Below are 57,671 nucleotides of genomic sequence, written 5' to 3' on the forward strand. Positions count from 1 at the left end.
CAGGACAGTTATCACCAATAAAATAAACAGCGCAAGACCTAAAACTAACTGCCAAAACCAAATTTCAATAAAATCCGTGATGGTAAAATCAAACTGATCAAACGGCTCTAAACGCAACTCACGCATTAACAGATCAATTGTGCGATAATCGCCTGAAATCGTAAAGCCGGCAATTCCCATCGAGCGTGCTAACGCCCCCTCCCGAGGAATCCCTAACAAGGCTGATGCCACTTGTCTTGCAACATCTTTATCAACGTAGGGCGTCGCTGCAAAAGGCCATTCAGGATACAAACGCGTGCTGGTCACAAAAGGAAAGTCCGGCAAACGCTGCGCATTGAGTAATTTAATCTGAGAAATATCTACCAAGCCTTGCGAGACCAAGTCCTCTAAGACCCCTGTTCTTACAAAGCCAATATCAGCCTCACCGCGTAATACAGCCGATACCGCATTACGTTGAGGCTGGCCTGTCTCCAAAACCACTGCATCTTGGGGTAAGCGCACGCCTTGCTGTAGTAATTCAAACGCTTGCATTTGATAAGCACCCAAGGAGCTGATTGCAGCGGCTGCGATTCGCTTACCCTTGGCATCCTTAAGCGTCACAATATCGTTGCGATCATGGCGGGTAAAAATAACCCCACCAAAACTATCCGTAACAAACGGCCCTTCAAGATTTAACATTGAAGCCAAAGGCGAGGTTAAACCACTGCGATAGGTCATTAACACATAATGCGCTGGCTGTGTAAGTACAAAATCGACCTGATTCTCGTCAACAGCCTTTTCCAGTTCACTAAGATGTAAAATTACTGTCTCAAATTTAAAGTCACTAAACACTTCATTTAAATAATCAGTTAAAGGCTGCCAGCGAACCAAAGTAGATTCTTTATCTCGAAACGCTAAAACCCCCACTTTATAAATAGGAATTTCAGTCTTGCTCACTACTTCAGACGATTCTTGTTGAGCAAACGCCGGGTTAAAAGACAGCAAAACGACCAAAAAACCTAGTAAAATTTTGTTTTTAATTTTCACACTACACCCATAATTTAAATCCAAGATATTTTTCACACGACTAAAAATTTACCGACCTTAACCCGCATTTATGAAATATCCGGGTTAAACACTAATAATTTCCAGCCCAGCTAATTGCGACCATTTGGTTTTTTCCTCATCCCACTGCTTAGCCAACACAATATGCGTTATATCAGGCTGGCTTGATAACAAGGCCTCTGCCTTATCTAGGCTACCCGCGACCTTAACCCTGCCTTGTATTTGATACTGCTGCGCTAGAGTTTTGAGCGTTTGCGTATCCGGGTGAACAATTAAATACACTGGCTTTGGTGATGAAACGAGCTGTTTATCGCCAATCCACTGTTGAAAACTCTCAATCAATGCCAGCCTGTTTATCGGTTTCGACAAATGATCATTCATCCCTGCCGCTAGCGCTTTTTCCTTGTCTTCAATCATCGCCGCCGCCGTCAGTGCAATAATCGGAATACTAGGATTAAACTCACGAATACGTTTGGTCGCTTGATAGCCATCTAACACCGGCATTTGAATATCCATCAAAATCAAATCAAAGTCTTGGTCTTTCGCCTTACTGACCGCTACTTCACCATTGTTAGCCACTTCAAATCGAATGCCCAGTTGTTTTAGCTGATCACCGGCCACCTCTTGGTTGATTTCATTGTCCTCGACCAACAATATCCGCGCATTAAATTTTTGTATATGTTGCGCGTCATACAAACCTTTTTTGCTCTCTTGCGTTTTTAATTGCGCTAACTCTTCTGGCTTAAGCATCTCAAACGGCAAGCTAAACTTGAACACACTGCCCTGCCCCAATTCGGATTGCAGTTTGACACCTTCACCACCCATTAGTTGCACCAATTTTTCACTGATAGTCAGCCCCAACCCTGTGCCGCCATATTGACGCGTAATCGAATCATCAGCTTGACTAAAGGGCTTAAATAACCGCTGCTGTTGCTCAAGGGTAATACCTTTACCGGTATCCTGCACCTCAAAATGCAACCAGGCCTGGTGATTATCCTCGGTATTTTGCAAAGCAATGCGAACCGTAACCGCACCCTGTTCCGTAAACTTAATCGAGTTGCTAATCAAGTTGGTTAAAACCTGACGCAAGCGTAAGTCATCACCCATGTAGCCAGCGGCAAGGCGAGTGTCTATCTCTTGCTTGAGTTCAACACCCTTTTCTTGCGCCTTGGGTTGATAAACCTCAAACAAGTCCGCAACAAGCTCTTGTAGATTAAACGGCTGAGGATTTAGATTTAAACGTCCTGCCTCAATTTTAGATATATCCAATATATCATTGATAATGCCCAGCAAGAGTGAGCCAGAGTAATAAATTTTATGCAATCGTTGATGCAATTGTTCCACATCATATTCTGTTTGTCCGAGTTCACTCAACCCCAAAATACCATTCATCGGTGTGCGGATTTCATGGCTCATGTTTGCCAAAAAGTTAGATTTAGTCTGATTAGCCTGTTCAGCGATACGTGTTTGCTCCACCAAGCGCTGGTTAGCGATTTCAAGTTCGGTGATATCCACCATGGTGATTAAATAAAGCTTTAGTTCATCTGAGTAAACGGCGCTACATTTGAAATAGGTATGTTGACCGTGAAAGTTTACGATGGCCTTGTGCTGTTGATTAGGCTGGGCAATCATGACTTTTAGCCATTGCATTTCGGTATAGTTGAAAAGATAACCGGGTTGCTCAATAAACAAATCACAGATACATTTATAATCCTGTTTAAAGGCATCAAGAGTAGCATAGTGACCCTTAAAGAAGCGTAAAAACCCACCACTCACATCAATTAGTTCAACACCATCATTGACTAGCACTAATTCGTCTTGGCTAGACAACAGCGCTTGACTATATAGGCTCGCCTCTCTGGCTTTTCTCACGCTCACTAACAGACTAATTAGCGCAACAATCAAACCAAAACCAAACACAATCGCCCAACCTATCGCCACGCCATATTGATTAACCAAATCCTGCCAGGTTATCGCATCACGCTGGTCAAAGGGCGGAATACGCAGAGCGCGAGATAAACCCTCAACCCCTAGATAGTCAGCTGGAACGGTAAATCCATAAACCCGATTTTCAGGTGCCGCCAATTCTTCAAACTCCAGTCCTAACATCGCGGCTGTTATATGACGCTTGGCACTCTCCGTTACATGCGGCATGGCAAACACCGGCCACTCTGGATAAAGTCGTGTGGAGATAACATGCGGAAAATCAGGCCGATACTGCGCATTGATCACTTTAACCTGCGAAGTGTCAATCCAGCCTCGATCTGTCATTCCTTCAATAATGCCATCACGAATAAAACCCACTTCAGCGTCACCATTAATGATCGACAATACCGTATCGCTGTGCGAGCCTATAAATTGGACGGCTTTAGGATCAATCTTAATACCCGCCAAATATAACTCGTAGGCTTGGGCGCGATAGCCACCCATGAACTCTTCTCCTGGTGCGACAATCGTCTTGTTTTTGATATCACTTAAATTATTTATACCCTTATTGTCAGCACGCACGATAATCACCCCCGCCAATGATTTCATCGTTTGTCCTTGATGGTTTTTGACGAGGGTTGCCAATGCGCCGGTTACTTCGAACTTTTGTCGTGCAACTAAAAAGTGAGTCGGATTAGTTGTGACAAAATCCAGCGTTTTATTGCGCAAACCTTGATAAATCTGTTCTTGACTAAGAATCTGCAGTTCAAGATGTTCATGACTAAGTTTACGGTTAAGTGCATCAATCACCGGCGCAAATTCCTCATGGGTGCGCTCCACCCCCTTATGAGCAAACACCCCAAACTGATAAACCTGCTTCTCCCCCACCGAAGCCTGCGCCGATGAGAAAATTTGTAAAAACAACATCAAGGCAAGCGTGATAACAAGGTAAAACCCAGTTAAATACTGATCTCGAATTTTATTCACTTAAGTCTTCCTTAAATACGCAAAACTGGTTTTTGCCAGCTTGTTTGGCTTGGTACATGGCTTGGTCGGCTTGACGTAATAATTGGGTGCCATCGGTTGATTGAGCCTGTGGATAGGTTGTCACACCAATACTCGCGGTCACATGCAACGCATTGTCGTGATAACAAAATGGCTTGGCAACAACCTCTAGTAAGCGTTGCAATAGACTATGGCAAGCCTTAGGGTCGGGGATATCCAACAGCAGCGCAATAAACTCATCGCCGCCCAGTCTTGCAAGTGTATCACCCTCGCGCAGCTCGGCTTGCAAGCGTTGTGCCAGTGTTTTCAACAGATAATCGCCCGCCTCATGACCATAGGTGTCGTTCACCGGTTTAAAGCCATCGAGATCAATAAACACTAGCGCTAAGCCTTGTTGACGACGCGCCGCTTGCGCCATCGCTTGATGAAGGCGGTCGGCCAATAGACTACGATTGGGCAATCCGGTTAGCGCATCATAATAAGCCATTTGATCGAGTTGTTTTCGGGCTTGGTCGCGCGCGAGGATGTTACGAATACGTAATTGCAAAATCGGCAACGAAAAAGGCTTGGTAATAAAATCATCCGCACCCAACTCCAACCCTTTTACATGCGTTTCATGGCGATCATCGGCGGTCACTAAAATCACCGCCATCGTGCGCCCCCAGTTGGATTGGCGAATATGCGTCAATACTTCTAAACCGTCCATTTCAGGCATCATAATGTCAAGCAAAACTAAATCAGGGCGCAGTGATTCAGCTAGGCGAAGCGCTTCCTTGCCTGAGGTGACAACGGAAACTTGATATAGCTCACCCAAGACACCGAGCATGATTTGTAGGTTAGTTGGATGATCATCCACTACCAAAATTTTGGCTTTTTCACTCATTCATTACACTTTTTTTTCATAGTGATCTAATATCCATTTTACCCTGTCAGCTGCATTAATAAAATCATAAGCATCATTCATTTTCTTTATACCTTGTAAATTTGTATAAAATTTACTTGCCGGTGAGGAATCCATAATTCGATTAAAATCCGCTATTGACTCAAATCTTGCCTGCTCCAGCAGAGGTAAAATCGCTCGGAGCTGTGTCATTAGCTCATCCTCATTAAACACAGACTGTATTCCTATATCATCATCTATTTCGTTGGTAGGCTTAGTGGTTTTTGAAACAGACAAATACCGAGCTAATACCTCGACAAACTTGGCTTGGTTTAGCGGTTTAGTTAGATAATCATTCATCCCTAATGCCAAGCACTTTTGGCGATTTTCTTCAAACGCATCCGCTGTTAAGGCGATAATCGGAATGGGCTTGCGTTGTTGCTCGGCCTCCCATTCTCGAATTTGCTCGGTGGCCTGATAGCCGTCTAAAATCGGCATTTGAATATCCATCAAAATCAAGTCAAATTCATCATGCTCTGCCTGCACTATTTCTAGCGCTTGCTGACCATTTTCAGCTAACACGCAACGCAAACCAAATTCCTGTAACTGGTTTTCAACCACCAGCTGATTAATCTCGTTATCCTCTACAATCAACACGCGTCCGTTAAATCTAGGCAAAACGGGGGGTTCCACCTTGATTTGATTAGGCGCTGCTTGTTCAAAACAAGCGGGTTGCAATAATACTTTAAACCAAAACCGTGATCCTTGTCCTATTTCGCTTTCCACGCCGACTTCACCACCCATCAACTCCGCTAGCTTCTGCACAATCGACAAGCCCAACCCTGTGCCACCATATTGGCGAGTACTGGTGTTGTCTAATTGAGAAAAAGGTTTAAACAATTGAGCTTGCTGCTGTGGTGCTATACCTATACCCGTATCTGTTACTGAAAACTCAATAACCCCCTTATCGCTCAAAGGTTTTGCCTGAAGATGAATATCCCCTTGATAAGTAAACTTAATCGCATTATTTACCAGATTATTAAGCATTTGACGCAAGCGTTGCTCATCCGCTTGATAAAGCACACCTTCTTCACCCATCCATTGCGCATCAATTAACAAATCCTTTTCTTGTGCCGTGCCTTGAAACAAGGCCGTTGTTTCTTGCAAAACTTGCTCGATATCAACCAGGCCTGGTTGCAAAGTCAACTTACCCGCTTCGACTTTCGACAGGTCTAAAATATCATTTAATAAGCGCAACAAGGTTTCACCCGAATGCATAATCGTTTGGCAGTAGATGCGATAATTTTCATCGCTCGGCTTAGTGGAAAGTAACAATTGCGCCATCCCCAAAATACCATTCATCGGTGTACGGATTTCATGGCTCATCGTGGCTAAGAATCGGCTTTTGGCGATATTGGCCGCTTCGGCTTGCTGTTTATGTTGCTCTGTTTGATCAAGCAACTGCTCTAAGCGTAATTCGGATAGTTTTTGTTCAGTAATATCCATCACTATACCGACCACACGAACCACTTTGCCTGCTTCAACCAGCGGCGCGGTTTTGGTACGAATCCATTTATCCTTGCCTAAATGGGTTTTAAACGGAAAAATGAGATCATAGGGCTGGGCATCGGCGATACAGGCTTGAAAGGCATTCATAATGGTTTCGCGGTCTTCAGGTAAATAGCAATGCACACTTTCACCGATATGATCAAAGTCAGGGTCGGGTTCAAAATCATGTAATTCAAATAAACCTTGGGTCCAAAACATCTTGGCGCTATCCACCTGATATTCCCAGCCACCCACTTTAGCCAAGGCTTCACCGTCTTCTAATAAACGTTGACTGCGTTCAAGTTCATCTTTGAGATTTTGCAAATCAGATATATCTCGACTAATGCCGAACAAACCGACAACCTGATTATTTTCATCAAGCAACGGCCATTTATTGGTTTGAACATAACCGATGTTTCCATTAGCATCATAATAAGGGTTTATTTTGCCAAGTATCGGCTGCCCCAGTTCAAGAATAGGCTTCTCCTCTTGCTCATAAATCGCGGCAGTATCGGGTGGAAACAATTCTCGATCATGCTTTCCAATCATTTCTTTCCAATTTTTAAAGCCTGTAATGTTTGCCAGCGTCTGACTACAAAACAACATCTTGCTTTGCTTATCCTTAAAATAGACAAAATCAGATGTTTGATTTAAAAAAGCTTCAAATTCATTAGTAAAACGATAGAGCTCAATCTCAGCTTGTTGGCGCTGAAGATGAATACGCCACAAAGCCAAGGAAAGAAGCGCAAACACCACCAACCCCATCATCAGCAAAAGTTGAATTAGCCGATCTAATTTCTGTGCTTCATCCACTTTTAGTTGAATTTGCTCTTCTAATTGGCGATGGAATAATTCCATCGCCTCATCACTCATCATTGTATTGCGGTCATGAATCACTGATAGTAACAAGGTCTTTTGATCAAATTGATAAGGCTGAGAATACACTTCAACCGTTCTAAGCTCACCGTTCGCTAATTGATGACGAAATATAAAATAATTGCGTCCTTGCTCTTTCGCATTCTGGCGCTCATTGGCCACCTGTTGCGCGCTAAGGGTATTGATTTGCTGTATAGAGAGTGTTTGAAGTGTTTCGCGTGAATAACCATAAAAATCGACCGCTGCGGCGTTAGCATCGATAATTTGACCGGAGTCAGGGTCAATCAATAACATCACCAAACCCTGATTTTCAAACACCTGCTGAAAACTGGATGCCTGAACCGTGACATTAAATAAAAACAGCCCCAAAACGAGCACGAAACCACGTTTTAAAAATAAAAGACTCGACACAAGACGCACTCGCTAATTGACTAGAAAACTTTTATACACAATCCTCTATGATACCGACCCCTTGAGCATCTGGTCAATTAAAATGGTTAATTAAAAACAACTTCGCAAGTCTTATTTTCAGCAAACTGACTTAACCCGGATGTTTAGCTTCGCTTTCTTCGATTCATAAATTCGCGTGATGAGCGCGCAGGATATTTTTCTCTTTCCCACCCAGAGCATCACGGCCATTAAGTTAAGAAATGAGTGGCAACACGGAGCGAACCAACTTGTGTCATTGCGAGGCCGAAGGCCGTGGCAATCTCTGGCAGACTGCACACGCCCTCAAAAGATTGCCGCGTCGCTACACTCCTCGCAATGACAAAAACTTAAGGGAATTGCGCACCCCCCCTTCGTCATTGCGAACGAAGTGAAGCAATCTCCAAAACCAGCGCACGCCCTCAAAAGATTGCCGCGTCGCTTCGCTCCTCGCAATGACAAAAACTTAAGGGAATTGCGCCCCCCCCCCTTCGTCATTGCGAACGAAGTGAAGCAATCTCCAAAACCAGCGCACGCCCTCAAAAGATTGCCGCGTCGCTGATGCTCCTCGCTATGACGGGGCTTTTCTTAAATTAATGGCCGTGAGGCGCAACGCGAGAGCGGGTTGTAACTTATAGATAAGGAAAATTAAGCGCTTCTAAAGTTTCTTGGAAGTTTTCGATATTGTCGGCGGCAATATCGGTGCGATTGAAGCGGGCGATGTGAAACAAAGCTTCGCCTTCATTAACTAAGGGCAAATGGAGTTGCCCTATAATGATACCGCTAAAAGGTGCCCAGATTTCTACTTCAGATTCACCAAAAGGATCCGATACCACTGCCAATAGGGTTTGGTCTTTTTGCACCCGATCGCCCTGCTTGACTTTAGCGCGGAAAATGCCGTCTTGCGGCGCACGCACCCAAGCGGAGGAGCGCGCGACAATCGGATCAAACTGGTTTTTCTTACGCGAAGCAGGCAGCATTTCAAGCTGACGCATCACCCGCAAAATTCCGTTCACACCACCGCGAATCGACAACTCATCAAACCGCAAAGCCTCGCCCGCTTCATACAACAATACGGGAATACCTTTCTTGCTTGCCGCTTCTCGTAAAGATCCATCGCGCAAATTAGAATTTAACACAACCGGCGTACCAAATGCTTTAGCCAGTTTGAGGGTTTCCTCATTATCCAAATCAGCACGAATTTGTGGCAGGTTTGAGCGATGAATCGCCCCGGTATGTAAATCAATCCCATGGGTACAGCGCTCAACAATTTCATCCAAAAACAGACGCGCCACTCGCCCAGCTAAAGAGCCTTTTTCAGAGCCTGGAAAACTGCGATTTAAGTCGCGACGATCCGGTAAGTAACGACTTTGGTTGATAAAGCCGTGCAGATTCACAATCGGTACCGCAATTAAGGTGCCTTTTAGGCGTTTAAGCGCGGGCACCTTGAGTAAACGCCGAATAATCTCCACGCCATTCAATTCATCGCCATGAATCGCCGCGCTAATAAACATCACCGGCCCCGCTTGATGGCCACACAGCACTTGCACCGGCATGGTAATCGGGCTGTGGGTATAGAGCTTACCGACGACTAAATCAATCGTTTTGCGCTCGCCAGGCATCACCCGCTGCCCGGCCAAGGTAATCGGCTGGTTTTTGCGCCGTTTAGCCAACGCAGGCTCGCTCATTAGCCTTTGCCTTTGGTCGCGGTGTTATAGGGTTTGGCATTTTTTTCGATGAATTCGATAATTTGCCCTGCAATATCCTTGCCCGATGCGGCTTCTATGCCTTCCAAGCCCGGTGAGGAGTTAACTTCCATCACCACAGGCCCATGATTAGAGCGCAAAATATCAACACCACAGACGTTCAAGCCCATGATCTTAGCCGCCCGCAAAGCTGTCGCCCGTTCTTCAGGTGAAATCCTAACCAGCGCCGCGCTACCACCTCGGTGAAGGTTGGAACGGAACTCACCCTCTTTGCCTTGACGCTTCATCGATGCAATCACCTTACCGCCAACCACAAAACAACGAATATCGGAGCCGCCCGCTTCCTTGATAAACTCTTGCACGAGAATATGCTCTTTAAGCCCCATAAAGGCTTGAATCACACTTTCAGCCGCTTGCTTGGTTTCAGCCAGCACCACGCCTAAACCCTGCGTACCCTGTAACACCTTTATCACCGCCGGCGCGCCACCGACAATATTTAATAAATCATCAATATCGTCTGGCGAATGGGCAAAGCTGGTCACAGGCAAGCCAATGCCATGCTTAGCCAGTAACTGCAAACTGCGCAACTTGTCGCGCGAACGGGTAATCGCCACCGATTCATTGAGCGGATAAACACCCATCATTTCAAACTGGCGCAATACGGCTGTGCCATAAAATGTAACCGACGCGCCAATGCGCGGAATCACCGCATCAAAGCCATCCAACACCTCACCTTTATAATGAATTTCAGGGTGACGGGTGGTGATGTTCATATAGCAACGCAGCGAATCAATCACACGGACTTGGTGACCTCGCTGCTCGGCCGCTTCGACTAAACGGCGGGTTGAATAAAGTTTTGCATTACGGGATAAAATTCCGATTTTCATTTAGTTTCGCCATCCTTAGGCAGTTTTTGACAGTAAGATTGACTCACATCAACCATAAAACGCTGTTCCATCGCCACCCGTCCTAACAGCATACGAAAACGCATGGTGTCGCGACTAGTCAGCGAGAGATCAATTGTAAATCGCTGGTTGCCCAGCACAAGTTCTGTTTCAATAAAATAACGTTCGGTTTTATTGCCTCCCGAATCAGTGACGATACGCTGGTCTTTGATAGGCGCTTCACACCAAACCTGGGTTTGATCATCATTTTGATTGGGGTGAATGCCAAATCGCACCCAGGCCTGGTTGTCTTTTTCAAACGGCTCGACCGAAAAAGCATGCAATGCCGATGTGCGAGCGCCGGTATCTACTTTGCACTTCAAGGCCGCGATACCCAGTTGTGGAAGCGCCACCCATTCTCGCCAACCGAGTATTGCTTTATCCATGCCATTCGCCTTTTGGTTTTTTATCATAATGCTGCCAACGGTTAAAGCGTATCATCGCTTGCAACTCTCTTATATAATCTTCTCGCTTAGCCGAATAGTCTATTAAGCCATAAGCCAACAACTCACTGTTTAAAGCTTGCTTTGACTGCCGAAGTTGCGCGCGCAGATTTCGTAGGGTTTCATAATTGATCAATGCGTTCAAGTTTAACATATAAGCCGCCACCGAGTCCTCAACACTATTAAAAACGCGCACTTCATAAATTTGGCCCTCTGGGCGGCGCTCAGGTACTAAGCCACAACCCACTGAAAAACACCAGTGACCAAAAAAATTCATCCCCTCCACCGCAAACCGAGACGTACCCCAGGCCGACTCATTCGCCGCTTGTGCCAGTGCCAGTGCGGGCGGAATTATATCCACTTTTATTAATAAGTCAGCATGCCACTGCACCATTGTTTGATCTTTTTTTCTAGGCTGTTGATACTTCACCGCCAACGCCTCAAACCGTTGCTTTTGCTTAACACTCATTTGATTAGGTTTTAATTGCTTTAAAAAATCCCGCTCAACGGCAATGGCTTTATTTGACGCATAAATAGCGGGCAATATAAAATCAATAAAAGCCTGTTTTTTTTGATTCACATCCTGAATAGCCGCAAAGTCCGGCACCCGTGAGGGCGGTTTTTCCAGCGCCTTTACTTGAGTCGGCTTTTCAGATAACGCCAACACCCTATCCGAATCAACCAGATCAACCGAAGGTATTGAATTCGCTTCGCCTTGACCGCGCTCATAAAAAATCCAACTCGCGACCAAAACTAAAACAGGTAAGATAATTTTAAGATTTCGTTCCACTTTCTTTCCTTTACACTTTTTTTATATTAGGCATAATGATGAAATGATATTGGATAAAAAGCAAATTTTTAGGATAAAAACATGACCAGGACACAGAAAAATATTTTTTATAGCGGGTTGCTCGCCAGCTTTTTCATCGCGTTCAGCGCGATCACCACACAGAGCCATGCCAACAACCCTAATAGCGCCGCCGTTATATTAATGTACCACCATTTTGGTGATGACACCCCGCCAAGCACCAGCGTTACACTGGCGCAATTTGACGCTCATTTAGACTATCTTAGCAATCAGGGTTTTAACGTTTGGCCTTTATCAAAATTAATCACCCACTGGGAAACCAACCAACCCGTACCGGATCGAACCGTTGTGTTAACCGCTGACGATGCGTATAAAAGTGTCTATACCGAAGCCTATCCTCGCCTTAAAGCCCTTGGCTGGTCAATGACTACCTTTGTTAACTCTGAACCGGTTGATCGTGGATTTGGCAACTTTATGACCTGGCAACAAATGCGTGAAATGCAAGCGGATGGATTTGAATTTGCTAATCACAGTCATACTCACAGCAAAATGCGACCGATTGATGGCGAAACAGAAACACAGATGTTAGCAAGAGTGCGTCAAGAATTAGAAATGACCCAACAGCGACTCGAAGCCGAACTGGACGCTGAAAATGTGCCCATGCTGTTTGCCTATCCTTATGGCGAATACAGTGAGTCGGCTGCCAACTTGATCGCTGAGATGGGCTATGTAGGATTAGCACAGGTGTCTGGCGCAGTGGATGCTAACGCGGACCGTCGTGCGCTCAATCGTTTCCCGATGGCGGTGAATTTTGCCAAAATTGAAGACTTTCGTCTCAAGGTCAATACTCGCCCACTGCCGCTCACCTCGGTGACCCCCTGGAACCCAATAGTCACCGACAACCCACCCACTTTAACACTGAACTTGAGTGAACCTGTACGCCAGCTAAACTGCTTTAATAGCCGAGGCCAAGCGCTGAAAATGGATTGGCAAACCCCGACAAAATTGGTCATTCAGTCCGAGCAAGCCTTACGCTCACCGCGTGACCGCTATGCGTGCACCGCGCCGATAGGCCAAGGACGCTGGTACTGGTTTGGGCATTTATGGATTATTGATTAAACTTACCTGTTAAACAAAAGGAAACACAATGTCTGATTGGACGTCTGGTTATGTAGCGGATATTGGCTACACCTATGGTTATTACAAAGAACTTAACCCTTTAAGAATGCGCTTGGCGATGATTAATGCCGGGATTACCCCGCCTAACTTTGGTGAGGGGGCGATAGGCTGTGAGCTGGGGTTTGGCCAAGGATTGAGTGCCGCGATTCATGCGGCCGCCAGCCCGGTAAAGTGGTTTGGCAATGACTTTTTGCCTAGCCAAGCGGGCTTTGCACAATCACTGGTTCAAGCCAGCGGTGCGCAAGCGCAATTGAGCGATGAATCGTTTGCGCAATACTTGGCACGTGATGATTTGCCCAAGTTCGATTTTATTTGTTTGCATGGCGTGTGGACTTGGGTGTCCGAGGAAAATCGCCAGCTAATTATGGCCTTTATTCGCAAAAACCTCAAGGTTGGCGGTGTGGTCTATGTCAGTTACAACACCCAAATCGGCTGGGCGCAGATTATGCCGTTACGCCGTTTGCTGGTGCAACATGTTCAACGCATGGGTTCAGCCGGCTGGGGTAGCTCGTATAAAATCAACCAAGCCTTGCAGTTTGCCAAAAAGCTGATGAAAACCAACCCACTTCACGCCACCGCCAATTCGCAAGTGGGCCCGAAAGCCGCCGAGTTGATTGGTCAAGACCCACACTATCTGGCGCATGAATATTTTAATCGTGACTGGCAACCGATGGATTTTGCCGATATGGCCGAGTATATGGCGAACACCAAACTCGAATATGCCTGCACCGCCAATTATCTTGATCTGATTGAAGCGATTAACCTCACCCCAGAACAGATGAAGCTGCTAGCTGAAATTCCAGATAGTGCATTGCGTGAGAACACGCGCGATTTCTGTGTCGATAAAAAGTTCCGCAAGGATTATTGGGTCAATGGCGCCATCAATCTCACCCAACTTCAGGTTTTAGAAACGCTTCGCGCTGAACGTGTCGTTATGACCAAACCACGCGGCACGATTTCGCTGGTTTTAGAAGGCGCATTAGGTGTAGCCGATTTGGCGGCCGATATTTATGATCCCATCCTCGATTATCTCGCTGATTACCAACCCCGTACGCTGGGTGAAATCGAAGAAGCGATGGCTGCTCATGGCAATATTGGCTTGCAAGAAATCGTACAAGCCTTGTTTATCTTTACCCATCGCGGTGAAATCCAATCGGCACAAGCGGATTCGGTGATTGAGCAGGTTCACCCTCGCACCCAAGCATTAAATAACTTCTTTATCGACCGCGCACGCGGTAGCGCGGATATTGCGTTTTTAGCCAGCCCGGTCACCGGCGGCGGTATCGAAGCCACTCGCTTCCAACAATTGTTCATTAAAGGCTATCGAGAAGGTTGCGAATCGGCTTTAGCACTGGCGCATTATGTCTGGATGATTTTAGAGCCTATGGGCGAAGGCGTAATGAAAATGGGGCGAATTTTACAATCCGAAGACGAGAACATCGCCGAACTAACCCAACGCGCTGAAGACTTTCTACGCCGCGACTTAGCGATGTATCAAGGCTTAAGATTAGTCTAATGCTGCATGCTCAAGCACAGCGTGAGCCACACCCTGCTCTCACGCTCAGGCTAGACTATAGCGCTTTTTGGACGTTAGTCCGCGATAGACGCCCAGGAGCCAGCCCTACCGGTAAGCGGTATATGACCGATGCGAATCAATAAGGCTGACAAGCAACTAGTGGAGACCATGAGATGATCAATGTGTTTTACGATGGCCAATGTGGTTTATGCTCGAAAGAAATCAACCATTACAAGAAAATCGCGCCACCAGGCGTGTTTCACTGGCAAGACATCGCCACGCTGTCGCCCAATTGGCTTGAACAGGAGGGTATCACGCAGGTTGAGCTACTCAAACACCTGCATGCCAAAGACGACACAGGCAAGATGCATGTAGGTGTGGATGCATTTTTATTAATGTGGCGCCAATTAAAACGTTGGCGGATTTTGGCAGGGATTGTATCACTGCCTGGGATCTATACATTGACACGACAGATTTACCATGGGTTTGCCCAATGGCGATTTAAACGATTACCTCATTGCCAAATTGCATTAAAAAATCAATCACACTAATCACGACAAGGATATCGCAAAATGATGAAATACAGTTCGTTAGGCTACACGGATATTCAGGTGAGCAAAATTTGTTTAGGCACCATGACATGGGGGGAGCAAAATACAGCGGCTCAAGCATTTGAACAAATGGATTATGCGCTTGAACGGGGTGTTAATTTTTGGGATACGGCCGAACTCTACCCTGTTCCCCCGCAAGCCTCAAGCTTTACGCAAACCGAGTCGATTATCGGTGCTTGGTTTCAGAAAACTCAGCGGCGCAATGAGGTAGTGCTGGCAACTAAAATGGCCGGTCCGGCCGAATTTGTATCTCATATCCGTCAGGGCAAAACACGCTATACCGATCCCCTCATTGCTCGCTGCGTTGAGCGCTCATTAAAACGCCTGCAAACGGATGTGATTGATCTATATCAACTGCACTGGCCAGAACGCCCGACTAACTTTTTTGGCCAACTCGGTTACCAAGTTTCGGCTCACACACCCAACGCTCTCACGCCACTAGCCGATACCCTCGAAGCACTCAGTAAACAGGTGCGCGCAGGCAAGATTCGTACGATTGGCTTATCCAACGAAACCGCCTGGGGCACAATGAAGATGATTGAACTATCAAGGCAGTTAGGCTTGGAGAAAATCGTTTCAATTCAAAATCCTTATAATCTTTTGAATCGCAGCTTTGAAGTAGGCCTAGCCGAGGTGTGTCATCAAGAAAATATTGGGCTATTAGCCTACTCGCCGCTTGGGTTTGGTGTATTAACCGGCAAGTATCTCAACAATGCGCGCCCGCAAGATGCCCGCATTACACTATTTCCACGCTTTGATCGCTATCTCAACCCGCAAGCCAGCGCGGCCACTCAAGCCTATTTTGATCTAGCCCATCAACATGGCTTGTCCTTAACCCAAATGGCACTCGGCTATGTCAATACACGCCCTTTTGTGAGTGCGAATATTATCGGGGCTACCACCCTAGCGCAGCTAAAAGAAAACATTGATAGTATCGATGTTATATTAAGCGACACACTACTAGCGGAGATTGAGCAGATTCATCAACGCTATACCTACCCTAGCCCCTAAACGCCTCTTAACCCGGATATTTAGCTCAACAACAAGGATCACTGGCATGTTACATCTAGACCCACTCGCCATTCAAAACCTGCCCTTAAGCGACAGGATTCATTTAATCAATTCGATTACAGGCATCAAACCGGCTAACTTGATTGGCACCGCAGATCAAGCAGGCCAGACCAATTTGGCGGTGTTCAGCTCCGTGGTACATCTAGGATCGAGCCCGGCGCTCATTGGTTTTGTGATGCGGCCGGTGGGAGATGTACCGCGTCACACTTATGAAAACATTTTAGCCACCAGTCATTACACCCTTAACCACATCCACCCACAGATAGCGCATCAAGCGCATCAAACTTCAGCAAAATTTGCAAAGCACGAATCGGAGTTTGACATAATGAACCTGACGCCGTCTTTTATTGCCAATTTTCATGCACCTTTTGTCGAGGAATCAAACATTAAGTATGGCTTAAGATTTGTTGAGGCCATGCCAATCAAACACAATAACACGCAATTAATTATTGGCGAGATTCAACACATACTTCTCAACCACCACCCTAAAACACCGGATGGCGGACTGGATTTGGAAGCCACTGAAAGCGTTGGAATCAGTGGTCTGAATAGTTACTATAAGCTAAAAAGGTTTGCCACCTTTGAGCAGCCTTGACATCACCCGGTGTTACATTTTCTTCACAACACCCGATTACGATTTGGTCTCCTCTAAGCTTTCTGGGGCTTTCGGTTTGTCTTTTGCACCCTTGGCGAAGGCCATGTTGGTTAACCACAGGGATAAACCGACAAGCGCAATACCGACGGCATAATAAAGCAATTCAATCGGTATTGGTTTTGAGGTACTCATAAGGCAATTTAACCTGTTTCAGGTTTTAACGCTAATGCACCTGAACTAACGGATCTAAACCTTTTGTATCTAGAATAGACAGGAGTTTTTGGCAAGCGCCCGAAGGTTTTTTCACACCCTGCTCCCATTGGCGCACAGTGGATACACTAATATTAAGTAGGCTAGCCAATAAAACCTGACTCAAATTAAATCTTTGGCGAATGGATTTGATTTTATCGCTGTCATAGTTTCTAAGCGGCTCAAGACAAAGCAAATCGTAGCGCTCCATGCGCTCAGTGTCTATAGCTCCTTGACGATACATATCCTGTGCTGAGTCATGTATCGCTTCCATCAAACGACTTCTAGGCTGCATTTCCATCAACATATCTCCATTAAAAACCCAATTTTAATCGATTTATTTATATCATCAGCTGAAAACTGCATTAAATCTTGCGTAAAATCTAACAGTGCAACTTTTTCACGCTCGTCAATATTGGATTTTTCATTCTTATTAAACCCAAAAATAAAGAACCATCGATCATCCAAGTTTGAAGCCAATAGCGTGCGGGCTCCACCACGCTTACCACGCCCTGGGTGCCCAACTCGCTTTTTGTATAGACCGTGACCTAAGTCGGCATCAATTAACCCCTGAGACATTTCCTCTACCGCGTTACATAATAGAGTGTCTGTCAAACCTGACTTTTTTAACCACTTATTAAATGCCTTGGTTTTCAATACTCTCATACCTATCACCTTGGTAGATATAACTGTTCACAAGTTTATCATGACACGCATCACTACTTGGTTTCAGCTATGCTCTCTACCTCTTTGGGTTTGTCTTTTGCGCCCTTGGCGAAGGCCATATTGGTTAACCACAGGGATAAACCGACTAGCGCAATACCGACGGCATAATAAAGCAATTCAATCGGTTGTGATGGTTTTAGGTATATCGCGGCTTCAAAAAACATAACGATTAAGACCAGTACAATGACCTTGGCGAGCTTGTCTTTAAGATCATCTAAACTTTTAACGACTAAAATCTGGCTGGCACCATAGACTTCTTTGGCGATACTGAGTTTTGAGATAAACAATTCATACAGACCGAGCGAGAAAATCAGCATAATCGCGCCAATCAAAAAGCCATCAACCGCACCAATCACCGTACCAATCGCTTTCGATTTTAGCGCCGCGCGTTCGGCATATTCTAGGGAATGGTAGTCTGTCAGCGCACCTAATAAATAAATGATCTCAATCGCGGTGATATAAAACATGACGAATGCAATCACCAAACTCGCGACCACCGCGGTCAACACGACTAAACGGCTATGCCACAAGACAGCTTCAAACCCGCGAACGCCCGCGCTCTTATTGTCACATTTCAGGCTTTCATTAATCTTATCTGGCATGTTAGTCTCCTACTTCTCAAGCATTTCAATCGTAAAGTTATGATTGGTATAGATACATAAATCGGCCGCTATAGTGAGCGCATTTTTCACAATCTCATCCGCCGGTAATTCGCTGTGGCGCATTAAAGCCTGCGCGCCTGCATGGGCATAGCTGCCACCGGATCCGATGGCGATAAAATCGTCCTGCGGCTCAATCACATCGCCCGTTCCTGAAATCAGCAACATCGTGTCTTCATCCGCCACAATCATCATCGCTTCTAGCTTGCGTAACGCACGATCCGTGCGCCATTCTTTCGCCATTTCAACCGCCGCACGCATCAACTGACCATTATGGGTTTGTAGCCGCCCCTCAAAACGCTCAAATAGCGTAAAGGCGTCGGCTGTTGCACCTGCAAAACCGGCTAATACTTTGCCATCATATAAACGACGCACTTTGCGCGCATTGCCCTTCATTACAATGTGTCCCAAGGTCACTTGCCCATCACCGCCTATAACCATCTTGCCATGGCGTTTTACACATAAAATCGTTGTACCGTAGATGGTATCTGCACGATGTTCCATTGCTTTTCCTTTTTATTATTTAACTTTATTCGTTGTGGGTCTGATTTTTTCGCGCTCTTGGATGAGTTTGATCATAAACCTTTGCCAAATGCTGCATATCTAATTTGGTATATATTTGCGTGGTGGATAAATTGGCATGCCCCAATAATTCTTGCACCGCCCGCAAATCACCGCTGGATTCTAACACATGCGTGGCACAAGCATGGCGCAATCTGTGGGGCGACATTTTGGTATCCAACCCAGCTTGTAGCGTGCGCTTATCAAGCTGTACTCGAATGCTGCGAGCCGATAATCGCCCACCAAGCTGATTAATAAATACAGCTTGTTCAGATTGCTCAGGCTGTAGCTTTTGACCACGCACCGACAACCAGGCCTGGATCGCTTGGTTGGCCTTAGTTCCAACAAAAGCGACACGCATTTTACCCCCCTTACCCCTTACCTGCACTGTCCCAGCGGCTAATCCATCTAACCCAGGTGTTAAGTTAAGCGCCACCAACTCAGACACCCTCAAGCCTGCAGAGTAGAGCAATTCAAAAATTGCTTGATCACGTATCGCATGCCAGCCGTCAATAGGCTGCTCTAACAACTGTCTTGTTTGATCAACGTCTACACTTTTTGGCAAAGGCTTAGGTACCTTGGGCGCCTTAACCAACAAGGCTGGATTGGTTTGGACTAACCCTTGTGCCATTAAAAACCCAAATAAACTGCGCAAAGCCGACAGATGGCGCGACAGGGTGCGCGCGCCCAAACCCGATTTTACACAATCCATCACATAGTCTTTAATTAACCGCACACCGACCTGTGTCCAGTCCACCGATTGTGGCTCCGCCATTAAGGTTTGATACGACCAGGCCTGGTCGGAATTATCGCCGTTTTTACTGCTTTGTGTGTCGCCTTTTGCGTCGCTTTGGTTTTGAGTTAAATAAAAAGCCACAAAACTCAATAGGTCTCGCTGATAGTTATCAAGGGTGTGCGCCGACTTATTCTCCGCGCGCAATTGTAATAAAAATCGCTCTATTTGCTGCATACTACTTCACTCATCCTGTTTAGGTACCTCACTGCCATTAAGTTAAGGAAAAAACCAGTCATTGCGAGGAGCGCAGCGACGCGGCAATCTCCCAAGGTCGCGCACAGCCTGCCAGAGATTGCCACGGCCTTCGGCCTCGCAATGACGCGTAATTTTTTTGTCCTCGCGACTCAAGTTGTTTCGCTCCGTTGTGCCACAAATTCCTTAACTTAATGGCCGTGGTTTAGGTACCTGCGGACTAAAGCTAATCATCAGCCCATCAACCCTTGCCATATTTCAATCACCTCGTCACGTTCTTGCTTGAAGGTTTTTGCATCGACAATGGCTTTTTGATTTTGAATCGCCAGACGATGATAAAGCGCGCGGTAGCTTCGGTAGTGGTTTTGCAATTTCTCTGTTGCTTTTTCAGTTAACAAACCCGTGTGTTTAACTTCATCCAAAATGCGCATATTGTCTGTCCAGCCAACCAGGCCTGGTTGTAAATTACCATAAGCCAACACCAGATATTGCACCATAAATTCAATATCCACCACACCGCCTGCGCCGTGCTTAATGTCAAACTCATATTCATTCGACTTATCTAAAGCCGTGCGCATTTTTTGGCGCATCTCAACCACTTCGGCTTTGACTTTAGCCGGCTCACGCGGCTGCGACAGAAAGGCCAGACGGAACTGCTCAAAGTGTTCTCGCACCTGATCACTCCCCACCACCGCACGCGCACGAATCAAGGCTTGATGCTCCCAATTCCAGGCTTTTTCTTGCTGGTACTGTTCAAAATGTTTAAGGGTCGTCACCATTAAGCCGCTATCCCCATTCGGACGCAAACGGGTATCCACTTCATACAATTGACCCGCTGGCATCATGCTGGTCAGCACGGAAATAATTTTTTGCCCCATGCGCATAAAAAAACTGCCATGTTCTAATGGACGTTGACGCTCATGGGTAGGCTGGGTTTTATCACCCGAGGCCACCAAGTCATACAAAAACACCACGTCCAAATCTGAACCATAACCCAGCTCAATCCCACCTAGCTTGCCATAGCCTAAAACCAAGAAAGGCGATTCAGTTAGATCCTTGGGCAGTCCGTGTTTTTTCGTCATCTGCAGCCAAACATAATCATGTGCCACATTAAGCACCGCTTCGGCAATCCAGGTTAAATAGTCACTCACATGCATCACCGGGACCTGACCGGTAATGTCAGCGGCGGCTACCTTAAACACCTGCGCATGTCGCCAATGACGTAATTGCAACATAAACGGCTCTTCATCATCTTGATAGGTGTTTAACAGGGTTTGTGCCTCTTGCATTAACTCATCCAGCTTGAGCGGACGGTAAAGACTTCTTAAATCCAAGAGTTGATCCATCAGCGCGGGATATTTCACCAATAGATCGGTTAAACGGGCACTCGCCGCACAGAGTTTGATCAGATGTGTCAGTGCCACCGGATTTTCTTTTAGCAGGACTAAATACACACTGCGGCGCACCACATTTTCTATCACGGTTAATACGCGCTGCAACGCCATCTCTTGATCCTGCTCTAGGCTAGAGAGTTGCTTGAGCAATAGCGGCATCACTAGCTCTAAGCGCGTGGTGGCCTCGGCGCTCATCTGCCCGACCGCCCTCGATTTTTTAAACTGGCGTAACTGATTTAAAATATCGCCCGGTTTATGAAAACCAAACTGAGTCAATACAATCAACGCATCATCTTCCAAAGGGCCTTTCCAAGCTTGACTCAAGGCATCGGTTAAATCACAAACGTCGGTCTCCTCGGCAAACACATCATCAAAATGCGCTTGCACCGTTTCACGATAAGCTTCTAGCTTATCGATAAAAGACGCATAATCAGCAAAACCCATCGCTTCGGCAAGCGCTAGCTGTTGACGCGCATCATCCGGCAGGGAGTGGGCTTGTTGATCATTCCATTCTTGAATACGATTCTCCGCACGGCGCAAGAAGACATAAGCCTCTCTAAGACTCTGCGCATCCGCTTGCGAAATATAATCTTGCTCCGCTAAATAACCCAACATCGGCAACAAGGCCTGACCCTGCAGCGGCTTATCTCGCCCCCCATGCACCAGCTGAAAGGCCTGGACAATAAACTCAATCTCACGAATACCACCGCGCCCGAGCTTTAAATTATTTTCCATCCCCTTTTTGCGCACTTCAGCGGCAATCATCCGCTTTAGATCACGTAACGAATCCATCGCCGTATAGTCCACATAACGGCGGTAAACAAAAGGTCGTAAAATATCAAACAGCCGCTTCGCCTTTTCCTTGTCCCCAGCCATGGCGCGTGCCTTCACTAGCGCATAACGCTCCCAAGCACGACCATGTACTTCATAATAATGCTCAGCACCGGTAAAGCTGATGGCTAAAGGCCCTACCTCACCAAACGGACGTAGCCGCATATCTACCCGATACACCATGCCTTCGTTGGTTAATTCAGTCAACGACTTATTTAACGACAGACCCAGTTTTGAGAAAAATTCATCATTAGAAATAGACTTGGCTCCATTGGTGTAGCCTTTTTCTTCATATAAATAAATCAAATCAATGTCGCTGGAAAAGTTCAGCTCACGCCCGCCTAACTTACCCATACCCAGGATAACCATTTTTTGCGGCTCACCCGATTCTTCGCCGATGGGCTGCCCAAATCGCTGGGTAAAACGCGTCATCCACCAATCAAGTGCGCCGGACACCAAACCATCGGCTAAATCAGAGACATCGCGCATGGTTTCGTTTAAATCCGCCACGCCACCCAAGTCACGAACCGCAATGCGCACCATTTGCTCTCGGCGCAAGCGGCGTAGCTGGGTTTTAAGACAAGTATCATCCTCGCAGGCTAATAAAGTAGCACGACATAAATCAAGCAATTCACCATCATTAAACCGCGTGTCATAGTCCTGATCCAACAACACAGGAAACCGCTGACACTCGCGTTCAATATAAAGGCTCCATTTATAGTAATCCTCTGGTGATAATGCAGACATACACGCCCCTCTATACATAGATTTAAAGGGTTTATATTACTCTTTTTGCAGAGAATCATCTACCACCCATACAACATATCAGGGCAAACGCATCTAAATAATAAAAAAATCATAACAATAGTCATGATTAACCTCGTTCCCACGCTGTGCGTGGGAATGCAGACCGATTTAACCTATGAAACAGCGCTCAAACCCAAGTCCAAGGCGCTCCCACGTTCAACGTGGGAGCGAGACCTGATTGTAAGTTGTTGATTTATTATTTACTTTAGATGCGTTTGCCCTGTACATCATATTAATATTGGTGCACAATGCACCAATATTAAACAATAGACAATAATTTTCGGTGAATTACTCAATAAAAACTAGGAAATAAATAACTATACAGTTGTTTATAAACAGATTTTAAATATTAGGCATGATTCATACTATATGACCTATGAATTTTTTCTCAACCGCCCTTGGCAAAAGTTTGTTACCCATCTTTTCCAAGGGAATAACCTAAAGGTAATCAGCATGAAACTTATAGTTGCAGTAATCAAACCTTTTAAGCTTGATGATGTACGCGAAGCTCTGCACGATATTGATGTGCACGGCATGACCGTTACTGAAGCAAAAGGCTTCGGTCGCCAAAAAGGCCATACCGAAATTTATCGTGGCGCCGAATACGCCATAGAATTTTTACCAAAGGTTCGCCTTGAAATCGCCGTAGCGGATGACAAGGTTGATAGCGCCATTGAGGCAATAGGCAATGCGGCGCGTACTGGCAAAATTGGTGATGGCAAGGTATTCGTCATGCCACTTGAGCAAGCCGTACGTATTCGAACCGAAGAAACCGGCGATGTCGCCCTTTAAATAGAATAAAAAGGAAATAGTCATGGAACAAGTACTCGAACTCAGTTATGCGCTCGACACCTTTTACTTCCTAATGGCCGGTGCGCTGGTTATGTGGATGGCGGCTGGCTTTACGATGTTAGAAGCAGGCCTGGTGCGCAGCAAAAATACAACCGAAATTCTTGCTAAGAACGTCGGACTTTTCTCAATCGCCAGCTTAACCTATATGTTAGTCGGCTATAACATTATGTACGGCGAAGGCTTAAACAGCATCATCCCAGGCCTTAGCTTCTTAGTAGGCGCTGACAATACCACTGCTGAAGTTTTAGCAGGTGGCGATGATGCACCTTACTACTCAAATATGGCGGATTTCTTCTTCCAGTTAGTGTTTGTTGCAACGGCTATGTCGATTGTTTCAGGTGCGGTAGCTGAACGTATGAAATTGATGTCATTCTTTATCTTTGCGGTTGCATTAACAGCCTTCATCTATCCTGTTCAAGGTTATTGGACTTGGGGCGGTGGCTTCTTAGACGAAATTGGTTTCTCTGATTTCGCTGGCTCAGGTATCGTCCACATGGCCGGTGCAGCGGCAGCGCTAGCTGGGGTATTGGTTCTAGGTGCTCGTAAAGGCAAGTACGGTAAAGACGGCGAAGTGCGTGCGATTCCTGGCGCAAACATGCCACTAGCAGCACTAGGTACCTTTATCCTATGGTTAGGTTGGTTTGGCTTTAACGGTGGATCACAGTTACAAATCTCTACCGTTGAAGATGCAAATGCGGTTGCGATGATTTTCGCAAACACTAACCTTGCAGCAGCGGGTGGCGTAATCGGTGCAATGATTATCTCTCGCATCCTGTTTGGTAAAGTTGATTTAACGATGATCTTAAACGGTGCACTAGCAGGTCTTGTATCCATCACCGCTGACCCACTATCACCTTCACCTTTCTCTGCCGCAATTATCGGTATGATCGGTGGCATGATTGTTGTGTTCGCGATCTTGATGATGGACAAGAAGTTCAAAATCGACGATCCAGTAGGCGCTATCTCAGTTCACGGTGTAGTTGGTATCTGGGGCTTAATCGCGGTTACCTTTAACAATGCGGATGCTACTATCCTTGCACAGTTAATCGGTATTGCATCCATCTTTGCCTGGGTATTCACTGCAAGCTTAATCGTATGGTTAGCCATCAAAGCTATCATGGGCGTGCGTGTCAGCGAAGAAGACGAGTACAACGGTCTTGACCAGTCTGAATGCGGCATGGAAGCTTACCCTGAGTTTAGCAACAAAAAATAACACAGAGGTCTTTTCGTAAAAAACCAACCCCGCACTAGCGGGGTTTTTTATGCCTGCCAAAAATAGACCAACAAGACGGCTTGCCAAGGGTGTAATCAAAAATAGCGACTACCTCAAACGATCCCGGCCTTCGGCCACACAATAACGTGTAATTTTTTAGCCTCGCGACGCAAGTGGGTTCGCTCCGCTGTGCCAGAAATGCCTTAATTTATGGCAGTAACGCATTGCATGAAAACAAGTTGTAGACCTATGTAGATACGTTAGACAAGGTGAGAGCGAGAACCCGTTTACCCGAGCCCTTAATTTAATCGCCGTGATACACGAGAAAACACTCGCCTGCCGAACTAAAACCCATTGTTACCCAGAGAACTTGAAAGGCCCTAATGAGCTTTTATCATACCTGCCTAAGCTGTTGCGTTTAAAAGGGTTTTTAATGGTGGGCCCTCACGGACTTGAACCGTGGACCTAACGATTATGAGTCGTTTGCTCTAACCAACTGAGCTAAGGGCCCCTTTTGAAAGGGTTTGGATTTAACAACCAGGCCTGGCTGCTAAATCGCGGTTATTATAACGGATTTAATTTATATTTAAAGCCTATTTTTACCAAACACTAGGAGCCTGTCGGACTAAACCGGTCGAAGCGAAAAAAAGACTGGTTTGAGACAGTTTTTGTTCAATTCCGAGGAGAATAGCTAGCTATTTGACGAGGAGGTGGGCAAAAAATGGCTAAATCCAGCTTTTTTGTAGCCGATTGGCTTTAGTCCGACAGGCTCCTAGGGCAAACGCATTTAAATAATATAAAAAAATCACGCGTCATTGCGAGGCCAAAGGCCGTGGCAATCTCTTACAGACTGAGCACGCCCTTGAGAGATTGCCGCGTCGCTGCACTCCTCGCAATGACGGGGATTTTCTAAGCTTAATGATCCAAGAAGCTGCGCAACCGTTCAGCACGACTTGGATGACGAAGCTTACGCAAGGCTTTCGCTTCGATTTGACGAATGCGCTCACGCGTAACATCAAACTGCTTACCCACTTCTTCAAGAGTATGATCGGTGTTCATACCCAAACCAAAACGCATACGTAACACTTTAGCTTCTCTTGGGGTAAGCGTACCAAGCATTTCACGCACCGTTTCACTCATACCTTCTTGATCCGCTGAATCAGAGGGCGAAAGAATATTGGAGTCTTCGATAAAATCACCTAATGATGAATCTTCATCATCGCCAACCGGGGTTTCCATTGAAATCGGTTCTTTGGCGATTTTCATCACCTTGCGAATCTTATCTTCTGGCATTTCCATTTCTTCAGCAAGTTCTTCTGGCGTCGGCTCACGACCCATTTTTTGCAACAACTGGCGCTGGATACGGTTTAGCTTGTTTATGGTTTCAATCATATGCACTGGAATACGGATGGTACGTGCTTGATCCGCAATGGAGCGCGTAATTGCTTGACGAATCCACCAGGTCGCATAGGTTGAGAACTTATAGCCACGGCGATATTCAAACTTATCAACCGCTTTCATTAAGCCGATATTACCCTCTTGAATTAAATCCAGGAATTGCAAACCACGATTGGTGTATTTTTTTGCAATGGAGATAACCAAACGTAGGTTGGCCTCAATCATTTCTCGCTTCGCTGTACGCGTTAAGCTTTCTGACTTACTCAGGTCCTTGTAAACTTTTTTGTAATAGCTTATGGCCATTTTTTCTGATTTTTCAATCAAAGCAAGGCGTTTTTGTGCGCGCTTCACATCCAACCTGACGTCTTCAAGCGCCTGGGCTTTGGCCGGAAACTGTGCAATTAACCTATCAACCAACTGTTTATCCGATTCTGCCTCAACAAACAGCTTGATAAACTCGGTACGCGGCACACCCACTTTGCGCACGACAGCGTCAACAATGACACGCTCTTGGTCACGAATAGCTGAAATTTTAACTTTGATATCACGAATAATACTATTCGTAAACAAAGGCACTAAGCGCACAGTAGCGAGATGCTCTACGACCATCGCACGTTTTTTCTTCGCTTTGACATCGCCTGACCCAAACTCATCTTCAGCTTTCACTGCCGCACGATGCAGTTTTTCAAGCTGCGTCAGGAATTGCTCTAGCTCAACAGGATCAATGGTATCATCTTTTGGCTCGGTTTCAGTATCCGCATTCAGGTCTTCAACCGCTAAATCCACTAAGTCTTCTGGACGAATAAAACCTTGTATAACATCTGCGACTTTACCTTCACCGCCTTCCATTTTGGTAAAGGCCTTTAAAATGCGTTCGGCACACATTGGAAACTTAGACAAGGCATCAAGGGTATCACGAATATTGGCTTCAATGCGCTTGGCAATTTCGATCTCACCCTTACGCGTTAAAAGTTCGACCGAGCCCATTTCACGCATGTACATACGCACTGGATCGGTGGTTCGCCCAAACTCAGAATCCACCTCTGACAAGGCTAATAAAGCCGCTTCAGCCGCCGCTTCATCAAACGCCCCACCCTCTTTGGTAAGTAACTCATCCTCTTCAGGCGGCGAGTCAAACAACTGAATACCAAAATCAGTTAAAATCGTAATCACCTGCCCAAGCTGATCTTCTTCGATATCATCAGGCAATACATCATTCACATCGGCATAAGTTAGGTAACCTAAATCCTTTGCACGCTCAATTAAATCTATTAGCTGTTGCTTTCTTTCTACTTTTGTCATGTTTGCCTCAAAAATAACTCTAAATGATGTACTGCTCGGAAATGACCGAACACGCAATTATACCAAAAACCTAATTTCTTTTTTTCACAAATTCTTGCAACGCTACCAGGGCGTCATGTGTTAGCCCTTGTTTTATTAGGTGATTTTTTTCCATATCATCCAACAACCGACTCGCCGTTTCTTGAAAATAACGCTTCAGCCCCTCATCATCATCTGGTAGTGTTCGGCTTTGGATCAACGCATACTCGCCTTGATAACCCGATGCGAGCAACCAGTCGATAGCCTGGCCAACATCATAATGCGCGACCAATTGCGACATCAAACCAATCAACAACACATCGTCCCGCTGTGAAGAGGCTTCCATAGAGGGTAAAATAACACGCTGCATCACACCCGCCCACTCAGGACGCTTAAGCAAGACACACGCCAAATGTTTTGACAAGGTCATCACCGCGCTAGACTCACTCACTCTATCCACTGACAAGGGTGCAGCAGGTTTAAAAGTCGCAAACCCAGTGCGCACACCCATCTGCTTCTCTAATCGCCATGCTGGCAAATCGACTGCCTCAGCAATGGCTTCAACCAGTAAATACTGATACAACCCTTGAGCGGAATGCACATAAGGTTGAGCTAAAGCCACTAATTGCTGACGCCCTTCACGTGTAGTTATGGGGTTGCTTAGTCGATTTTGCAACCCCTGCAACCAAAAAACAGACAAGGTTAAGGCCTGTTCAGCACGCCGCAAAAAACCATCCGCACCTTCTTTTCGCACCGTTGAATCTGGATCTTCACCTTGAGCTAAAAATAAAAACTTTACCGAACGGGTATCAACCATCAATGGAATCGCCAATTCAAGCGCTTTCCACGCCGCCTTTAAGCCTGCCTGATCACCATCAAAGCAAAACACCACCTCATCAACCTGTCGAAATAATAAATGCAAGTGATCCGGTGTGGTTGCTGTGCCCAATGTAGCTACGGCATTATTAACCCCAAATTGGGCTAAAGCCACTACATCCATATAACCTTCAACGACAATAATATTTTGGTAGACTTGGCGAGACTGGCGTAGCTCAAACAAACCATACAGCGTGTGACTTTTATGAAAGATAGGCGTTTCAGGTGAGTTAAGGTATTTGGGCTGATCCTGGTCAGACAATACACGCCCACCAAACGCAATCACACGCCCGCGACCATCGCGGATTGGGAACAAAATTCGATTACGAAAACGATCGTAATATTTACCTGACTCCTTTTCCACCAATAACCCGAGCGCTACGAGCTGCTGGGTTAATGCCTCATCCGCTTTCAGACCCTGTTGCAAATTATCCCAACCGGGTGGCGCAAAACCAATAACAAATCGCTTGGCAACCTCAGGGCTTAAGCCGCGTTGGCGTAAATAGGCCTTAGCTTGCTCTGAGGCCGCATGATCGCGCAATTGATGTCGATAAAACTTGGCAGCCGCCTGCATAACCCCATACAGGTCAAGGACTTGTTTTTGCTTTTTTTGCTCAGCGGGTGATACTTTTTGACGCGGTACATCCACCCCTAACTGCGCAGCCAACGACTCAACGGCCTCTACAAACGATAAACCCTCATACTCCATAATAAAGGTAATCGCATCACCATGTGCACCACAACCAAAGCAATGATAAAACTGTTTAGCAGGACTCACATTAAAAGAGGGGGTTTTTTCTTGATGAAAAGGGCAGCACGCCTTGAATGTAGCGCCCGCTTTCTTCAAAGGAACACGCTGATTAATAACCTCAACAATGTCAGCACGCGCCAAAAGTGAGTCAATAAAGTCGCGCGGAATCGCCCCTTTTAACTCCATGCCTTCCTCATTTCTCAAGTAGCAGAATAAAAACGAAAAAACCCATTAGCCTTACACTAATGGGTTTCAAATGAATACAAGCCAAAACTAGACGACTAAGATTATCAACTCGTTAACCTAAGGCGGCCTTAATTTTTTGACTTACCTGCGCCATATCAGCACGACCTTGCATTTGTGGCTTAAGCAGCGCCATCACTTTGCCCATATCTTGCATGGTTTTGGCTTCAACCTGTGCAACAGCATCTGCGACCATTTGGGCGATCTCTGTTTCGGTCAAAGGCTGAGGCATGAAATCTTGAATAATCGCCATTTCAGCCATTTCATTATCCGCGAGATCTTGGCGACCTGCCTCGGTAAACTGCGCAATCGAGTCTCTACGTTGTTTAACAGCTTTGTCCAACACGGCTAGAATTTGTGTATCGTCCAACGTTATTTGCTGATCAATTTCTTGTTGCTTAATCGCTGCAAGCAACGTCCGCACAACTAGCAGGCGTGACTTCTCTCCTGCCTTCATGCAGCGCTTCATTTCAGCGGTCAATTTTGACTTATATTCACTCATATTAATCCCAGAGCGAATTAACGAGAAACTAAACGACGACGCTCACGCGACAAACGCTTGGCTAGACGCTTAACCGCCGCGGCTTTCATGCGTTTTTTAGCCCAGGTTGGTTTTTCATAGTATTCACGTTTACGTGATTCAGTTAAAACACCTGCTTTCTCACAAGCGCGCTTGAAACGACGTAATGCAACATCAAATGGTTCAGTATCTCTTACTTTTACAATTGGCATATAGCTCTTCTTCTTTGATTTAATTAAAAAATTCTGTCTAAACTGAAACTAAGCGAAACTTAAGCTCAGCAATAAAGGACAAGATTATAATTTTGCTTGCCCCTTTTTGCAAATAATTTTGATAAATTTTGTTAAAATCTTGGTTTATTTTAACTGTTTGGTAGAACCATGATAACAAATCCAATGCAACCTATGTGCGTTCTCGCTATCGAAAGCTCCTGCGATGAGAGTGCTGTCGCTATTTATGATAGTCGCAAAGGCCTCCTTGCGCACAACTTATTTAGCCAAGTTGCGCTTCATGCCGAATACGGTGGCGTTGTGCCTGAGCTAGCCTCCCGCGATCATATTCGAAAAATCACTCCGCTGATCACGCAAACCCTTGAGCAAGCGGGAAAACCGAAGATTGACGGCATCGCCTATACCGCGGGGCCTGGCTTAATCGGTGCCCTTTTATCAGGCGGCGCGATTGCACGCAGCTTGGCGTTTGCTTGGCATATACCCGCGATTGGTGTTCACCACATGGAGGGCCACTTGCTTGCGCCGATGTTAGAAGACAACCCGCCCGCCTTTCCTTTTATCGCCCTTTTAGTATCAGGTGGGCACAGCATGATCATTCGCGTTGATGGCATTGGGCGCTATAAGCTACTGGGCGATACACTGGACGATGCCGCCGGCGAAGCCTTTGATAAAACCGCTAAAATGATGGGACTGGGCTACCCGGGTGGTCCAATGGTATCGAAACTCGCCCTCAGCGGCGACCAAACCCGCTATCGCTTCCCACGCCCAATGGTTGACCGCCCTGGCCTCGACATGAGTTTTAGCGGTTTAAAAACCTTTAGCTTAAATACTTGGCAAAAGGCACAGGCCGAAGGGGATGACAATGACCAGACCCGCGCCGATATTTGTCGCGCTTTTGAGTTGGCCGTCGCCGACACCTTAATGATTAAATGCAAACGCGCACTTGACCAAGAAGGCTTAAACCGCATCGTGGTATCCGGTGGTGTCAGCGCCAACCGCGAAATTCGCGCTAAACTGGATCAATTAATGGCAAAACGTAAGGGTCAGGCATTTTACCCAAGACTGGAGTTTTGCACCGACAATGCCGCGATGATTGCCTATGCGGGCGCACAACGTTTGATGGCTGGCGAACAGAATGACTTAAACTTTGCCGCCAAGGCACGCTGGTCGTTAGAAGACCTTAGTGCTATTGATCACCATTGATTAACAAGGGTTACGGCTTCTTAGCCTTAATTAAACTTTCTTCGCCGCGAATCAATCGTCCAATATTACTGCGATGACGCCAGAATAAAATGGCCGTCATCAACCCACTAACGATTACCCAACTAAGTTCGCCCGTTATAAAAAACAGAAAAACAGGCGCTAAAAAGGTGGCAATTAAGGCCGACAAAGACGATATTTTCAATACTTTAGCAACAAATAACCACGTAGCGACGGTCGCTAGGCCTGCCCAAAAATTAAGCGCTAGCAACACGCCCAGCATGGTCGCCACACCTTTGCCGCCTTTAAACTGAAAAAATACTGGATAAAGGTGACCCAAAAACGCGGCTAAGCCCACCAGCACAATCCACACAGCATCGAAACCAAGCGCATGGGCTAACAACACAGGCAGCACACCTTTTAGCATATCGCCCGCAAGCGTAATACCCGCGGCTAGCCTGCCTTTATCGCCGCCAATCCGCAATACATTGGTCGCCCCCGGATTTCCCGAACCCGCCTCACGCGGATCACCCAACCCCATTAGCTTGCAGACAATAATTGCTGATGACACTGAACCTAATAAATAGGCTAAACCAACCAGGCCTGGCTGTAATAACAATTCGCTCATTTGATCACTTTCCTTTAAAATGTTGCTAGATTTTAGCATTGAACAACCACTAGGAGCCTTAAAATTGATGACCCAAGACTGTATTTACATTGAAGGCTTACGCATTGACTGCAAGATTGGCGTACACCACTGGGAAAAAGTCCAGAACCAACCTATTATTTTGGACATAAAACTCTATCAATCCATTCACCAAGCTGCGCAATCGGATGCGCTAAACGATACATTAGATTATTTTACGCTCAGCCAGCAACTAGATGAACTTTGCCAACAAACCATCTACAATTTAATTGAAACGCTAGCCGAAAAAATCTGCCAACACATTTTAAACAGCTACCCAAGCGTGCAAGCGGTAAAACTAAAGCTAAACAAACCCCAAGCCCTCCCCAAAGCCCAAGCAACAGGCATTGAAATATATCGAGAACGCACAAACAGGATGTAACCCGGATATTTACCTTCCAGTCAAACAGCTAAAAACATATCTTTGGTATTTGGGTTACAATAGCCGCGTTTTTTAAATCGAAAGTATGCCGCATAATGAAACCCAATAAAACACTCAATAAAGCACTGCCCACCCCTTCTAGCGATGCCCAGGCTTTAAGCCAACAATTGACTGACAAGATTCGTCGCCATATTAACCGTTATGGCCAACTTAGCTTTGCTGACTATATGCGCCTCGCGCTCTACACGCCTAATCTGGGGTACTATGCTAATGGTCTCGCCAAAATTGGCGCTCAAGGCGACTTTATTACGGCACCTGAGATTTCACCGATCTTCTCCCGCTGCTTAGCACGCCAAGCTCAACAGGTGTTGTGTCAATTAAACCAACCCAACTTGGTTGAATTTGGTGCTGGGCGCGGCATTATGGCGCGCGATATATTATTAGAACTCAATGCACTCAACCAAGAAATTGAGCACTATTATATTATTGAACTCAGTGCCGATTTGCGTCAGGTACAGCAGCAAACGCTTGCTGTGCTCCCTGACGAATTACGCAACAAAGTAATTTGGCTAGACCAGTTACCCAGCAGCCAGATTGAAGCGGTGGTATTGGCTAATGAGGTGTTAGACGCAATGCCGGTTGAGCGTATTCAACTCGAACCTGCGCGCCAATCCCATGCCTTTGTGGTTTGGGATGAGACCCTTCAACAGTTTGACTGGGACTATCAACCAATTATTGATCCTAAACTCCAAAAAATAGGCAATAAAATACTGCACCAAATCGGCGAACCCGCTGAACGAGGTTACCACACTGAAATTAATTTAAATATTAAACCCTGGCTTCAATCGGTTGCCGATTTTTTACAAGCAGGCCTGGTGCTGCTCATCGACTACGGTTATCCGCGACAAGAATACTATCAGCCAGCTCGCCACATGGGCACGCTACGCTGCCATTACCAACATCTAGCGCATGCCAACCCATTTTTTTACCCTGGCTTACAGGACATTACCGCGCATGTTGATTTTACCAGTGTGGCCGAAGCGGCTTATGCGGCTAATTTTAAGGTGGCCGGCTATACAACCCAAGCCAATTTTTTAATGGCCAGTGGTTTAATTGAGATGGCCGCCGACCCTGACGCACCAGTGACCGAACAGCTCAAGGTCGCGCAACAAATCAAAACCCTTACCCTACCCAATGAAATGGGTGAAAACTTTAAAGTAATGGCACTGACCAAACACCATGATCAAGCCTTAATAGGCTTTAAGTTACGCGATTTACGCCATCAACTTTGATCTAAAAACCATACATTTAACTAAATTTTACAACCAGGTCGGGTTGTAAAAAACCAACAGGAATTACAAATGGATATCTTTCAAGCGGTTATTCTCGGCATTATTGAAGGACTCACCGAGTTCTTACCCATCTCCTCAACGGGCCATCTGATTGTCGCCGCCGAGTTGATGGGCTTGCACCAGGATGACCACAATACGGCGTTTAAAATTATTATTCAATTAGCCGCTATTTTAGCAGTGTTTATGACCTATGCCGAACGCTTTCATCCTAGCCAGTATCGACTATGGATAAAGGTGTTTATTGCCTTTTTGCCGATTGCTAGTATAGGTTTTTTATTCGCCGACCAAATCGAAGCCTTATTTAATGTCGCCACTGTCGCTTGGATGTTTATTATTGGTGGCGTTGTTTTTTTGGTGGTGGAACATTTTTACAAAGAAAACCAACACACCGTACGCAATCTTGACCAGCTAAACTATAAACAAACTTTATGGGTTGGTTTTGCACAAATCTTTGCGCTGATACCTGGCACTAGCCGCGCAGGCGCCACCATTGTGGGTGGCATGCTAACCGGGCTAGACCGCAAAACCTCGGCAGAATTTTCCTTTCTGCTCGCGCTCCCCGTACTGACCGCAACCTCGAGTTATTCATTGCTTAAACACTATGATTCCTTTGCGCAAACCAGCTTTACGCCTTTGATTATTGGTTTTATTGTGTCGTTTTTAGTCGCTTGGTTATCGATTAAATTGTTTTTAAAATTCCTACAACACTTTACCTTTCGCGCCTTCGGCATTTACCGCATTCTGCTCGGCACAGCACTGCTCATCTGGTTTGTGTAAGATTTTCACAGGAATAAAAAACATTTATGACAGGCTTGACAGTGCAAAAAAAGCACTTTATAGTAACCGCAGTTTTTAACCAATGGAGACCCCTAGTGGACAGTAGTTTGAGTGACCGTTGTTGCTTACATCTTATTTCAATTTAATCCGTCTAGGTATCGCATTCCTTTTGTTTGCTTGTGACCTTCGCGGATAACAAGCAAATCAAGTCTTCGTCAATCGACATGTTGTTTTGCTCAAAATTAAAATAAAAGTGCCCTATCGGCAAGGCGTTGCTTTAGGCCAAATAAATGGCCCTAAACCAGCGCGCTGATCGGTATTCGTTTATCTAGCTTTTTATTATTGGCTAGTTAGCGGCTGCATAAGTGTAAGAAAAAAATCTCACTAAACCCTATTCACTGGACCTCCTCCAACCTTAGGAGACCTGTGTGATGAAAGCACGTTTTAATCTTAAAAAAATGAGCGCCGTTTGCTGTGCTGCACTCCCCATGATGGCTTTTGCGGGTTCACCCATGAATGTTGACGATGCGGCGCTTTTAGATGCCAAGCACTGTCACATAGAAGCCTGGTCTGACCAATACAACAAAGCCTCCAACCTTTGGATTGCACCCGCCTGTAACCTTAATGGCCGTTGGGAACTGGGCTTTGCGCTCGGTCGCGAGATGTATAGCGGTGATTCAGATACCAACCATTTTGGTTTCAATGCCAAAACCCTGCTACTTGAACAGGCTGATTGGGCGGTGGCGCTGGGTTTATCGGCAGCATTTACCGATCAAATTAAGCATGACCAGGCGGTTTATAGCCTAGTTGCACCGATTACGTTTAATTTATTAGACGGTGGATTGGATCTTCATCTGAACCTGGGTGTTGCCAGTGATCAAATCGCAGATAAAAACTTCGGCTTATGGGGTATCGGGTTTGAAAACCACTTCTCCGATCAGGCTCGCGGTTATATTGAACTATTTGGTAACACGGCGAGCAATGACCATGAGTCGCGTGGCTATCAGTTGGGTGGCGTATTTATGGTCACTGACAAACTACAACTTGATATTAGCTACGGCAACAGTTTAATTGACGCCGATAAATACACGGATTACGTCCGCTTCGGTCTAGTGTATGAAACCAGTAGCTGGCTGAAGTAATCTAGCTAATCACTTTTAACTCTAAAAGGAGAGACGTTTGTCTAGCCCCCCAGAAACCAAGCCGACCCACTAAACTTGCATTCCCTGCTGTTCAGTGAGTCGGCGAAAACCCACTTATTTATGACTGAACACGGGAGAACCCTATGATCCGCGAAGAACTTTTATATCAAATTAATGACCTATTCCAAGTTGATAACCACAAAGGGCTATTAAGACTGGTTAGAAACACCCCAAGCAATGACTTGGCTGATGCCTTAGCATCGGCTGACGATGATTTTCAAATTAAATTATTGCGCACACTTCCTGTCTCGCCCAGAGCGTTATTGTTTAGCCATCTGGGTGCTGATCTTCAAGACACCCTGCTCGAGGCTATGACACTGGAGGAAGTCACTGAACTTTTTACGCATATGCCCTCGGATGATAGGGTCGATATTTACAATCGCATGCCACAGGGGCGCCGGGTTAAAGTTATGCAAGGCATGGCGAAGCGTGAACGCGAAGATATTTTAAAAATGGCCTCCTATGCAGAAGGCACAACTGGCGCGATGACCACCAGTGATTACGTGTCCATTTCAATGGGCATCAGCGTGCGTGACGCATTACAAAAAGTTCGATTACAGGCACCCAACAAAGAAACCATCTATACCATTTATGTGGTGAACGAGCAGCGTCAGCTGGAAGGCACCTTATCGCTTCGCGACTTAATTATGGCGGATGAAGCCGATATTATCGACAATATTATGCGCACAGAAGTGGTTTACGCCAAAGCCGAATGGCCTCGTGAGCAAACGGCAAACTTAATCAGCCGCTATGACTTGCTCGCTATTCCGGTAACCAATGGCGGCAATCGATTAATCGGCATTGTCACTGTTGACGATGCAATGGACGTGAGTGAAGAAGAAGCGACTGAGGACTTCCACAAGGGGGGCGGCACGATGGCATTGAAAAATATTTCAATGAAAGAAGCGTCTGTGACCCTACTCTATAAAAAACGCGTTTTTTGGCTGGTGCTTTTAGTTTTTGGCAATATCTTTTCAGGGGCGGGTATTGCTCATTTTGAAGAAAACATACTGGCTTATGTCGCGCTGGTCTTCTTCTTACCCTTGCTAATTGATAGCGGCGGTAATGCAGGGGCACAATCATCCACCCTAATGGTGCGAGCTTTAGCTACGGGTGATGTAATACTGAAAGACTGGTTTTCAATGCTGGGACGTGAATTTGCGGTTGCCCTCCTTCTGGGGCTCACCATGGGCTTGGCGGTGGCTACGCTTGGCATTTTCCGAGGCGGTTACGAAATTGCCTTTGTGGTATCGTTATCGATGGTGGCGATTGTCATTGTAGGTAGTGTGATTGGTATGAGCTTGCCGTTTATTTTGTCACGCTTTAAGCTTGATCCAGCCGCTGCTTCGGCACCGTTAATTACCACGATTGCGGATGGCGTAGGTGTCATTATCTTTTTCTCTATCGCTGTAATGATGCTGGATATGCCAGCGGATATGTAATTATTTACAACAAACCTTGACCACCTGATTAGGTGGTCAGTGTTTCACTGCCATTAAGTTAAGAAAAAAACCGTCATTGCAAGGAGCGCAGCGACGCGGCAATCTCTCAAGGGCGCAGGCCGTCTGCGAGAGATTGCCACGGCCTTCGGCCTCGCAAGACGCAAGTTGGTTCGCTCCGTGTTGTCACTCATTCCTTAACTTAATGGCAGTGGGTCAGTGTTTGGCAAAGTGGTTTTGGATTTTATACCGAGACTACTTTTTCAAATGCCTGTCATATTTATCCCATAAAATAAAACAAATAAGGAGACCTGAATGATTAAAGCTTATGAATACCTTGATTTAATGCTGTTCGCCAGCACACTGATCAGCCTGACCACGGCATTTATTCTGGGGGGTATTATTGGCTATGAGCGTCAGGTTCGCCAGCGTACCGCAGGGTTACGTACTAATATTTTGGTCGCTGTCGGCGCGGCAATGTTTGTTGATATGGCCGCGCGTTTACACGGTATCTATGGCGGTAACCACGGCGCGGTACATGTGATTGCTTATGTGGTCTCGGGCATTGGCTTTCTCGGTGCTGGCGTTATTATGCGCGAGGAAGGCAACATCCGTGGTATTAACACGGCGGCCACTCTATGGGGTTCGGCCGCTGTCGGCGCAGCGGCAGGCGCTGGGTTAATTTTAGAGGCGTGTTTAGGCGCATTATTTGTACTCTCCGCCAATACAGTGATGCGTCCGATTGTGAACCATATTAACCGCCAGCCCTTGGACACGTTGGATACCGAGGTTACCAGTACACTGACCGTGATTGCACCTAAAGAGCACCAAAATGAAGCCTTTGAACTCATGGAGATTATCTTAGAAAAAGCAAAATACCCTTTTCAAGATGTTGAAATTAACGCTTTTGGTGAGGGCGAAGTGGAAATTGAAGCCAAGCTAGTTTCGCAGTCAATTGATGGTGATGATTTTGAAAAAGTGGTTGATCGTTTACGCCGCTCACCTTTTACAACTCAGGTATTCTGGTCGGCCAGTACCTCTGAATAACGCACTATTTTTTCGCCTTAACCCGATAACGCAAGTGGCATAAGATAATTAGCTAGACCTAAATTAGTTTGCTATACTCTTGTATTATTACAATTTAACTTTTTAAGGGCTTCTATGACATACCCTTGGGACTCAGACCCAGATTACAATAATCAAAAACTCTATATTGATCGGCTTGACGACCTAAATCAGCTGCTAGCTGAGCGTAAGTTCGATGCGGTGCGTCATTGTATTGCTGAAATCGAAGTACAGGATACGGCCGAACTTTTAGAGGGTATGCCTAAGCAGACCAAAGCCTTATTTTTTCGCACCTTGCCGCGCAAGACCGCGACCGAAGTATTTGCTTATCTTGAGCATGATTTAAAAGAAGACTTGCTCAACAACCTGAGCGATGAAGATGCCCTGCATCTGGTTAAAAACATGGAGCCGGATGATCGTGCCGCGTTTTTAGATGAATTACCCGCTGAAATCGTTCAGGAACTGACCGCACGTTTGCCCCGCGATAAATTACTCGAAGTCAAACTGTTACTGGGTTATCCCGCTGAAAGTGTTGGACGTATTATGCGTCCAGATTATGTTGCGATTAAACAAAACTGGAGCGTTCAGCAAGCGCTAACCTACTTGCGCACGATTCGTAAGGATACTGGGCGCTTAAGTACCTTGTTTGTGCTAGATGAACACAATAAACTGGCTGACTCCATTCACATTCGTGAGTTAGCACTGGCCGTCGATCCGAATACGCCGGTTTCTGAGCTGATGGATCATCGTGTTATCTATATACATGCGCGCGAAGACCAGGAAAAAGCGGTTGAAACCATGCAGCATTATGACCTCAACGCCTTACCCGTAGTGGATGGTGACCAGGTTTTGGTGGGGGTGGTGACGATTGATGATGTGCTGGATATTGCCGAAGCCGAAACCACTGAAGACTTTCATAAAATGGGTTCGGTTGGGGTCATTAACTTTAACCTTAATACCGCCAGCCCGGTTTTGCTTTACCGCAAACGTGTCGGTTGGCTACTGCTGCTGGTATTTGTCAATATTTTTGCCGGCTTAGCGATAGCCACTTTTGAATCAACCATTGAAGCGGTTGTCGCTTTGGTCTTTTTCTTACCCCTGATCATTGGCAGCTCAGGGAATGCTGGCTCTCAGGCCGCGACCTTGATGGTTCGCTCACTCGCAACGGGCGATGTTGAGCTCAAAGACTGGGGACGTCTAATGTTCCGTGAAATCAGTGTCGCCGCCGCACTTGGATTAACCATGGCGCTAGCGATTGCGATGATCGGTTTCTGGCGTGGTGGTACCGATTTGGCTTGGGTTGTCGGTCTATCAATGATTGCCGTGGTCATGGTGGGAAGCTTAATGGGGATGAGCCTACCGTTTTTACTCAGCAAACTCAATATAGACCCGGCAACCGCCAGTGCGCCGTTAATTACCTCGATGGCCGACATAGTCGGGATTATGATTTACTTCAGCATTGCCGTGGCGATACTGCAGGTTTAACTCAAATTAACCATCCATTAATTTAGGCGCTTAGGCGCCGCTTCTGGTTTCAGCTTAAATGTCGATACGCGTTCTTGTAAGTCTTGGGCCTGCTCTTGTAACTCATGACTACTGGATGCCAATTCCTCAACAATGGCGGCATTTTGCTGCGTGACACTGTCCATATCGCTTACAGCCTGACTGACAAGACCGATGCCTGCTGACTGCTGCTGGCTAGCCTTCGCAATATCCGCGACGCGCTGACTCATCAAGATCATACCTTGATCGATTTCATCTAAAGCCTGACTCGTCTGTCTAACCAAATTACCACTGGTTTGGCTAATTTTTACGGTATCTTCGATTAAGCCTTTAATCTCACCCGCCGCTTGCGCCGATTTTCCTGCCAAATTTCTCACTTCGCCAGCCACCACGGCAAACCCACGCCCATGATCACCCGCACGCGCCGCTTCAACAGCCGCATTTAATGCGAGTAAATTTGTCTGAAAAGCAATGCTATCGATAAGCACCGTAATCGCTTCTATTTTTTTACTCGCTTGCAACATCTGCTCCATCGAACCCATCGCTTGCTGCATTACCTTACGCCCTTGGCTGATTTTCTTCTGTGCTTCCTGTGCCATCTGATTAGCATGCTCTGCATTCTGCGCATTCTGCTTCACACTAACCGTCATCTGCGCCATTGAGCTGGCAGTTTTCTCCAGGGACAAGGCGAGTTGTTGCAATCTATCAGATAAATCTTGGCTTCCACTATTCATCACCGCCGCACCACTGCCAACATGGTGAGTAACCTGCACGACCTTAGCAAGCATTTGCGACATATTTTGAGTAGAACGATTAAGCGTAGTGGATAACCAAGCCATTTTTCCTGCATAGTTCTCTCCCAACCTAGCCGTTAGGTCACCTTGGCTAATCGTTGTCTGCACCTGTCCCATGTCTTCCACAAACTCAGCTAGTGCATTCAAGCTAGCATTAATCGATGCCTTAATCGAAATAAAATCGCCTTTGGCTTGGACTTCAACCCGTTTTAAAAAGTCACCCGCTTCCATTGCATTGAGCGTTACGTCTATGTCTGCCACCGTCGATTTGATAAAAATGGCAGACTGCTCTAAATCCTGCATCACCTCTTCAAATCCACCTTCCAGCACGACGCCTTGATCACGATAAACGCGTAACTCACCCTCTCGAAAATGCTGCGCTGTTTTTTGCAACATATGCATAATCGCCTGAACCTGCTGACTGGATTGATTAACACCCTGCTTCAATTCTAAAAAATGCCCTTGCGCCTCAGAGGTAACCCTTTGATCAAATTGTCCCTTGGCCAATGAATGCATCACTTGATTCACTTCAGTGATAGCCGCTTCAAAACGTGTTAGCAATTGATTAATGCTATGACCTATCAACCCAACCTCGCCCTTAGATGAGGCGTCAACTCGCTTTTTCAAATCGCCAGTTGATATCAATGTTTGCATAACCTGCATCATACTTTCTAAAGGCTTGGTGATGCCACGTGCCACGAGCAAACCGCCCACCAGCATAATCAAAGCGCTGCCGGCTAAACCTGACCACAGTAGAAGCTGAAAAAAGGCTTTATTGGCCTGCATTGCACCGACCGCCTCCACGTTTTGCTTTACCTCGTATTCCAAAAACTGCTCAACAATTTCTGCAAATTCACGGTATTTAGGATCAAAATCATTTATAAGAATCTCAGCAGCTTCATCTTTAAAGCCAACGTCTAGTGCAACCATAAACCCACCAAAAAGATTAAAGGCCTCAGCTGAATTCGTGCGTAGCTTAGCAAGTAACGCAGTCTCTTGATCATCAAGACTCATTGACTCTAACAATTCAAAAACACCACCAATCTCTTGCGAGGATTCTGTTAATAACTCAGCTTGCTTTACCACCGCCGCGTCATCTTCTAAAATCACCATATTTCGCTGCATAATCGCCCGTTCATCTGAGAGATTTTTTAATTTATTGACCGTAGCAAGCTTGGCACTATTGACGTTAATGATCTCATCTACCGCTTGCTGTGATTGATACATGATATATTGCGTAAACAGATTACCCGCCAACAACAAGACCAATACCGCTAAAATACTTAACAAAAGCGTCGTTTTAATTTTCATACCTTACCCAGTCAAAATCAATAAATGCGATTATTTTAAACAGAATAAAGTCAAAAAACGATTAAAATAAATAATGGCACGGCCAAGCACAGCCTATATAAGAAAAAGCTTATTTGTAAACATAGCCAAACTAGAAGCCTGCTGGACTAAACGGTCGAAGCGAAAAATGGCCAAGTCCAGCTTTTTTTGCAGCCCATTGACTTTAGCCCGACAAGCCTCCAGGGTTAAGCGCTACTCAAATGAGTGCTTTAGGACGTTGATACTCAACAAAATCAAATGCATATCGATGGCGCTCATCCGCCGCATGGTGTTGACGTGATATTTCCAACCAGGCCTGGTTGTCAATGGGCGGAAAAAACGCATCGCCTTCTGGCGCGGCATTAACTTCAGTAATCAATAGGCGATCAACTTGGTTAATCCATTGGGCATAAATCTGTGCGCCGCCCATAATCACGACTTCAGGATAATCACTGACGGAAGCTATCGCCTCTTCGACTGATTTAAAGACACCCACCCCTTCGTGCTTAAAATCTGGGTTGCGGCTAATTACAAGATTTGGGCGATTTGGTAAGGGGCGCGAACCAATCGACTCAAACGTCTTGCGCCCCATAATGACCGGTTTATTGAGTGTCTGGGCTTTAAAATACTTTAAATCATCAGGCAAATGCCAAGGCATTTGATTGTCTTTACCAATCATTCGGTTTTTCGCGATTGCGACAATCATCATCAGCGTTGGTTTATTGACACTCATACCGATACCTGCGCTTTAATATGGGGATGCGATTGATAGTTGAGTATTTCAAAATCTTCAAATTGATAGTCAAAAATGGAGTCAGGCTGGCGCTTAATCACCAACTGAGGTAAGGCGAAAGGTTCACGACTGAGTTGCAATTTGGCTTGTTCAATCGTGTTGTTATAAAGATGAACGTCGCCGCCCGTCCAAATAAACTCACCCACTTGATAACCCGTTTGCTGTGCAATCATGTGAACGAGCAACGCATAACTGGCGATGTTAAACGGCACACCCAAAAAGGTGTCGGCTGAACGCTGGTAAAGCTGGCAGGACAAGCGGTTATTGGCAACATAAAACTGAAAAAATGCGTGGCAGGTTGCCAGCGCCATTTTGCCATTTTCAACATTGGCTTGCGGGCTGATACGCTCGTCTGGTAAGTCCGCTGGATTCCAAGCGCTGACAATCATACGGCGGCTGTTCGGGTTGGTTTTAAGGCTATCAATCACCTGCTGAATCTGGTTAATGACTTCCCCATTTGGACTCTGCCAAGCGACCCACTGCTTACCATATAAAGGGCCTAAGTCACCGGATTTGGTTGCCCATTCATCCCAAATACGCACTTGATGGTCTTTAAGGTACTGGATATTGGTGTCACCGGATAAAAACCAAAGCAGCTCATGAATAATTGAGCGCAGATGGAGTTTTTTTGTCGTCACCAAGGGAAACCCCTGCTGCAAATCAAAGCGCATTTGATAACCAAAAACCGACAGCGTGCCCGTACCGGTTCGATCCCCCTTTTGCACCCCATTATCCAAAATATGCTGCAACAAGTCTAAATACTGTTTCATTATTTTGCCTCCTTACTAACCAGGCCTGGTTGCTTGTAAGCCCAAACCATCAACCCTAGCCCAATCAATATCATAGGTAAGGACAACACCATCCCCATGGTTAGCCAATCACCCGCCAGATAACCTAGATGCGCATCCGGGGCACGGAAAAACTCGGCCACTATACGGAACACACCATAAGCCGCTAAAAACAACCCCGCGACCGAACCACTTGGACGCGGTTTAGATGAATACCACCAGAGCAAAACAAACAAGACCAAGCCCTCTAACAGTGCTTGAAGCAACTGGGTAGGATATTTTTGTATCATCTCGCCGATAACAGGGTCATACACCCACATTCCCCATGACGAATCGGTTATTTTGCCCCACAGCTCGCCATTAATAAAGTTACCAATACGCCCCGCAAACAAACCAATTGTTACCAAAGGGGCGACAAAATCGGCAACACTAAACAAGCTCAAACCCACCTTGCGCGCAAACAAAAACATGCCTAAGGTTACACCTAACAACCCACCATGGAATGACATGCCACCCTGCCACACCATCACCAGTGATAAAGGATTAGCAACAAACCCAGAAAAATCATAGAACAACACATAGCCCATGCGACCGCCCAGCACTACGCCTAGCGCACAATAAAACAATAAGTCGCCAACCTTATCTTTATCCCAAACAGACGAAGACTGAGCGCGATATAAACCTAAAAGCCAGGCCGCACCGAAACCAATCACATACATCAGGCCATACCAATGAATAGCAAGAGCGCCTAATGAAAGTGCAACAGGGTTTATTTCAGGGTAACTCCACATCTAAAACCAAGCCTTTTTAATATCTAATTAAAATTTTAGAAATAAAAAAGCCTGAGTATTCTTCTAGCAATGCTATTGAATTCTCAGGCTTTAATATTGGTAGCGGGGGCAGGATTTGAACCTACGACCTTCGGGTTATGAGCCCGACGAGCTACCAGACTGCTCCACCCCGCGTTATCTGATGTGCGTATTATACTCAGGGAGAGTATTAACGCAAGCCTTTTTTCAATTTAATTTTGAGCCTTCATTTTTTCATGACGATCAAGGTACATTTTGAGGTTATAGCGATAGATAAAACCTGGAAATGCAAAAATCATAAACAAGAACAGGTTAACAACATAAAACTCCCATTCTTGCGGTGCTATATTGCCCATGGCGGTTTTTTCGAGCAGGAAGGCTAACCCCCCCATTACTAAAAAATAAAGAAACCATTCGATCACGCCCACCACAAACGTTTTTTGCTTGTGAAGCGGGACAAAAATAAACAAACGATTGCCAAATATCCATGGAATGTTAGCTAACACGATGGCTGTAAACAACAAAACCCAAACAGCTTGATCTAAAGTCATAAAATTCTCTACCTGATTAAAAAGGCGCCTTGAGAGCGCCTTTATTATTTATTAATACAAACCTGCGAATTACATTAGCAAGCTGTTATAGGCTACGGCCATGAGCCAAGCTGGCATAATACCCAATACCAACAAGGATAAAGAATATACCGACACCCCTACAGACAGCTCACGCGTTGAAGCTGGAAGCGGTGTATCTTGCTCTGGTGCATCAAAATACATTACTTTAATAACACGTAAATAATAGAAAGCACCTGCAATAGCCGTCACAACGCCTATGATCGCTAACCACGTAAAGCCAGCCGCAATCACTTCTTCCAGAACAACAAGTTTTGCGTAGAAGCCAATAAATGGCGGCACACCTGCCATCGAAAACATAATAATTAACATCATAGCGGCTAACCATGGATTGCGCTTGTTTAAACCGGCAAAATCCTTAATTTGGTCAAACTCCATCCCTTTACGGCCTAGCGCCAAGATCATACCAAAAGCCGCCACACTGGTGATTGCATAAACAAGCACATAGAACATCGCGGCAGAATAACCTTCAGGTGTAGCGGCGATAAAACCAAGTAGCAAGAAACCGATATGCGCGATACCTGAGTAGGCTAATAGGCGTTTAAAGTTGGTTTGCGCTAGGGCTATCACCGTACCGATAACCATAGATAAAATAGCCATGATAATCAGCAACTGCTGCCAGTCTACAACCAGGCCTGGCATACCATCTACTAGTAAACGGTACACAATCGCAAACGCCGCAATTTTAGGTGCCGCAGCAATAAACAGGGTAACCGCTGTCGGCGCACCATCATAGACATCAGGCACCCACATATGGAATGGAACCGCACCCAGTTTAAACCCTAGCCCTATCACAATAAACACCACACCAAAAGCGAGAACCGTAGAGTTGGCTTTACCTGCTTCAATCACCGCTTTCACTTCAGGGATCGTTAATGTGCCTGTCGCACCATAAATCATTGACAACCCATAGAGTAACAAGCCAGTTGCCAAGGCGCCTAACACAAAGTATTTCATGGCGGCTTCTGTGGCTTTAGCAGAATCACGCTGCATGGCAATCATGGCATACATGGCTAATGACATGATTTCTAAACCGACAAACAAGGTGATGAAATTATAGGCCGAAACCATCACGAACATACCCAGAATCGCAAACAGGCCTAGCGTAAAAAACTCACCTTTGTAAAAATCATGGTTTTGCAAATACTCTTTAGAGAACAAAAACACACCAATAGAAACCAAGATAATAAACAGTTTCAACACATCCGCAAAGGCATCACGCACAAAGCTTTCGTTAAAGGTGACAGCCGTTTCAGAGGTAAAACTAAACAGTATCAACAATCCCACTATAACCAAAGAAGCTTGGGTTGCATAATAAGTCGCGTACTTGTAACGCTCTGACCAAAAGGTATCTGCAATTAAGATAAATGAGGCCAAAGCTAACAGCACCATTTCTGGCACTGCGGGGGTAAAATCTGGAATAACAAAATTCATAGTTTTAACTCACCTTATCTTTAATACAGTTTTGATGTGGTTGCTTGAATTAACAAGTTATCGACAGAAGCATGCATCACTTCTAACAATGGATTTGGCCATACACCCAAAAGCACAATAGCGAAGGCTAAAATCGACATAATAATAAACTCTCGACGATTTAAATCCTGAAGCTTCGCTACATTTTCATTAGCAACCTCACCGAAAAATACGCGTTTAATCATCCATAAGGTATAAGCTGCACCCACGATCAGCGTTGTAGCGGCTAGCACCCCCCACCAAACATTGGCTTTAAAGGCACTCAAGATGACCATAAACTCACCGACAAATCCAGAAGTACCTGGTAAACCTGCATTGGCCATCGCAAAGAGTACCGCAAAGAAAGTAAACCACGGCATGGTATTCACCACACCACCGTAAGCACCTATTTCTCGCGTATGCATACGATCATATAAGACACCAATCGCGAGGAACATGGCGCCAGAGATGAAGCCGTGAGAAATCATCTGTACCATCGCACCTTCCATGCCGAGTGCGGCCCCTTCAACAGAACCTGTATTACGTACAATGGCATAAACCACGAACATACCGAGTGTAACAAAGCCCATATGTGCAATTGAAGAATACGCGACCAGCTTTTTCATATCAGACTGTATCAATGCGATAAACCCAATGTATACAATAGCAATCAATGAGAGTGCAATGACCAATAAGTCCAAGGTCATCGCCGCATCAGGCGTAATAGGCAGACTAAACCGTACAAAGCCATAGCCACCCATTTTAAGCATGATCGCTGCTAACACTACAGAACCAGCTGTCGGCGCTTCAACGTGCGCATCAGGTAACCAAGTGTGGACGGGGAACATAGGAATCTTTACCGCAAATGCAATCAAGAAAGCCAAGAATATCAATATCTGCGCTGTCATGCCAATCGGCATGGCATGAAAGTCCAGAATGGAAAAACTACCGCTCTGAAAATACATGTATAAGAACGCCACCAACATGAATACCGAGCCAAGGAAAGTGTAAAGAAAAAACTTCATGGTGGCATAAACGCGACGTGGCCCACCCCAGATACCGATAACGATAAACATTGGAATAAGCAACGCTTCCCAGAATACATAGAATAGAATCGAGTCTAGTGCCGCAAACACACCGATCATTAGGCCTTGCATAATCATGAAGGCCCCCATGTACTGCTCTACACGTACCTTAATAACCGACCAAGCAGACGCAATAACCAAAATTTGAGTAAAAGTGGTCAATAAAATCAGTGGCATTGATAAGCCATCAACCCCCAAAAAATATTCTATATTGTATTGCGGAATCCAGCTCAAACGCTCAACAAACTGCATCGCTGAGGTTGTCGTATCAAACGCAAAATAGAGTGGTAACGACAAGATGAAGGTCAATATTGCACCGCCAAGTGAAAACCACTTAGCAAACGCAGGGCTATTACGCCCGGCAAACAGCACAATAAAACCAACGATAATCGGTAACCAAATAAGTGTACTAAGTATTGGATAGCCTAAAGACATGTAATCGTTTTCCTTTTTCTTATTATGCTTTAATTACCAAAGTGCCCAGATTAATAGACCCAACAGCCCAAAAATCATCACAAAGGCATAGTGATACATATAGCCTGTTTGAGACTCACGCATCATCTTAGCCAGACCCGATACCTTGTTAACGGTTCCGTTAACTAAACCCGTGTCAATGATACGCATATCCACCGACTTCCAGAAGAAGTGGCCTAGGCGCTTAGACCCGTTTACAAAGACGATTTCATTTAAGCGATCAAAACCATAGGCATGTTGCAACACATAATTACCACGCGTACATTTACTATTAATCCATGCTGGAATATCAGGACGCTTCATGTAGAAGAACCATGCCAAGGCTACACCTGCAAAGGCTAACCAGACTGGAAGGGACATAAAACCATGCAAAATAAAACCAACCACGCCATCATAGTACTTATCATAAACACTCGCCAAGACATCTTGGGCAGGAAGTACATAAATCGCATCGGCAAAGTAGCTTCCTGAAAGAATCGGCTGAATCATAAACAAGCCTAACAGAACGGAGGGTATAGCAAGCAAAATCAACGGCACCGTGACTACTTTTGGTGACTCATGAATTTTATGCGACTTCACATAATCACTTTCATTACCATGGAACACCAAGAAGAACATGCGGAAGCTGTAGAAAGCCGTCACAAACACACCCATCAATAAGAGTGCATAAGCAAAACTGGAACCGGCTATTTCACTTTCCCCTACCGCTAGCAGTATAGAATCTTTTGAGAAGAATCCAGCGAAGCCTGGGAAGCCTATCAATGCCAGCGAACCCAACAACATCGCCCAATAGGTAATCGGCATATGCTTCTTCAAGCCACCCATTTGACGAATATCTTGAATATGGTGCATTGCAATAATCACTGAGCCAGCCGCCAAGAACAATAACGCTTTAAAGAAAGCATGCGTTAATACGTGGAACATACTGGCCGCATAGGCCGATGCACCTAGTGCAGCGGTCATGTAACCCAACTGAGAGAGTGTTGAATAGGCTACAACCCGTTTAATATCATTCTGAATAATACCCAGCAAGCCCATCATGAATGCGGTGAGCGCACCCACAACAAGGATGAATTGAAGTGCCGCCTCAGACATTTCATAGGCTGGCGACAAACGTGCAACCATGAAGATACCGGCGGTTACCATGGTTGCCGCGTGAATTAATGCTGAAATCGGTGTCGGGCCTTCCATAGACTCAGGAAGCCACACATGCAGTGGCATCTGTGCCGACTTACCCATCGCACCAATAAATAGCAAGATCACCATAACCGTAATCACAGACCATTCAACACCTGGAATGAAGGTCATCATGGTATGTTCATGCTCTGACAGTTTATCAAAGAATTCTTGATAATCCATGGTGCCAAAATAAACAAACACCATCGCAATACCCAAGATGAAACCAAAGTCACCGACACGGTTAACTAGGAACGCTTTGAGGTTAGCAACCACGGCTGATTCACGCTTCATATAGAAACCAATCAACAAATAAGATACTAAGCCTACCGCTTCCCAACCGAAGAATAACTGTAAGAAGTTATTTGCCATCACCAACGATAACATGGAGAAGGTAAACAGAGATAAATAACTAAAGAAACGCTGATAATAAGGATTGTCATGATCATAGTCTTCATCATGATCCATGTAACCAATGGTATAAATATGCACCATCAAGGATACAAAGGTGACAACTAGCATCATGGTAGCGGATAAACTATCTATCAGAAACCCTATTTCAAAACGAATTCCATCACTGACCATCCAAGTGTAGAGTGCCGCATTATAAGTCTCTGCGCCATTAAATATATAATGATAGAACACATAGATAGACAGAACTGTGGACACAGCCACACTACCAATAGTAACGCTGTGAGCGCCCTTACGACCAATTTGACGGCCAAATAGACCCGCGGCGATAGCGCCAAATAAAGGGGCTAACATAATAATGGTTAAAATTAAGTGCAAATTACTCATTCGTCTCTACCCCTTCAATGAACCAAGATCATCAACATTGATGCTCTTACGATTTCGGAATACAAGAACAATAATGGCTAAGCCAATTGCTGCTTCGGCCGCTGCAACAGTCAATATAAAGAAAACAAATATTTGACCCGAAATATCATTCAAAAAGTAAGAGAAAGCCACTAGATTGGTATTCACTGCTAACAACATCAACTCTATCGACATCAACAGAATAATCACATTTTTCCTGTTTAGAAAAATGCCCGCCATACTCAGAGTGAAGAGTATCGCACTAAAAATTAAATAATCTGACAGTGCTACCATTACTCATCCTCCTCTTTTTTATTTTCTACAGGCTTTTCTTTTACAGGCTGCATTTTGATCATTTCAAAACGATCACGCGCTTGTGTTTTAACCTGCTTATCAATATTTTGATACTTCACTTCATGAGGTGGGCGACGACGAATAGTCAATGCAATCGCTGCAACAATACCGACAAGTAAAAGCACCGCCGCAAGAATAAAGGCATAAACATGTACGGTATAAAGTGCTAAACCGATCATGGTAGTATTGCTATGGTTGGCATCAAATCTAACAGGCTCACCGGTTACATCCATCCCAAAGTTATTCGGGCCCAACACCATATACATCAAAGCAAAAATACCCAATGCAGCCAATACACCTATGGGCAAGTAACGTATAAACCCTTCCTTCAGTTTGACAAGATTAATATCTAGCATCATCACAACAAACAAAAAGAGCACCATTACCGCACCGGCATAAACAAGTATCAAAACGATACCTAAAAATTCGGCCTGCGCTGTAATCCAAACACCTGCTGTCGCAATAAAAGCCAAAACAAGCCAAAGTGCCGCTTTGACAGGGTTATTAACTGAAATCATCATCAACGACGATATAACTGCAATCGCGGCTAATATATAAAAAATAAGTTGTTCAAAAGTCATAAAACTCGATTCCTAGGTAAGATTAGCGATATTTAGCATCAGCCGCACGATCAGCCGCAATCTGCGCTTCATGCTTATCACCAAAGGCCAATAATTTATCCTTGGTCATAATGTTTTCACCGCGCTGATGAAACTCATATTCAAACACACGCGTTTCTACCACCGCATCAACTGGACAGGCTTCTTCACAAAAGCCACAATATATACATTTAAACATATCGATGTCGTAACGCGTTGTACGACGTGAGCCATCTTCGCGCTCCTCCGCCTCAATGGTAATGGCATTGGCTGGACACACGGCTTCGCACAACTTACATGCAATGCAGCGCTCCTCACCATTGGCATATCTACGTAATGCGTGATGACCACGAAACCGGGGGGACAAGGGCGTCTTTTCCTCAGGGTAACGCACAGTAATTTTCTTTTTAAAGAAATATTTACCGGTAACAGCTAAACCCTTGAAGAGTTCAATAAGACCAAAGGTCTTTACTTGATGTTTAATAAATCCAATCATGTCAACCTCTTATCAATTAAACCAAGGGCCAATGCTAAAGTAGTGCATCACACCGACAACAAACACCCAAACAATCGTTAAGGGGATAAGGACCTTCCAACCCAAGCGCATTAACTGATCGTAACGATAACGCGGGAAAGTTGCTCTAAACCAAAGGAACAAGAACAATAAGAAAGCGACCTTCAAAAATAACCAGATAAACCCAGGAATCCAAGCGGTTAAGGGGTCTAAGACAGGAATGTTCTCAAATGGTGAATACCACCCGCCTAGAAACATAATAGCCGTCATAAAGGAGATAAGAACCATCATCGCATACTCAGCCAGCATAAACACACCAAAGCCCATCGAAGAGTACTCTACATGGAAACCTGCGACAATCTCAGCTTCACCCTCAACAACGTCGAAGGGGGTTCTATTCGTTTCTGCTAGACCTGAAATAAAGTAAACAGCGAGCATCGGTAATAAAGGGATCCAATACCAATTCCAAAAGCCACCCTGCTGACCATGTACAATTTCAGTCAGATTCATACTGCCGGCCACCATTAAAACAGTCACCAATGCAAAGCCCATTGCTATTTCATACGACACTTTTTGCGCCGAAGCCCGTAACGCGCCGAGAAAAGCATATTTAGAGTTGGAGGCCCAACCAGCAATAATAACGCCGTAGACCACTATGGAAGAGACAGCAAGTACATACATAACACCGACATTAATGTCAGAAACCACCGCACCTTCACCAAAGGGAATAACAGCCCAGGCTGCAACAACAGGCGCAAGCGCCAAAACAGGCGCGATGATAAATAGGTATAAGTTAGATTGCTGCGGACGAACAAACTCTTTCATAATGAGCTTAAGCGCATCTGCAAAAGGTTGCAAAATACCATTAGGACCTACTCGATTGGGCCCCATTCGCACTTGCATAAAACCGATGACTTTACGTTCTGCAAGTGTCAGAAAGGCAACCGCAATCATAATCGGCAATACGACAATCACAACCTGCAACACTAACGTCATTAAAATAGCCAACCAATCCCATAAGAAAATGCTTAGCCAACCTTGTAAAGCATTAAACATACTGATTTCCTTTTAATTTAATGGATTGGTTAATTGTGCATCAGGTGTCGCTTGCAATGCAGGTGAACGCCTAACCATTCCATCTACACTGTAGCAAGGCACTAAACTTGATGGTGTTGGTGTGATGACAGATAAATCAAGATTACATTGATAGTCTGGCTGTTTAATACTCAAGTTTAATGCTTTTATTTCGGCTAGCACCTCTGCCGTATTGGTGTAATCAAAGCCTTCAAGATCAAACATATTACCCAATACACGTAACACTTTCCAAGCAGGTTTTGCCTCACCCTTCGCGCTTGCAAACAATTTAAAGCTCTGCCAATCTTGTTGTATATTCACCAATGTACCCGCATTCTCTGCAAAGATGGCGATCGGCAACATAATATCCGCATAGTTTTGCTGAGATACTGAATCAAATGCTGTTAAGTTGATCACTAACTCAGCTTGCTGCATCGCGCGCAACGCTTGATCAGCCAACAAGCAATCAAATTCTGGCTCGATACCGACATTAATAAATACCTTTTTCCCATTTGCTAACCAATTTGTCAGATCAGCAGAATTTGACGCTAAAATCAAGTTCGCGCCTACCGTATTAGAAAATGCAGGAAGATCGCTAAAGCTTGAACCCGTTGTTTGAGCAAGTTGCGAAGCTAACTGTAGAATTTTGCTATAATGCACATCTGCTTGCGCTATCAAACCTAACATTAACGCAGATTTCTTACCCTTTATTAAAGAATTGGCGATAGCCGTATGTGTGGCGTTGAAAGTTACCGCGGCCAACTCAACCTGGTTGTCTTGATCTACCAGTTCATTTGCGGCTTTTAATATTGAAGCCAACTCTGAAACCAAGGACAGGGTATCAACCTGATGTTCAATACCCAGGTTATAATCAAGACCGCTCGGATTAACTACATTAACTTCACAACCATTTAATTGTGCTTTGCGTAATCGATTGTTAAGCAGTGGCAGGTCTTTGCGCAAATGCCCGCCGATCACTAGGACTGAATCCAGCGCTTCCACATCCGCTAGACGCATAGCAAGGGTTTGATTTATGCCATATTGATCAGCCGAAAAATCCTGTTGACGCAAACGATGCTCGATGTTGTTTATGCCTAAGGCATTGGCAAGCTTTTTAACAAGATAGACTTCTTCAAGTGTTGAATTAGGCGACAATAAAATAGCAATTTGCTCAGGATTAGCCAAGTAAGGCTTGAGCTTTTCTACCGTAACTTGGAGTGCAAGCGACCAATCCATCGAACTCCAATGGCCTTCCGCTTTTACTTTAGGCTGCGTCAGACGGTCTGCTGAATGAAGTGCTTCACAGGAAAAGCGATCGCGGTCTGCAATCCATGTTTCATTAATAGCTTCATTTTCACGCGGCACAACCCGCATCACCTCACCATTGCGCGTATGTACAAAAATATTTGAACCAATACTGTCATGCGGTGCTACCGTTGGATGGGCTTTTAACTCCCAAGAACGGGCTTTGTAACGGAAAGGCTTATTCGTTAAAGCACCAACAGGACACAAATCTATCATGTTACCCGACAACTCAGAGTCAATCGACTTTTCGATATAGGTACCAATTTCCATCCATTCGCTTCGACCTGTCGCACCGAGCTCTTTCAAACCAGCAATTTCCTGACCAAAACGCACGCAACGCGTACAGTGAATACAACGGGTCATGTCAGTTTGAATCAAGGATCCGACGTTACGATCACCGACGATACGCTTCGCTTCAGAATACTGCGACACATCATCACCGTAATCCATTGCAACATCTTGCAACTCACACTCACCGCCTTGATCACATATAGGGCAGTCTAAGGGATGGTTGATTAGTAAAAACTCCATCACCGCTTTTTGCGCCGCAATCGCTTTGGGCGAACGGGTATTGACCTTCATCCCATCTGTAACCGGTGTCGCACAGGCAGGCACTGCCTTCCATGCACCTTCAACATCAACTAAACACATACGACAATTAGCCGCAATGGATAGTTTTTTGTGATAACAAAAGCGGGGAATAGATATAGAGGCGCTATCGGCAACATCAATTAACATATCACCTTCACGCGCTTCTACAACTTGACCATTAATCTCGACTTTAACCATAATTAATTAACCTAATATTCATCGCTTATTCATTTAAGCGCGGTCGAAAATACTGCATCCGTGATCAATATAATGACGGAATTCATGTTCAAAATGTTGCAAGAAGCTTGCTACCGGGATCGCCGCTGCATCTCCTAATCCACAAATAACGCGTCCTGTAATTTTGCCGGACACATCTTTAAGTGTTTCAATATCTTCTGGTCGTCCTTTACCTTGGCGGATGCGCTTAACAACACGATACATCCACCCTGTGCCTTCACGACAAGGGGTACATTGACCACAAGACTCATCATAATAAAACCAAGTTAAGCGCTCAAGCGACTTAACCATATCCGTTTGGTCGTCCATCACAATCACTGAACCGGCACCTAAAAAAGAACCCGCTTTCGCAATCGAATCGTAATCCATGTTCATCGCCAGTGCTTTATCAGCCGGCAAAACCGCCGTTGAAGATCCCCCAGGAATGACAGCTTTTAATTCACGCCCTTTCCATACACCACCGGCTAAAGATAGTAAATCCTTGAAGGGTGTACCCATCGGAATTTCATAGTTAGCGGGTTTTTCTAAATGACCTGACATAGAAAACAATTTAGTACCGCCAGCACCAGGCACGCCTAGCTTAGCAAACCAGTCGCCACCCTTAGCCAAAATCATCGGGATAGACGCCAAGGTTTCAGTATTGTTAATGGTGGTTGGCTTGCCATAAAGCCCGTAACTAGCAGGAAAAGGGGGCTTAAATCTTGGCTGGCCCTTTTTACCTTCTATTGACTCTAATAGCGCCGTTTCCTCACCACAAATGTAAGCACCTGCACCTTGATGCGTATTTAAATCAAAGTCCCAACCAGAACCCAAGATATTATTCCCTAACATGCCGGCTTCACGTGCCTGCATAATCGCGCGGGTGAAACGATCATAGGGTTCCCAGAATTCACCACGAATATAGTTATAACCGACACTTGCACCAATAACATAACCTGCAATCGCCATACCCTCAATCAACTGGTGTGGGTTGTAGCGCATAATGTCACGATCTTTACAGGTACCTGGCTCACTCTCGTCTGAATTACAAACAATGTATTTTTGACCGGGCGAATGACGGTTCATGAAACTCCACTTCAAACCCGTTGGGAATCCAGCACCACCTCGCCCCCTTAAGTTTGAAACTTTAACCTCATCAATGATTTCTTGTGGGGTTAACTCACCTGAAAGCACTTGCTTCCATACTTGGTACCCCCCTTGAGAGATATAAGTATCAATATCCCAAGACTTGTCTAAATGATTATTACGGTAACAACATAAGTTTAATTCAACCATCTGATCACTCCAAGCTGTCTAGGATTTCATCTAAGCGTTGCTCAGTGAGGTTTTCATAAAAAGTTTTATCAATTTGCATCATAGGGGCATTCACACAGGCACCTAAGCACTCTACCTTTTTAATTGAAAATTTACCGTCTTCTGTTACTTGACCCACATCCACATCGAGTTTCGTTTTGAGATAATCCAATAATTCATCACTGCCACGCAACATACAAGAGATATTCGTACACAAACAAATTTTGTGGCGTCCAACAGGCTGGTGTTCAAAATTGGAGTAAAAGGTAGCTACTTCATACACGGAAATAGGTGTCATTTCAAGATATTGAGCCACCTGATCCATGATCTCTTTTGTTAAATGTCCACCATTTACTTCTTGAACAATTCGTAGCGAAGGAATAACAGCGGACTGCTTCTGATCTACAGGATAACGTGCTAACCAGCGGTCTATTCGCTTTTTAACATCACCTTGTATAATATTTAACGTATCTACCGAACTCATCGATCTATCTCCCCAAACACGATATCTTGAGTACCAATAATGGTTACCACATCCGCAATCATGTGGCCCTTGGCCATTTCATCTAAAGCAGCTAGATGTGGAAAACCCGGTGCACGCACTTTTAAACGGTAAGGCTTGTTCGCACCGTCTGAAACCATATAAATACCAAACTCACCTTTTGGGTGCTCAACAGCACTATAAGCTTCGCCTGCTGGCAATATAAAGCCTTCGGTAAACAACTTAAAATGATGAATCAATGCTTCCATATTGGTTTTTGCATCTTCACGCGACGGCGGCGTCACCTTGTGATCTGCGGCGATAACAGGGCCTGGATTATTTTTTAGCCACTCCACACATTGTTTAATGATTTTATTAGATTCACGCATCTCTGCGACACGAACAAGGTAGCGATCATAACTATCCCCTGTTTTACCGACGGGAATATCAAAATCCAGCTTATCATAAACTTCATAAGGCTGTTTTTTTCGCAAATCCCAAGCAATACCCGAGCCACGTAACATAGGCCCAGTAAAGCCAAGTTGTAATGCGCGCTCAGGTGATACAATCGCAATATCAACCGTTCGCTGCTTCCATATACGATTATCTGTCAAGAGCGTTTCATATTCATCCACATAACCTGGAAAACGTTGGGTAAATGCTTCAATAAAATCAAGCAAAGAGCCTTCACGCGTTTCATTAAGTTTATCTAGGTCACGACCTTGGTGCCACTTTGATGATTGATATTTCGCCATCGTATCAGGTAAGTCACGATAAACTCCGCCTGGACGATAGTAAGTCGCATGCATACGCGCACCAGATACAGCTTCGTAGCAATCCATTAAATCTTCGCGTTCACGGAAGGCATAAAGAAATACTGTCATCGCCCCAATATCTAGTGCATGGGCACCTAACCACATTAAATGATTGAGTATCCGAGTAATTTCATCAAACATAACTCGAATATACTGCGCCCGCTCCGGCACTTCGAGACCTAGCATTTTCTCAATAGCCATGACATAGGCATGCTCATTGGACATCATAGACACATAATCAAGCCTATCCATATAGCCAATAGATTGATTATAGGGTTTATACTCCGCCAGTTTTTCAGTACCGCGATGCAACAAACCAATATGAGGATCTGAACGTACCACCGTTTCACCATCTAGCTCGAGCACCAGTCTTAATACACCATGGGCTGAGGGATGCTGAGGGCCAAAGTTTAGGGTATAGTTACGAATTTCCGGCATAGCTATTCTTTCCTTCTCAGCAAT

The 57,671-nt window shown here is 45.2% G+C and carries 51 protein-coding genes and 2 tRNA genes (1 of these 53 only partly in view); 15 read left to right on the forward strand and 38 right to left on the reverse strand.

The annotated features are described in order from the left end of the window. From NA59_RS02240 to NA59_RS02275, 8 genes are all read right to left on the reverse strand, one after another. A protein-coding gene (locus tag NA59_RS02240) for an EAL domain-containing protein (protein ID WP_044407306.1) crosses the window boundary here: on the reverse strand, positions 1-1,026 show its start. Its footprint begins 1,767 nt before the window's first position; 1,026 of the gene's 2,793 nt are visible here — the first part of the coding sequence; it begins with the start codon at positions 1,024-1,026; its stop codon lies beyond the left edge, outside the window. Positions 1,027-1,110: 84 nt separating this feature from the next. Then, entirely contained in the window at positions 1,111-3,957 is a 2,847-nt protein-coding gene (locus tag NA59_RS14170; protein ID WP_052501405.1) for a PhnD/SsuA/transferrin family substrate-binding protein, read from the reverse strand. Continuing rightward, positions 3,950-4,858 carry a diguanylate cyclase domain-containing protein gene (locus tag NA59_RS02250; protein WP_044407309.1) on the reverse strand — a complete coding sequence of 303 codons (909 nt, stop codon included), beginning with the start codon at positions 4,856-4,858 and terminating at the stop codon, positions 3,950-3,952. The genes NA59_RS14170 and NA59_RS02250 overlap by 8 nt, the downstream gene beginning before the upstream one ends. 3 nt (positions 4,859-4,861) lie before the next feature. Next, positions 4,862-7,690, reverse strand: a complete 2,829-nt coding sequence (locus NA59_RS14175) for an ATP-binding protein (protein WP_157792531.1) — start codon at positions 7,688-7,690, stop codon at positions 4,862-4,864. 647 nt (positions 7,691-8,337) lie between these two features. After that, on the reverse strand, positions 8,338-9,393 hold the full coding sequence (locus NA59_RS02260; protein ID WP_044407312.1) for a succinylglutamate desuccinylase/aspartoacylase family protein: 1,056 nt from the start codon (positions 9,391-9,393) through the stop codon (positions 8,338-8,340). Continuing rightward, entirely contained in the window at positions 9,393-10,298 is a 906-nt protein-coding gene (gene rimK / locus NA59_RS02265) for a 30S ribosomal protein S6--L-glutamate ligase (protein ID WP_044407315.1), read from the reverse strand. The genes NA59_RS02260 and rimK overlap by 1 nt, the downstream gene beginning before the upstream one ends. Beyond that, positions 10,295-10,741 (reverse strand): ATP-dependent zinc protease family protein, encoded by a 447-nt coding sequence (locus NA59_RS02270; RefSeq protein ID WP_198401032.1) that lies wholly within the window; start codon positions 10,739-10,741, stop codon positions 10,295-10,297. The genes rimK and NA59_RS02270 overlap by 4 nt, the downstream gene beginning before the upstream one ends. Further along, the gene (locus NA59_RS02275) at positions 10,734-11,588 is read right to left on the reverse strand and encodes a glucosaminidase domain-containing protein (RefSeq protein ID WP_052501407.1); all 855 of its coding nucleotides are present in this window, start codon (positions 11,586-11,588) and stop codon (positions 10,734-10,736) included. The genes NA59_RS02270 and NA59_RS02275 overlap by 8 nt, the downstream gene beginning before the upstream one ends. An 81-nt stretch (positions 11,589-11,669) precedes the next feature. Between NA59_RS02275 and NA59_RS02280 the strand changes: the two genes are divergently transcribed. The 5 genes from NA59_RS02280 to NA59_RS02300 all read left to right on the forward strand — a co-directional run bounded on the left by NA59_RS02280 (position 11,670) and on the right by NA59_RS02300 (position 16,578). After that, positions 11,670-12,725 (forward strand): polysaccharide deacetylase family protein, encoded by a 1,056-nt coding sequence (locus NA59_RS02280; RefSeq protein ID WP_044407321.1) that lies wholly within the window; start codon positions 11,670-11,672, stop codon positions 12,723-12,725. A 28-nt stretch (positions 12,726-12,753) separates the two neighbouring features. Continuing rightward, positions 12,754-14,301: a class I SAM-dependent methyltransferase gene (locus NA59_RS02285; protein ID WP_044407324.1), complete on the forward strand. Its 1,548-nt coding sequence runs from the start codon at positions 12,754-12,756 to the stop codon at positions 14,299-14,301. A 173-nt stretch (positions 14,302-14,474) separates the two neighbouring features. Next, on the forward strand, positions 14,475-14,852 hold the full coding sequence (locus tag NA59_RS02290) for a thiol-disulfide oxidoreductase DCC family protein (protein ID WP_044407327.1): 378 nt from the start codon (positions 14,475-14,477) through the stop codon (positions 14,850-14,852). 24 nt (positions 14,853-14,876) lie between these two features. Next, positions 14,877-15,923, forward strand: a complete 1,047-nt coding sequence (locus tag NA59_RS02295) for an NADP(H)-dependent aldo-keto reductase (protein ID WP_044407611.1) — start codon at positions 14,877-14,879, stop codon at positions 15,921-15,923. Between the two features lie 46 nt (positions 15,924-15,969). Further along, on the forward strand, positions 15,970-16,578 hold the full coding sequence (locus tag NA59_RS02300; protein WP_044407330.1) for a flavin reductase family protein: 609 nt from the start codon (positions 15,970-15,972) through the stop codon (positions 16,576-16,578). Positions 16,579-16,614: 36 nt separating this feature from the next. Here NA59_RS02300 and NA59_RS15010 read toward each other — a convergent pair whose 3' ends face one another. From NA59_RS15010 to glnE, 7 genes are all read right to left on the reverse strand, one after another. Continuing rightward, the gene (locus NA59_RS15010; protein WP_157792532.1) at positions 16,615-16,770 is read right to left on the reverse strand and encodes a hypothetical protein; all 156 of its coding nucleotides are present in this window, start codon (positions 16,768-16,770) and stop codon (positions 16,615-16,617) included. Positions 16,771-16,801: 31 nt separating this feature from the next. Then, positions 16,802-17,128 (reverse strand): helix-turn-helix domain-containing protein, encoded by a 327-nt coding sequence (locus NA59_RS02305; protein WP_198401033.1) that lies wholly within the window; start codon positions 17,126-17,128, stop codon positions 16,802-16,804. Then, on the reverse strand, positions 17,128-17,493 hold the full coding sequence (locus NA59_RS02310; RefSeq protein ID WP_044407336.1) for a type II toxin-antitoxin system RelE/ParE family toxin: 366 nt from the start codon (positions 17,491-17,493) through the stop codon (positions 17,128-17,130). Before NA59_RS02310 ends, NA59_RS02305 begins: the two co-directional genes overlap by 1 nt. A 53-nt stretch (positions 17,494-17,546) precedes the next feature. Continuing rightward, positions 17,547-18,155 (reverse strand): YqhA family protein, encoded by a 609-nt coding sequence (locus NA59_RS02315; RefSeq protein WP_044407339.1) that lies wholly within the window; start codon positions 18,153-18,155, stop codon positions 17,547-17,549. Between the two features lie 9 nt (positions 18,156-18,164). Next, positions 18,165-18,716, reverse strand: coding sequence for an ATP-dependent protease subunit HslV (hslV, locus tag NA59_RS02320; RefSeq protein ID WP_044407342.1), 552 nt, complete (start codon positions 18,714-18,716; stop codon positions 18,165-18,167). 25 nt (positions 18,717-18,741) lie between these two features. Further along, entirely contained in the window at positions 18,742-19,743 is a 1,002-nt protein-coding gene (locus NA59_RS02325) for a tyrosine recombinase XerC (RefSeq protein WP_044407345.1), read from the reverse strand. Positions 19,744-19,994: 251 nt separating this feature from the next. After that, positions 19,995-22,733 carry a bifunctional [glutamate--ammonia ligase]-adenylyl-L-tyrosine phosphorylase/[glutamate--ammonia-ligase] adenylyltransferase gene (glnE, locus tag NA59_RS02330; protein ID WP_044407348.1) on the reverse strand — a complete coding sequence of 913 codons (2,739 nt, stop codon included), beginning with the start codon at positions 22,731-22,733 and terminating at the stop codon, positions 19,995-19,997. A 513-nt stretch (positions 22,734-23,246) separates the two neighbouring features. Here glnE and NA59_RS02335 point away from each other — a divergent pair. After that, positions 23,247-23,585 (forward strand): P-II family nitrogen regulator, encoded by a 339-nt coding sequence (locus tag NA59_RS02335; protein ID WP_044407614.1) that lies wholly within the window; start codon positions 23,247-23,249, stop codon positions 23,583-23,585. A gap of 22 nt (positions 23,586-23,607) precedes the next feature. Then, entirely contained in the window at positions 23,608-24,858 is a 1,251-nt protein-coding gene (locus NA59_RS02340) for an ammonium transporter (RefSeq protein ID WP_044407351.1), read from the forward strand. A gap of 434 nt (positions 24,859-25,292) precedes the next feature. Here NA59_RS02340 and NA59_RS02345 read toward each other — a convergent pair. From NA59_RS02345 to rpsU, 5 genes are all read right to left on the reverse strand, one after another. Further along, positions 25,293-25,369 (reverse strand) — tRNA-Ile (locus NA59_RS02345). 404 nt (positions 25,370-25,773) lie between these two features. Next, a complete protein-coding gene (rpoD, locus tag NA59_RS02350; RefSeq protein ID WP_044407354.1) occupies positions 25,774-27,558 on the reverse strand; it encodes an RNA polymerase sigma factor RpoD in 1,785 nt (594 codons plus the stop codon). A 70-nt stretch (positions 27,559-27,628) separates the two neighbouring features. Further along, positions 27,629-29,389: a DNA primase gene (dnaG, locus tag NA59_RS02355; RefSeq protein WP_044407356.1), complete on the reverse strand. Its 1,761-nt coding sequence runs from the start codon at positions 29,387-29,389 to the stop codon at positions 27,629-27,631. A 112-nt stretch (positions 29,390-29,501) separates the two neighbouring features. Further along, positions 29,502-29,948 (reverse strand): GatB/YqeY domain-containing protein, encoded by a 447-nt coding sequence (locus NA59_RS02360; protein ID WP_044407359.1) that lies wholly within the window; start codon positions 29,946-29,948, stop codon positions 29,502-29,504. A gap of 17 nt (positions 29,949-29,965) precedes the next feature. Then, positions 29,966-30,178, reverse strand: coding sequence for a 30S ribosomal protein S21 (rpsU, locus tag NA59_RS02365; protein ID WP_044407362.1), 213 nt, complete (start codon positions 30,176-30,178; stop codon positions 29,966-29,968). A gap of 192 nt (positions 30,179-30,370) precedes the next feature. On the opposite strand from rpsU, the gene tsaD reads away from it, so the two are divergent. Continuing rightward, positions 30,371-31,399 carry a tRNA (adenosine(37)-N6)-threonylcarbamoyltransferase complex transferase subunit TsaD gene (tsaD, locus tag NA59_RS02370; RefSeq protein ID WP_044407617.1) on the forward strand — a complete coding sequence of 343 codons (1,029 nt, stop codon included), beginning with the start codon at positions 30,371-30,373 and terminating at the stop codon, positions 31,397-31,399. 10 nt (positions 31,400-31,409) lie between these two features. Here tsaD and plsY read toward each other — a convergent pair whose 3' ends face one another. After that, complete coding sequence (plsY, locus tag NA59_RS02375) at positions 31,410-32,024, reverse strand: glycerol-3-phosphate 1-O-acyltransferase PlsY (RefSeq protein ID WP_044407620.1); 615 nt, start codon at positions 32,022-32,024, stop codon at positions 31,410-31,412. A 67-nt stretch (positions 32,025-32,091) separates the two neighbouring features. On the opposite strand from plsY, the gene folB reads away from it, so the two are divergent. From folB to mgtE (NA59_RS02410), 7 genes are all read left to right on the forward strand, one after another. Beyond that, entirely contained in the window at positions 32,092-32,463 is a 372-nt protein-coding gene (gene folB, locus NA59_RS02380) for a dihydroneopterin aldolase (RefSeq protein ID WP_044407365.1), read from the forward strand. Positions 32,464-32,558: 95 nt separating this feature from the next. Further along, positions 32,559-33,755 (forward strand): class I SAM-dependent methyltransferase, encoded by a 1,197-nt coding sequence (locus NA59_RS02385; protein ID WP_044407368.1) that lies wholly within the window; start codon positions 32,559-32,561, stop codon positions 33,753-33,755. A 69-nt stretch (positions 33,756-33,824) separates the two neighbouring features. After that, entirely contained in the window at positions 33,825-34,592 is a 768-nt protein-coding gene (locus tag NA59_RS02390) for an undecaprenyl-diphosphate phosphatase (protein WP_044407371.1), read from the forward strand. Positions 34,593-35,023: 431 nt separating this feature from the next. Continuing rightward, positions 35,024-35,734, forward strand: a complete 711-nt coding sequence (locus NA59_RS02395) for a hypothetical protein (protein ID WP_044407374.1) — start codon at positions 35,024-35,026, stop codon at positions 35,732-35,734. A gap of 143 nt (positions 35,735-35,877) precedes the next feature. Beyond that, positions 35,878-37,236: a magnesium transporter gene (gene mgtE, locus NA59_RS02400; RefSeq protein ID WP_044407377.1), complete on the forward strand. Its 1,359-nt coding sequence runs from the start codon at positions 35,878-35,880 to the stop codon at positions 37,234-37,236. 312 nt (positions 37,237-37,548) lie between these two features. Further along, entirely contained in the window at positions 37,549-38,280 is a 732-nt protein-coding gene (locus NA59_RS02405) for an MgtC/SapB family protein (protein ID WP_096777575.1), read from the forward strand. A gap of 114 nt (positions 38,281-38,394) precedes the next feature. Continuing rightward, positions 38,395-39,783: a magnesium transporter gene (mgtE, locus tag NA59_RS02410; protein WP_044407380.1), complete on the forward strand. Its 1,389-nt coding sequence runs from the start codon at positions 38,395-38,397 to the stop codon at positions 39,781-39,783. A gap of 17 nt (positions 39,784-39,800) precedes the next feature. Here mgtE (NA59_RS02410) and NA59_RS02415 read toward each other — a convergent pair whose 3' ends face one another. The 17 genes from NA59_RS02415 to NA59_RS02495 all read right to left on the reverse strand — a co-directional run bounded on the left by NA59_RS02415 (position 39,801) and on the right by NA59_RS02495 (position 57,647). After that, positions 39,801-41,906, reverse strand: a complete 2,106-nt coding sequence (locus tag NA59_RS02415; protein ID WP_052501408.1) for a methyl-accepting chemotaxis protein — start codon at positions 41,904-41,906, stop codon at positions 39,801-39,803. 235 nt (positions 41,907-42,141) lie between these two features. After that, positions 42,142-42,657, reverse strand: coding sequence for a dihydrofolate reductase (locus NA59_RS02420; RefSeq protein WP_044407384.1), 516 nt, complete (start codon positions 42,655-42,657; stop codon positions 42,142-42,144). Continuing rightward, the gene (locus NA59_RS02425; RefSeq protein WP_044407387.1) at positions 42,654-43,487 is read right to left on the reverse strand and encodes a thymidylate synthase; all 834 of its coding nucleotides are present in this window, start codon (positions 43,485-43,487) and stop codon (positions 42,654-42,656) included. The genes NA59_RS02420 and NA59_RS02425 overlap by 4 nt, the downstream gene beginning before the upstream one ends. Continuing rightward, entirely contained in the window at positions 43,487-44,296 is an 810-nt protein-coding gene (gene lgt, locus NA59_RS02430) for a prolipoprotein diacylglyceryl transferase (protein ID WP_044407390.1), read from the reverse strand. The genes NA59_RS02425 and lgt overlap by 1 nt, the downstream gene beginning before the upstream one ends. A 97-nt stretch (positions 44,297-44,393) precedes the next feature. Next, positions 44,394-44,470 (reverse strand) — tRNA-Met (locus NA59_RS02435). Between the two features lie 56 nt (positions 44,471-44,526). Next, complete coding sequence (locus tag NA59_RS02440; protein WP_044407392.1) at positions 44,527-44,865, reverse strand: DUF2818 family protein; 339 nt, start codon at positions 44,863-44,865, stop codon at positions 44,527-44,529. Positions 44,866-44,934: 69 nt separating this feature from the next. Further along, the gene (gene nuoN, locus NA59_RS02445; protein ID WP_044407394.1) at positions 44,935-46,377 is read right to left on the reverse strand and encodes an NADH-quinone oxidoreductase subunit NuoN; all 1,443 of its coding nucleotides are present in this window, start codon (positions 46,375-46,377) and stop codon (positions 44,935-44,937) included. Between the two features lie 20 nt (positions 46,378-46,397). Then, positions 46,398-47,915 carry an NADH-quinone oxidoreductase subunit M gene (locus NA59_RS02450; protein WP_044407396.1) on the reverse strand — a complete coding sequence of 506 codons (1,518 nt, stop codon included), beginning with the start codon at positions 47,913-47,915 and terminating at the stop codon, positions 46,398-46,400. 33 nt (positions 47,916-47,948) lie between these two features. Further along, positions 47,949-49,928: an NADH-quinone oxidoreductase subunit L gene (gene nuoL / locus NA59_RS02455; protein ID WP_044407397.1), complete on the reverse strand. Its 1,980-nt coding sequence runs from the start codon at positions 49,926-49,928 to the stop codon at positions 47,949-47,951. 6 nt (positions 49,929-49,934) lie between these two features. Next, the gene (nuoK, locus tag NA59_RS02460; protein WP_044407399.1) at positions 49,935-50,240 is read right to left on the reverse strand and encodes an NADH-quinone oxidoreductase subunit NuoK; all 306 of its coding nucleotides are present in this window, start codon (positions 50,238-50,240) and stop codon (positions 49,935-49,937) included. Next, the gene (locus NA59_RS02465) at positions 50,240-50,881 is read right to left on the reverse strand and encodes an NADH-quinone oxidoreductase subunit J (RefSeq protein WP_044407402.1); all 642 of its coding nucleotides are present in this window, start codon (positions 50,879-50,881) and stop codon (positions 50,240-50,242) included. The genes nuoK and NA59_RS02465 overlap by 1 nt, the downstream gene beginning before the upstream one ends. A gap of 22 nt (positions 50,882-50,903) precedes the next feature. Continuing rightward, entirely contained in the window at positions 50,904-51,395 is a 492-nt protein-coding gene (nuoI, locus tag NA59_RS02470) for an NADH-quinone oxidoreductase subunit NuoI (RefSeq protein ID WP_044407405.1), read from the reverse strand. 12 nt (positions 51,396-51,407) lie between these two features. Beyond that, positions 51,408-52,469 (reverse strand): NADH-quinone oxidoreductase subunit NuoH, encoded by a 1,062-nt coding sequence (nuoH, locus tag NA59_RS02475; RefSeq protein ID WP_044407408.1) that lies wholly within the window; start codon positions 52,467-52,469, stop codon positions 51,408-51,410. Positions 52,470-52,481: 12 nt separating this feature from the next. Continuing rightward, the gene (gene nuoG / locus NA59_RS02480) at positions 52,482-54,581 is read right to left on the reverse strand and encodes an NADH-quinone oxidoreductase subunit NuoG (RefSeq protein ID WP_044407411.1); all 2,100 of its coding nucleotides are present in this window, start codon (positions 54,579-54,581) and stop codon (positions 52,482-52,484) included. Between the two features lie 33 nt (positions 54,582-54,614). After that, on the reverse strand, positions 54,615-55,895 hold the full coding sequence (gene nuoF / locus NA59_RS02485) for an NADH-quinone oxidoreductase subunit NuoF (RefSeq protein ID WP_044407414.1): 1,281 nt from the start codon (positions 55,893-55,895) through the stop codon (positions 54,615-54,617). A gap of 4 nt (positions 55,896-55,899) precedes the next feature. Beyond that, positions 55,900-56,397, reverse strand: coding sequence for an NADH-quinone oxidoreductase subunit NuoE family protein (locus NA59_RS02490; RefSeq protein WP_044407417.1), 498 nt, complete (start codon positions 56,395-56,397; stop codon positions 55,900-55,902). After that, the gene (locus NA59_RS02495) at positions 56,394-57,647 is read right to left on the reverse strand and encodes an NADH-quinone oxidoreductase subunit D (protein WP_044407420.1); all 1,254 of its coding nucleotides are present in this window, start codon (positions 57,645-57,647) and stop codon (positions 56,394-56,396) included. Before NA59_RS02495 ends, NA59_RS02490 begins: the two co-directional genes overlap by 4 nt. Between the last annotated feature and the right edge of the window lie 24 nt (positions 57,648-57,671).

Source organism: Thiomicrospira microaerophila (assembly GCF_000934765.1).
Taxonomy (GTDB): Bacteria; Pseudomonadota; Gammaproteobacteria; order Thiomicrospirales; family Thiomicrospiraceae; genus Thiomicrospira; species Thiomicrospira microaerophila.

Excerpts from the sequence above, each read along its gene's own strand:
- NA59_RS02250 (WP_044407309.1), bottom strand. The coding sequence starts at position 4,858 with ATGAGTGAAAAAGCCAAAATTTTGGTAGTGGATGATCATCCAACTAAC.
- NA59_RS02260 (WP_044407312.1), bottom strand. The coding sequence starts at position 9,393 with ATGAGCGAGCCTGCGTTGGCTAAACGGCGCAAAAACCAGCCGATTACC.
- rimK (WP_044407315.1), bottom strand. The coding sequence starts at position 10,298 with ATGAAAATCGGAATTTTATCCCGTAATGCAAAACTTTATTCAACCCGC.
- NA59_RS02270 (WP_198401032.1), bottom strand. The coding sequence starts at position 10,741 with ATGGATAAAGCAATACTCGGTTGGCGAGAATGGGTGGCGCTTCCACAA.
- NA59_RS02280 (WP_044407321.1), top strand. The coding sequence starts at position 11,670 with ATGACCAGGACACAGAAAAATATTTTTTATAGCGGGTTGCTCGCCAGC.
- NA59_RS02285 (WP_044407324.1), top strand. The coding sequence starts at position 12,754 with ATGTCTGATTGGACGTCTGGTTATGTAGCGGATATTGGCTACACCTAT.
- NA59_RS02290 (WP_044407327.1), top strand. The coding sequence starts at position 14,475 with ATGATCAATGTGTTTTACGATGGCCAATGTGGTTTATGCTCGAAAGAA.
- NA59_RS02295 (WP_044407611.1), top strand. The coding sequence starts at position 14,877 with ATGAAATACAGTTCGTTAGGCTACACGGATATTCAGGTGAGCAAAATT.
- NA59_RS02300 (WP_044407330.1), top strand. The coding sequence starts at position 15,970 with ATGTTACATCTAGACCCACTCGCCATTCAAAACCTGCCCTTAAGCGAC.
- NA59_RS15010 (WP_157792532.1), bottom strand. The coding sequence starts at position 16,770 with ATGAGTACCTCAAAACCAATACCGATTGAATTGCTTTATTATGCCGTC.
- NA59_RS02305 (WP_198401033.1), bottom strand. The coding sequence starts at position 17,128 with ATGGAAATGCAGCCTAGAAGTCGTTTGATGGAAGCGATACATGACTCA.
- NA59_RS02310 (WP_044407336.1), bottom strand. The coding sequence starts at position 17,493 with ATGAGAGTATTGAAAACCAAGGCATTTAATAAGTGGTTAAAAAAGTCA.
- NA59_RS02315 (WP_044407339.1), bottom strand. The coding sequence starts at position 18,155 with ATGCCAGATAAGATTAATGAAAGCCTGAAATGTGACAATAAGAGCGCG.
- hslV (WP_044407342.1), bottom strand. The coding sequence starts at position 18,716 with ATGGAACATCGTGCAGATACCATCTACGGTACAACGATTTTATGTGTA.
- NA59_RS02325 (WP_044407345.1), bottom strand. The coding sequence starts at position 19,743 with ATGCAGCAAATAGAGCGATTTTTATTACAATTGCGCGCGGAGAATAAG.
- glnE (WP_044407348.1), bottom strand. The coding sequence starts at position 22,733 with ATGTCTGCATTATCACCAGAGGATTACTATAAATGGAGCCTTTATATT.
- NA59_RS02335 (WP_044407614.1), top strand. The coding sequence starts at position 23,247 with ATGAAACTTATAGTTGCAGTAATCAAACCTTTTAAGCTTGATGATGTA.
- NA59_RS02340 (WP_044407351.1), top strand. The coding sequence starts at position 23,608 with ATGGAACAAGTACTCGAACTCAGTTATGCGCTCGACACCTTTTACTTC.
- rpoD (WP_044407354.1), bottom strand. The coding sequence starts at position 27,558 with ATGACAAAAGTAGAAAGAAAGCAACAGCTAATAGATTTAATTGAGCGT.
- dnaG (WP_044407356.1), bottom strand. The coding sequence starts at position 29,389 with ATGGAGTTAAAAGGGGCGATTCCGCGCGACTTTATTGACTCACTTTTG.
- NA59_RS02360 (WP_044407359.1), bottom strand. The coding sequence starts at position 29,948 with ATGAGTGAATATAAGTCAAAATTGACCGCTGAAATGAAGCGCTGCATG.
- rpsU (WP_044407362.1), bottom strand. The coding sequence starts at position 30,178 with ATGCCAATTGTAAAAGTAAGAGATACTGAACCATTTGATGTTGCATTA.
- tsaD (WP_044407617.1), top strand. The coding sequence starts at position 30,371 with ATGTGCGTTCTCGCTATCGAAAGCTCCTGCGATGAGAGTGCTGTCGCT.
- plsY (WP_044407620.1), bottom strand. The coding sequence starts at position 32,024 with ATGAGCGAATTGTTATTACAGCCAGGCCTGGTTGGTTTAGCCTATTTA.
- folB (WP_044407365.1), top strand. The coding sequence starts at position 32,092 with ATGACCCAAGACTGTATTTACATTGAAGGCTTACGCATTGACTGCAAG.
- NA59_RS02385 (WP_044407368.1), top strand. The coding sequence starts at position 32,559 with ATGAAACCCAATAAAACACTCAATAAAGCACTGCCCACCCCTTCTAGC.
- NA59_RS02390 (WP_044407371.1), top strand. The coding sequence starts at position 33,825 with ATGGATATCTTTCAAGCGGTTATTCTCGGCATTATTGAAGGACTCACC.
- NA59_RS02395 (WP_044407374.1), top strand. The coding sequence starts at position 35,024 with ATGAAAGCACGTTTTAATCTTAAAAAAATGAGCGCCGTTTGCTGTGCT.
- mgtE (WP_044407377.1), top strand. The coding sequence starts at position 35,878 with ATGATCCGCGAAGAACTTTTATATCAAATTAATGACCTATTCCAAGTT.
- NA59_RS02405 (WP_096777575.1), top strand. The coding sequence starts at position 37,549 with ATGATTAAAGCTTATGAATACCTTGATTTAATGCTGTTCGCCAGCACA.
- mgtE (WP_044407380.1), top strand. The coding sequence starts at position 38,395 with ATGACATACCCTTGGGACTCAGACCCAGATTACAATAATCAAAAACTC.
- NA59_RS02415 (WP_052501408.1), bottom strand. The coding sequence starts at position 41,906 with ATGAAAATTAAAACGACGCTTTTGTTAAGTATTTTAGCGGTATTGGTC.
- NA59_RS02420 (WP_044407384.1), bottom strand. The coding sequence starts at position 42,657 with ATGAGTGTCAATAAACCAACGCTGATGATGATTGTCGCAATCGCGAAA.
- NA59_RS02425 (WP_044407387.1), bottom strand. The coding sequence starts at position 43,487 with ATGAAACAGTATTTAGACTTGTTGCAGCATATTTTGGATAATGGGGTG.
- lgt (WP_044407390.1), bottom strand. The coding sequence starts at position 44,296 with ATGTGGAGTTACCCTGAAATAAACCCTGTTGCACTTTCATTAGGCGCT.
- NA59_RS02440 (WP_044407392.1), bottom strand. The coding sequence starts at position 44,865 with ATGACTTTAGATCAAGCTGTTTGGGTTTTGTTGTTTACAGCCATCGTG.
- nuoN (WP_044407394.1), bottom strand. The coding sequence starts at position 46,377 with ATGAATTTTGTTATTCCAGATTTTACCCCCGCAGTGCCAGAAATGGTG.
- NA59_RS02450 (WP_044407396.1), bottom strand. The coding sequence starts at position 47,915 with ATGTCTTTAGGCTATCCAATACTTAGTACACTTATTTGGTTACCGATT.
- nuoL (WP_044407397.1), bottom strand. The coding sequence starts at position 49,928 with ATGAGTAATTTGCACTTAATTTTAACCATTATTATGTTAGCCCCTTTA.
- nuoK (WP_044407399.1), bottom strand. The coding sequence starts at position 50,240 with ATGGTAGCACTGTCAGATTATTTAATTTTTAGTGCGATACTCTTCACT.
- NA59_RS02465 (WP_044407402.1), bottom strand. The coding sequence starts at position 50,881 with ATGACTTTTGAACAACTTATTTTTTATATATTAGCCGCGATTGCAGTT.
- nuoI (WP_044407405.1), bottom strand. The coding sequence starts at position 51,395 with ATGATTGGATTTATTAAACATCAAGTAAAGACCTTTGGTCTTATTGAA.
- nuoH (WP_044407408.1), bottom strand. The coding sequence starts at position 52,469 with ATGTTTAATGCTTTACAAGGTTGGCTAAGCATTTTCTTATGGGATTGG.
- nuoG (WP_044407411.1), bottom strand. The coding sequence starts at position 54,581 with ATGGTTAAAGTCGAGATTAATGGTCAAGTTGTAGAAGCGCGTGAAGGT.
- nuoF (WP_044407414.1), bottom strand. The coding sequence starts at position 55,895 with ATGGTTGAATTAAACTTATGTTGTTACCGTAATAATCATTTAGACAAG.
- NA59_RS02490 (WP_044407417.1), bottom strand. The coding sequence starts at position 56,397 with ATGAGTTCGGTAGATACGTTAAATATTATACAAGGTGATGTTAAAAAG.
- NA59_RS02495 (WP_044407420.1), bottom strand. The coding sequence starts at position 57,647 with ATGCCGGAAATTCGTAACTATACCCTAAACTTTGGCCCTCAGCATCCC.